Below are 45,555 nucleotides of genomic sequence, written 5' to 3' on the forward strand. Positions count from 1 at the left end.
AGTGCCATCATCCCAGGCCCCTCAGCCCGTCTGCACCGCGCCTCTCTCCGCGATCCTATCGCCACATCTTGGCCCTCATACGTAGGGCTTACTCGTATATAAACATTGCGGTACGAGCTCAGGACCTGTACGAATAACATTAACCCCCTCGCGACGTTGCAGTAGAACATAAACATTTTACAGAAGTTGTTCCAGCATTCTATAGCTCTTGTCCATCGCAGGCTTCCAGGTTTCGTATCCTTGCGTTTGAAGTTCACGGTTATGGAGCAGAAGAATATTTTTGCTCTTTGCTTGAAGGAGGAGAACATGCTCAATACGTTGAGGTAAATTGCCCTCTTGGCGGATTTCTGGATAAACAACCATGCCCGAGGATAGCGGCTTCACTTGAGCAGTAACTCAAGCAAGCTCACGATATCGAGCAAACACGAAAACGGCATCAAGCATATAAAAGGTAGGATAAAACATCCTAAGACAGATGGCAAATTTGAGAAATGGAACGACACATACGAAAAGAATCGAAATAGGTTCGAAAATTTTGACAATTTCGTGAACTGGGACAACACAGTCCGGTACCATGAGGCACTCGACTCAAAACACCATCCACAAACACCATGGGATGCATTCTGGGCCAGACTGACACCCGCCTGCATCCTCAGAGTATTCCTCGATCGAATGGGGCGTGAACCACGTTGAAACACCCCTCAAAACGCCGACTATATAAGGTCAAAGGTTTCGGGACTAAACACGTCCAGCGTGATAGCCGTAAAGTCTATATAAGGATCTGAAAAAGGGGAACGGAGGTTATCGATCATGAAGTGGCAGGGAAAGTCGGCTAGAAAGCCCACTGGTGGGAGGCTGGTTCCGGCCAGAGGGAAGAGGAAGTATGAGCTGGGCAGAGAGCCAGCAGAGACGCTCATCGGCACAATCCGGATCAAGAAGATCCGCACACGTGGTGGCAACCAGAAGCTGCGCCTTCTGAAGGCAGATATGGCCAACGTCTCGGATCCGGTCACAGGTGCCACAAAGCTTGTGAGGATCGAGACCGTGGTGGACAACCCAGCGAACCGGCATTACGTGAGGAGAAACATAATCACACGGGGCGCTGTGATCAGGACCGAGATCGGCGAGGCCAGGGTCGTGAGCAGGCCGGGGCAGGACGGCGTGGTGAATGCTGTTCTCCTGCCGAAGCACTGATGTGCATAGGCAGGACGCACCGATCCTCTTCATCTAACGCATCTGGTGGATGATGCTGGCTTCTCATCAGTGATTGCATATCTTTTGTGCGCCTGAGCGATTCGGTCTGACATGGGTCTTCTCAGGGCAGTCCGCCTTCCGCGTTGCGCCGCAGGGAAGTTCGCAAAGGCGAGTTTTTACGAAGAGCCCCGGCTTCGGGTCGTGGGCTCGAATACTCCTCAATGAAGATGTCATCCTGCACAATACCTCACAGAGCCTGCAGATGGCACAGATCGATCTGACACGACAGGCGGATCCGAAAGATCATCAGATAGTTATTTATCCTATAGAGATTGACTTTTGAGTGAGGGTCCTGATGCAGAAGCGTTTATTGATATGCATGTTTTTCCTGATGTCGTTGCTCGTTCAGGGAGCAACATCGCTCCGGATGTACTCCGATGAATCCATAACAATAGATTCTCCCGTGGATGACGATATCTTCGCGGCGGGCAGTGTGGTGAACATAAATGCACCTGTTGAGAGCGCCATCGTGGCCGGAGGCGTTGTCACCGTGAACGCGCCGGTAGCCGGAGATCTCATTCTGGCCGGAGGTCAGGTGGTTCTTCGATCTGACATTGGCGGAAAGCTGGTTGCTGCTGGAAGCAGGATCAACATCTCCTCAAGGATAAAGAGAAATGCTCTTCTGATGGGCGAGGATATCAGCATGCTTTCCAACACAACCGTTGGTAGAGATGCTCTCATCGGGGCGAAGCGATTCAGCAACAGGGGGAGCATCAACGGCACGCTCACAGTTGCGGCAGAGCAGTTTGAGAACAACGGAACCGCCGGACGTGTGGAGTTCCAGAAGATCGAGAGCAGGCGTGAGGATACAGCGTTCATCAGCCTGTTCCATCTGCTCAGCATCATCGGCTATCTTCTGCTCGGCCTGATCGGCCTCAGGTTGTTCCCATGGCTCTTCAGGGCATCAGAGGCCAGGATGCTCCGGGATCCGGCGATCGAGACCCTTGTGGGATTCCTGACGATAATCGTGGCCCTCATCCTTGCGGTGATACTGGCCATAACGATTGTGGGCATACCGATATCGGTAATGCTCCTGCTGCTCCTCTCAGCGGGCATCATGCTCTCATGTCTTCTCGTATCATTCACGCTGGGAAGAAGGGTAACGGCTCTCCTCAGGACCGGAACTGGCAGCTCTGTTTCATTCACAGTTGGGTACGTGATACTCAACATGCTGTTCCTGCTGCCCTACATCGGCTGGATCTTCATGCTGATCTCGGTGTCCATGGGCGTTGGTGCGCTGCTGTATGTTGCCAGGGATGGGACGTCAGCGCAGCTGACCACCACAGCATGAACTCTCAGGAATGGTGAGGGCGGAAAGCTCCCTCCACACAGGGATGAAAGCGGCGCCCTCATCCCTGAGTGCCAAACAACATTTGTACTGATTGTGATCTTTAATATGGGTTTGCAGCGTTGATGCTGATATTTTTCGGGCTTTGTGGAAATTCTTATATATCGAGAAATCTTGATACGTAAGCAGAATGCCTGAAATTACTGATAGATCTGTGGAGAAGCTCGCAAGGCTGATCGGTGATGAGGAGCGGGCGAGGCTCAAGATCCAGAGGCTTCGCTCTCTGGCAGACGTCATAGAGAGTGATGTGCAGGATGAGGTGAATATCTTCAAGGCCCTCTCAGATCCGTGCAGGCTTGCAATACTCAAGCTCCTTCAGAATGGAGAGTTCTGCGTCTGCGAGATCATGACCGCGCTGGATAGGCCGCAATCGACGACATCCCATCATCTCTCCATCCTGAAGGATGCGGGGCTCATAAAAGAGCGTAAGGTTGGAAAATGGTCGAACTACCGCCTCGCGGATGGTGCAGTGATTGAGATCATGAACCAGGCGCGCCTGCTCTCCAGGTTACAGAAATAGACCAGATGATCACGATGACGATAAAGATGGTAACGGTTTTGATGACATCTGCATTGCTGTTGCTGCCGTCAGCGCTTGCTGGCTGCGCATGCTCTGCCGGTGGCACATGGGATCCATACGCATTCCTGAACTACAACCCCCTCCAGGGCGCCAGCCCCACCGGTGAAGGCAGGAGCGCTGTGACGCAGGACGATTACAGATCAGATGATTTCTCGAATGGCGATATTCTCAGGCCCATGCCATCAGTCTCCAGCTCGGATACGATCCTGGCGATCTCAGAGAAAGAAAACCCGGGTGATGGCGTTTACGTGAATGGCGCTCTGAGGCTGAGCCGGGGGTCGCTGGTGAATCAGAACGGCACTTTTAAGAGCCCTGATGAGATCGCGAGCGCTCTTGGAAGCATTGGCGTTGCCAATTCAGACAGAATTGTCGTATACGGTGATGATCTCGGGGATGCGGCTCTGGGATTCTTTGCCCTGAAGCATGTGGGTCACAGGGATGTGAGCCTTCTGGATGGAAGTGCTGAGAGATGGAGATCGATGGGCCTTCCTGTGCAGAGCGCCCCATCTGTTAGGAAGGAGAGCGTTTACATCCCACACAAACAGGACCTCGTGGCATCATATGATTATGTCATGACCGGGGAGGCGCAGATCGTCGATGCGCGGCCCTTCAGAGACTTCGGCATCTCAAGAATACCCGGGGCGATCCACATCGATTCCGAGAGGGTCAGAGACGGAGACAGAATCGCGGATAACGAGACGCTCATGGGATTGTTCGCGCCTCTTCAGAGAGACCGGCCTGTTGTTGTCTACTCAGAGGACCCGGATCAGGCATCTATTGTGTGGTTCGCTCTCCAGCTCATGGGCTACAACGCCATGATCTACTCCTGGAGCGACTGGGTGTCGCACAGCACAGCAGTGACTCAAACCGCGCCTGGCGCGCTCGGTCACAGCCCCGTGGCGAAATCCAATGTCACAGGATCAGGGAGCAGGTACAGAAAACTGGGAAGGTGATGTAATGGGTGAAAAGCTGCCACTGCTGTCAAGGTTCCTCACACTCTGGATATTCCTCGCGATGGTCGTGGGCATCGCGATAGGGAACTTTGCGCCGCAGATCACTGATGCCATTCTCAGCCTATCGATCGGAACGACGTCGATACCGATAGCTATAGGCCTCATACTCATGATGTATCCGCCCCTTGCGAAGGTGAGGTATGAGGAGCTGGGGGAGGTCTTCAAGGACAGAAAGGTCATGGCCCTATCGCTGATACAGAACTGGTTGATCGGACCGGTGCTGATGTTTGCGCTGGCTGTGATATTCCTCAGGGATTATCCACATCTCATGTACGGCGTGATCCTGATAGGTCTGGCCCGATGCATCGCGATGGTCATCGTCTGGAATGAGCTTGCCTGCGGATGCACAGAGTACTGCGCGGCTCTTGTCGGACTGAACTCTGTCTTCCAGGTGCTCTTCTACTCGGTATACGCTTACATATTCATCACAGTGCTTCCAGCATACCTTGGAGTGGCTGAGGGGACCGTGGTTGATGTCACAATAACGCAGATCGCAGAGAGCGTCTTCATCTACCTCGGAATACCGTTTCTGGCCGGCATAATCACCAGGTTCACGCTGATCCGGGCGAGAGGGAGAGAGTGGTACGATGGTCGATTCATACCCACAATAAGCCCGATAACGCTGATCGCACTTCTCTTCACAATCATAGTGATGTTCTCGCTCAAGGGCGACTACATAGTACAGCTGCCGATGGATGTGATCCGGGTTGCTGTGCCTCTGACCATATACTTCCTCCTGATGTTCTTCGTGAGCTTTTACATGGCCTTCAAGCTGGGAGTGAGCTATGAGAACACAGCCGCTGTCTCATTCACAGCTGCCAGCAACAACTTCGAGCTCGCCATAGCGGTCGCAGTCGCTGTCTTCGGTATAGCCTCTCAGGAGGCATTTGCAGCTGTGATAGGCCCACTCATCGAGGTGCCTGTTCTCATATCCCTGGTCAATGTCGCGCTCCGTCTCAGGGATCGTTACTATCCGGGAGCCCCGGAAAGGGTGTTTTGTGAGACTTAGGTGAGATTATGGCAGGACATGCTGAGGTAAAGCTCGTGAGCAACGCCATGGCGAACACAACCAGGCGGAAGATAATGAACCTGCTCCTTGAAAGGAGCCTCTCGAAGGAGGACATAGGAAAGGCGGTGGGGCAGAGCATGCTGGACTACCACCTTCAGATACTCCAGCAGGCAGGCCTCATAAAGATTGAGAATGACGTGGCGAGCCTCACAGATTTCGGAAAAAACTTCCTGGAGTCTAAGGGAGAGAAGACCGAGAGGATAGAGATCAAGGACGCAAGGCCAGTTGAGGTGGTTGAGGTCAAGCAACTCCTTCCATGCATCGCGGATACGACGAAGTTCAGGATAATCGCGCGCATGGATCCGCCGCTGGGAGGCGCGCTGAAGGCGCTGGAGCCGCTCTTTCCCAGAGGCAGATACTCTGACAGGATTGGAGCGCTGATCATACAGAAGGGCACCGTGCTCATAACGCTATACAGCACAGGAAACGTGACGATGACTATGATCAGAGACGAGGCGCATGCGAAGGAGCTTCTTGAGGAGTTGAGGAAGACAATAAATGATGCCATAGAGAAGGGAGTCACCCCCGCACCCAAGGAGAAGGTCCGGGTGGATCCGATGGAGGTCTACAGGTATCTTCCAGGAACGAACTGCAGGGAGTGCGGCGAGCAGAGCTGCTACTCCTTTGCCATCAGGCTGGTCAGCGGGGAGGTCGGTCTGGAGAGCTGCAAGCCGCTCCAGGATGAGAAGTACGCAACGAGACTTGAGCACCTGAGATCGCTTCTTGCGTATCTCTAAGCTTCCTGTCTCCAAAGGAAACGGATCTTCCTTGGCGTTTCGTATGAAGACCCTGACGATAGTGCTCACAGACGGGCCCTACATCAATCAGAACGCTGAGATCGCACACAGGATAGCCAGAGCTGCTCTTGAGAGGTATAGGGTTAATATATTTCTCTATCTCGATGCCGTCCACATACCGAAGAGGGGGCAGAGCCCGGTACAGTTCATGAACATCGGGAGCCTCTTTCAGGAGCTCGCATCGATGGGCGCCACGATACGGGCGTGTCCGAGATGCGCATCCTCGCGCGGATATACTTCGGATAACGGAGTGTGCCCGGAGTACATTGAGGGGGTACTCATAACGAGCCTCTACGATCTGGAGCGCATGATCAGGGAGAGCGACAAGGTGATATCGCTCACAGGGTGAGGACATGGGACCGGTGGTTTTTCTTGTGGATTCATCCCCGTACGGCTACGAGAGAGCGTTTGGAGCGCTGAACGCGGCTGCTGTCTGCCTCCCGATAGGCTCTGCAGTTGCGCTTTACGCAGACGGAGTCTATCTGGCGCTCGCAGATCAGCGTGGGCACCTGGCAGGGCTGATGTATGCGTATCCGGAGATCGATATCTTCGCGCATGAGCCATCGATGGCTGAGCGCGGTCTTCTATCATGCGATCTCTCAGATCGGGTCGAGATGCTGGATGATCTCGAGTTTGTGGAGCGCATCAGGGGCTTCAGAGCCATGGTGGTGATATGAGCTCCGTCTTCATACTGACAAAGCCGCCAGGGAACCCCAGGGCAGAGCTGTGCCTCAGGATGCTCAGCCGGAACTTCAGGCTCTACCTCCTTGGAGATGGCGTTTACAACATACTCACAGGGCGCCTTGATGACATCGCGGGAGATGTTTTTGCATTCACCCGGGATCTGAGGGAGAGGGGTGTCTCAGCCGCGGGCATAAAGGAGATTGATGATTACAGCTTGATGGTGGATGACATCATGAGCGCTGAGAGCGTCTTCGCATTTTGACTGGCGCATGTCCCATTCTCAGACAAGACCACCGGAGAGTTTGAGATCAGATGTCCCGCAGGGACTGGAGAAAAGATTATCACCAATACTGATGCAGGTTCTCCTGATGAGGATGGAGCTGGATGTTAATGAGGTAAAGGCCCTGTTCGAGAGATGCTCTCACCAGGACGATGTTCTTGAGGGGCTTTACAGAATGGTGCTCCCTGTGTGGGAGCGAATAGAGTACGTCGTCGAGGGGAGGCCGCATATAGGCGAGGTCGGCTGGAACACGATATTCTCTCTCTTCCAGGCGTTCGACGAGAGGCATCATGGGGATTTTGTGTTTCCAGGCTACATGTGGCTGAGCCTCGGGTTCCAGAAGGACGAGAGCCTCCGGCCATGGGAGGTTGATACATCCGAGGTCAAATATGTCCTCAAGAGATGAGCACTGCCAGAGCCTCGGGCGGGATTCGAACCCGCGGCCTCGTCCTTACCAAGGACGCGCAATGACCGAGCTTTGCTACCGAGGCGCTATCCGCTCGATTACCTCTGCGCTTTAGTAGTTTTCGGTCAGGGCGCAGAGAGCTTCACCCTCAAAATATCTGATGGTACCCATCCACTCTGACTGTATTGCCACATCATCCAATGCGCTCCGGCGAAAAGACCATACCGCCTCCAGGGACCGGTATCATAAAGCTCAGATAACCCACGGAAACGGGTCAAAGAAAAAGAGATACCTCCCGGGGGACTTCACGCCGGGATTGATGTGTTGAGCGGTACCATCTCGGTCACATTCTCAGTCACGTTCGTGGCGACGGCGGTCTCATTGGCCGGCGGAAGAACCACAAACACCCTGACGACTGGGAAGTCGATGGTCTTGTTGGAATCCAGTGTGACATTCACCGGCGCAACCGGCTTGTACTCAGGCGGGACGACCAGGCTCAGCACATACTCGCCTGCAGTGAGGTTTACAAAGACGTATGTTCCATCCTCTGCGGTCGTTGCTGTCATGCCGCTCAGATCAAGCGTCCATCCTGCGAGTCCTGTCTCATTCGCGTCCCTGGCAGCGTTTTCATTCGCATCCTCATAGACCACGCCTGAGATCGTGTAAGTTACAGGTACCTCCACAACCTCTGGAGTCTCATTCACAGCGGGCTCAACGACTGGCTCTGCTGTAGGTGCCACCTCCTCAGCCTCTGCGACCACTGGAGGAACCTCGCCAAGCTTGAACGTGTACTGATATGGCTTTCCTGTCTCAATCGAGAACTTCGCTGGCTTCTTAGAGCTGAACGAGAAGCGCGCCTCCTTCTTCACAACAACCTGCTCATTCGTGAGATTGTGAGCGGGGGTTCCTGTGGATATGGAGAACTGTGGCCTAGACTCCGCCTTGTTAGAGAACGGGTACGGGCTTTTATCATCCTTTATTGTGTATCCCATGGCAGAGGTCATGGCAAATGCCGCCATCGCCAGGATCACAGAGATCACCAAAATGCTCTTCTTCAATTTATCCTCCTCCTATCTGTGTATCGACCATCCGCTTTTGCGTGACCATTACCAAACATTCTCCCTTTCGAGAAGAACTCGGCTCTACAGTCGTTATTCTTCGTATATATAGACTTTCATCGCAAAATACGATGCCTCCGGGCCTCTGTGAGATGAGAACCATCACATGAAGCGTCGCTTCCGAATCCCTCTCTGCATGAGCCGAAGCCGATTCCGTGTTCGTGGCACGCCTCCCTCACGCGTGAGAGTATGGCATGTCTGATCTCAGATGGCAGGTACCGGTAGCCACCAATACGCTCTCCCTGCTCGAAGTACATCGGCCTCAGGCTCTGCATGACATCAGGGAACTCAAGAGACATGCGGCGCCAGCTGTCCTGCCTGGCCTTGTAGGTGGAGGATATGACATAGGATGCGCCCGCATCTGCGACACGCTCCACGAGCGCATCGATCTCGGAGTCGTTTATACCCGGTATTATCGGATCGATCCTCGCAGCCACCGGAACGCCGCTATCCGTGAGCCTCCTGATGGCTCTGAGCCTGAGACTGGCTGATGGGGCTCCGGGCTCAAGCCTGGAATCCAGACGCAGCGAGGTGATCGTCATTGAGACTGCAGCCCTCATGTCCGAGAGGAGGTCCACATCCCTGAGCACAAGATCTGATTTTGTGACAATCTGCAGCTTCAGGCCCCTTCTCCTTATCAGGGATATGCACGATCTCGTTATTCCGAGCTCGCGCTCCATCGGCGGGTATGGATCAGAACTGCTGGAGAGCGATATGAGCTCTTCCCCGCGCAGCCTCGCGATCTCCTGGCTGAGACGATCGATTCCGCCCTTCGGCCTGCAATCGCTGAAGCGCCTTATGTAGGAGGATGCGTAGCAGTAAAGACAGCCATGCACACATCCTGTGTACGGGTTGAGGCTGAGCTTCTCCGGGCATGTGCAGAGGCTGCTGCGCCATGGATCAAATGGTCTGAGGATCATCATGTGCTCAGGACGATCCACATTATTTCTTCGCATCGATTCTCATCGTGGAGACCTCCCGCGATCTCGGATCGTAGACCCTCACGGCGTGATTATTGGTATCTGCTACGAAGCATGAATCCCCCAGAAAGGTGACCCCGGACGGCTCGTAAAACGCGGCCATATCCGCGGCACCGTCTGCGAACCCGGGGCTCCCCACGCCGGCGATGGTGTGGATGGATCTCTCAGAGAGATCTGCTTTCTTGATCCTGTGGTTGTATGTATCCGCAACGTAAATCGATCCATTCCTGTAAAAAAGCCCAAGAGGATGCTGAAGCCTGGCTCTCTCGAAATCTCCATCGATGTCCCCAAAGTAAAAGAGGTCTCTGCCGATGAGCGTCCTCACATCTTCATCGATCACCCTGAGGGATGACGACTCGCTGTCGACGAAGTATATCCTCTTCCCATCTGTCGTCAGCCCGGACGGCTGCGCCAGCCGGGACATCTCCAGCGGTCCATCCACGATCCCCTCGGCTCCGGATCCTGCAAATGGCTCCACCATTCCATCGAGATCCATCCTCCATATCTGATGGAATCCGGCCATCGCGATGTAGAGATGATCCCCGACGAAAACGAGATCCCACGGCGAGCTCAGGGATACCTCATCACCTCTGCCCCCGGAGCCGGGATATCCCGACCTTCCAGTGCCTGCCACCGTCATAAGAGTTCTTCTTCTCAGATCCGCCGCCCTGATCATGTGGTTTCCGGTGTCAGCTATGTAAGCAACATCCCCGACAACCGCGATCCCCTGGGGTCTGAATAGCCGGGCCTCGCCAAATTCGCCATCGCTGTATCCCTCCTCACCACAGCCTATGACGTCCACCAAGCTCCCATCGGAAGATACAATCAGTATTCTGTTGTTGTTGGAGTCCGCGATGAAGAGGTCATCGCCATCCGAGGCAACCTTTCCGGGAAATGAGAGCGGCCCGGATGCATTCTTCTGCGCCTTCCTCGGCACAGCAACACCGCGATGGAGGCTTCCACGCTTTTCATACTCCGGAATGAGCTGCTCCATTATCGGCATGAGGATCGAGAATATCCCCTCTCCGGAGGTCCTGCCGAGGATCTCCCCGTCCGGCGCTATCAGTACAAACGACGGCCAGGCCCTTATGCCGTATGTGCGCCACATGGTTTGACCGCTGTCCACGAGAACCGGGTGCTCTATGCCATACCGCATCACGGCCTTCTCGATGTTCTCCACCCTCATTTCGTTCTCGAACTTGGCGCTGTGAACTCCTATCACCACCAGCTCAGGGTACCTCTCCTCAAGCATTTTCAGCTCCGGAATGACATGCATGCAGTTTATGCAGCAGTATGTCCAGAAGTCGAGCAGAACGAATCTGCCGCGCAGGTCTCTCAGTCTGTAACTGTGGTCGGTGTTGAGCCATACCAGATCCTCGGGGAACTCAGGAGCTATCATGCGGATTGCTCTGCATTACGTGCAGATCACTGTTGTGGTCGCCGAAGACCAGGCTGCAGTCATAAACGCGGATCAGGGGATGAGGTGCTGTGTTGAATAATCAAGGCTTATAAGGTCGAACGCCACCAATTTTTACTATAATTCAATTTGTATGAATTGGCCCTGTGCTATCGGATCCTCAAACATCATTCAACACAGCGGGATGAGGAAAAAGCTTATGACGGGGGATCATCCATCTTGATGAAATTTTTGGGCATGTTTTCGACAAAAAGCTCATGAGGCAAGGCCGACCCGTGTGGATGAGAATGGTCTGCGCCAGATGCAATTTTCGTACAACAAAAGAGATGCCAGCTGAGCTGGACGTCATGATATGTGGAGATGCCATATGAGGGGTAAAAGCTTTGGTATTCGGCTTGATGGAAATGAGACACAGAGTATTGCATTCCTGGGATGTGAGACCGGATGAGGCTGTTGAAATACAGAAGATGCTCGCCGGCAGTGTGAGAATTCAGAGGGTGGAGCGCTTGGAGACGGTGGCTGGAGCAGATGTATCTTTCTCCGGATCCAGGGCACATGCGGCTGCTGTTCTGCTTGATTACCATGATATGCGTCTCCTCGACGTGTCCTTTGCGGCTATGGATGTGGATTACCCCTACATCCCGGGGCTGCTGACATTTCGTGAGGGGCCCGTCATACTCAGGGCTCTTGAGGGGATCGATAATGCTGACGTCCTGCTCTTCGATGGGCAGGGGATCGCGCATCCGCGCAGATTTGGAGAGGCAAGCCACCTCGGATTGCTCCTCGATCGCCCATCTGTGGGATGTGCAAAGTCGAAGCTCTGCGGGGAGTTTTCCGGGCCCGGAAAGGAGAGGGGGTCTTTCTCCCTGCTTGTTGATCGTGGGGATATTGTGGGTGCTGCTCTCCGGACCAGAACAAATGTCAAACCGGTGTTCGTATCCCCGGGGCACATGTCAGACCTGAGTTCTGCGATCGAGATTGTGCTGAACTGTGCAAGATCCCATCGAGTGCCGGAGCCCCTGAGAATGGCGCACATTCTCTCACTCAAAAGGGCGCGATCAAAGCTCTGAGAAAAGATGAAAAGAGTAAATTAAATTGAATACTTCAGCATGCCCTCAACCCTTCAGCGTTTCAACATCTGGCCTGCCCCAGCCTGCAGTGAAAAAGCTGGCTGTGATGTATGCTGCGCCTCCGCAGATCAGCCCCACGAACACAGGATGGATGAGTGTGTTTCCATAAAAATTCCAGATGATAATGGAGATGAACGATGCGAGAAGGCTTGCCACGAAGCCGGCTGAATTACCTCTGTGCCAGTAGAGCCCGAACACAAGCGGCACAAATACGCAGCATGCGATCACCCCCATGCTTATCGAGACGAGTGGCACGATCTGTGATGGGATGCTTATCGCCGAGACCGCTGCTGTGATGATTATGACCACACCAACAAGCCGCGTAAGACGGAGGACTGTGCCGTCGGAGATGCCCGGCCGCAGGTAGTGCAGTATGTCTGATGTAAGCGAGGTTGTGGTGACAAGAACTATGGCGCTGATCGTCGACATCGCCGCAGATATCGCAGCAAGGAGAACAAGCGCATCAAACCCTGGTGGCAGGTACGTCCTTGCCAGGAACGGTACCAGACTGTCCGTATTTTTTATGAATGTATCAAGCTGTTCTCCGCTGAGGACACCATATGCGAGAACGCCAAGCGAGAATATGCAGATGGAGTAAACCGCTATGGATACAGGCCCATAGATGCCTGCGAAGCGCACCACCCTTCTGTCCCTGGCGGAGAATACCATTATCAGGAGATCGGGAAGCGCGAGAAGCCCGAGGCTTATGGAGAATGCCATACCGAGTGTCCTCTGCCATGGCAGATCGATGCCGTGCATCGAGGTCACGTATGCTGGAATTCTGGACCAGATCTCCAGGGTGCCAGAGATTGATAGCACGCTCCCGTAAAGCAGCACCGCACCGCCGAGCATGAGCACTCCCTGGAGGAAACCAATCCATATTATGGCGGGGAGACCGCCGATAGCATAATACATGGCCACTATGAGGACTGTTAATATCAGCCCCTGAAGGTATGTGACACCTATCAGCCCCTGCAGGAGCGTGGCGCACCCCTTGAAGATGGGCACCAGGTAGACTGTATACAGCACTAGCATTATGGCGGCCAGTAAGAACTTCCCCACAGGTGATCTGTACCGCCGCTCAAGAAGCTGTGGGACTGTCTTCGCGTCGTGCTCCTTCGCTGCCTCCCATATCCTTCCCGCCATCAGCCATGCGAGGCATGCGAATGCGACATGGAAGAATGCACAGAACACCACCCATGGCATCCCTGCGATGAGGCCATATCCCCCTCCACCGAGGAAGGATGCCGCGCTGAAGTACGCTGCTGTGTATGCCACTCCAATGATGGCAGGCGTGGCGATGTTTCTGTCGGAGAGAACAAAGCCGGAGAACGTCTCCTGCCGGAGCCTCCAGGAGAGAAGGAGTATGACGGTCACGTAGGCCAGGAGCAGGATCTGGTTAATCATTGTATCTCCTCATGAGCAGAATGATGGTCACAGAGAGCATGAGCACGATCGAGATCAGGAGCGCCAGATAAGGAACAGGAACGCTCATACATGATCACCCCGATGGATCCTGCATTCAACATATGTTTGCAACACTGTTTGCATCACGACCTCCTCCACAAATCCAGTACTTTAGTGTATGTTTTTGTGCTTTGATGTCGCTTTGGTGTTAAAACCCTTTCCCTCAGGGGGTTGTGGACTTACCTCATTGATGGCATTCGACTCAGCGGGACACTCACCCGAAGCTCTCGCCTCCTGCTATCCGCTTAATGACGCAAATATGTGACCCACAGGTAAAAGATCGTGGACTCGATTCACTGATGTAAACAAGAAATCCGCATTCGCTGGCATAAAAGATCCCGGATCTGCGAGGCCACATGCTGCTGATCTAAATGATTCAGGTACACAACCGGAGAGCGCTCGTCCGACTTGTTCACAGACTCAACCCGCATGCTGCTGATCTCAATGATTCAGGTACACAACCGGGGGGTGAAGTGCCCGAGAAGAATGGACCAGGAATGACCCTCAGTTGCAACCATCCTCAAAAAGGTTATATAATGTGATTTTAGGTTCTATGATGAACATATTGTTTCTCTAATCCATCTGGAGGACTACCGATTGAGATCCAAGATACTGCTAGATGAGGAGGATATCCCGAAGAGATGGTACAATGTGGCAGCTGATCTGCCCCGGCCGCTCGACCCGCCGCTGAACCCGGCGACGCATGAGCCTCTGAAGCCGGAGGACCTCGAGCCGATATTCCCGAAGTCCCTTATAAAGCAGGAGATGAGCACCGAACGCTGGATAGACATACCTGAGGAGGTGAGGGACGTCTACAGGCTCTGGCGTCCAACACCTCTGTACAGGGCTGTCAGGCTCGAGAAGGCCCTCAGGACTCCTGCCAGGATCTACTACAAGTACGAGGGTGTGAGCCCGGCAGGAAGCCACAAGCCGAACACTGCTGTTCCTCAGGCTTACTACAACATGAAGGAGGGCATAGAGAGGATTGCAACAGAGACCGGTGCAGGACAGTGGGGCTCGGCGCTTGCGCTTGCCACATGCATCTTCGGCCTGAAATGCACGATCTACATGGTCCGCTCAAGCTACGATCAGAAACCGTACCGGAGGAGCATCATGCGGGTCTGGGGCGCGGAGTGCTTCCCGAGCCCGAGCAACAGGACGAACGCAGGCAGGAGGATTCTGGAGCAGTTTCCGGACACGCCTGGCAGCCTGGGAATAGCGATATCAGAGGCCGTCGAGGACGCGGCCACGCATGATGATACAAACTACGCCCTTGGATCTGTTCTGAATCATGTGCTTCTCCACCAGACAGTAGAGGGGCTTGAGGTCAAGAAGCAGTTCGAGCTCGTGGACGATTACCCGGATGTGATATACGGCTGCTGCGGCGGTGGAAGCAACTTCCCAGGGGTGTGTTTCCCCTTCATCCCGGACAAGCTCAAGGACAGAAAGGAGCTCAGGCTTGTGGCATGCGAGCCGACTGCATGCCCGAGCCTCACCAAGGGTCTATACACATACGACTACGGGGATACTGCGCGCCTGACGCCTCTGCTCAAGATGTACACGCTCGGCCACGACTTCGTCCCGCCCGGGATACACGCCGGAGGGCTGAGGTACCACGGTGATGCGCCCCTGCTCTGCAACCTGGTGAACGCAGGAATCATCGAGGCCCAGGCGTTCCACCAGCGCGAGGTCTTCGAGGCCGCGACGACCTTCGCGCGCACGGAGGGCATCGTGCCGGCGCCGGAGTCTGCGCATGCGATCAAGCCCGCGATCGACGAGGCGATCCGATGCAGGAAGACCGGCGAGACGAAGACTCTGCTCATAAACCTGAGTGGACATGGGCACTTCGATCTATCTGCGTACGATGCGTACAACGATGGGATCCTCGAGGATTATGAGTATCCAGAGGAGCTGGTGAGGCAATCGCTTGCCAGGCTGCCTAAGGTCTAGGCTCGGGTTTCTGATAAATCCGATAGCAGGAATGGGGGGAGCGGTCGGGCTCAAGGGCACCGATGGCGTCGCTGCTCTCGCAGAGCGCCTCGGAGCCGCCCCTGTATCCAGAGAGAGGGCAGAGAGGGCTGTCAGAAGACTTCTTGAGCTCTCAGGAGGATCGATCCCGGTGCATGTGCTCACCGCGGCCGGCTCTATGGGAGAGAGCCTGCTGTTGGAGATGGGCGTGGAGCACTCTGTTGTACACACTCCGGGGGAGATGACAACAGCTGAGGACACGAAAAGAGCATGCTCCATATTTGCATCTGATGGTGTGGATCTGATACTCTTCTGCGGAGGAGATGGCACCGCGAGGGACGTCGCATCTGCCTCCGGAGATCTGCCGATCCTCGGCATACCGGCTGGGGTTAAGATGCACTCAGGGGTGTTTGCTGTGAGCCCGGAGGCAGCTGCAGATCTCGCTTATAGGTATCTAAGAGGCGAGCTCCGAGTCAGAGAGACCGAGATAGCGGATGTGGATGAGGAGCGCTACAGAAATGGCGAGCTTGTGGTGCGCATCTACGGCGCGGCCAGGACGCCATACCTACCGGCGCTGGTTCAGCAGAGGAAACAGATCTACGCAAGCTCTGATGAGGAGCACTTCAAGCGCGAGATCGCTCAATTCGCCAGGGAGTTCATGAGCGACGGCTCATACTACATCCTCGGAGCTGGAACCACGACCGCGAAGATCGCCGAGCTGATAGGATGCGAGAAGACCCTCCTGGGCGTCGATGTTATCCGGAACGGGAGGACTGTGATAAAGGACGCATCAGAGAGCGATTTGCTGAGGCTTCTCGATGAGATAGATGGGGATGTGAGGATCATCGTCAGCCCGATAGGCGCTCAGGGATTCATTCTGGGGAGAGGCAGCCAGCAGATAAGCCCGAGGGTTCTGAGGATCGTGGGCCCGGAGAGGCTGATACTGATAGCGACGCCTCACAAGCTGAGGGATCTGAGGTATCTTCTGGTCGACACCGGAGACGTGGAGATCGACAGGGCACTGGCGGGAAGGCGGCAGGTTGTGACAGGATACAGAATAGCACAAATAAAGGAGGTGAGGGCTGCAAGCGATGTATTCGGGACAGGGGGAGAAAGCGAAGAGAATGCCAGGGGCTTCCGGTCGTAGGTTATAGCAGAGCGGCCGGCCGAAAAACCAGAAGTGATGCAGATGAGCTCATCGGCCATCTGGGGCTATCATTTCCTGGGGTTCAGGCGAAAGGGTATGGATCTGCTGACCCTCTCGCCGTACCTCCCGCGAAGCTCGACTTTTACTGTGTAATCTCCCGGCCTCCAGAGGCCTGTCTCCCAGAATGTTGTGTATATGCTGTTGAGATCGAAGTCGACCATCGGTATCTCTGCCTCCTTCTCAGCTCCTGTTATCGTGGATGTCACCTCCTCAACCTCGCCTGTGACGAGCGCCTCGATCACAACAAGATCCCCCACATTCGCCTCGTTCGAGCTCAGGTCGACGCTCTTCAGCTCAGGCCCGGCCACCATCTCCGGATCGTTTCTCAGGTACAGAACGGCCCTGGTGATGTTCATCGCCCCCCAGCCGAATGTGTTATCCGCACCTGGATCCCCCAGATCATCCGCAGATCTCAGAAGCACCCTTTTGACATCAGCTGGCGTCAGGTTCCCGAAGCCCTCCAGAATCAGAGCAGCAGCTCCGGCAACCTGTGGAACTGCCATGGATGTCCCGCTCATGCAGCTCTCATCGTTCTTCGTTCCTGCAAGCGCTGATGGCACATCTACCCCGATGGTCACTATGTCCGGCTTGATCCTCCCATCGGAGGTTGGGCCGCGTGAGGACCTCTCAAAGATTCTCCCTCTTGCGTCTATGGCGCCGACGGTTATCACCTCCTCCGCCTCTCCCGGAACAACGATGGAGGACGGCGATGGCCCGGAGTTGCCGGCCGCCACAACAACAACAATCCCCTCCTCGACCATCCTGTTGCATGCCTCATCGAGGAGTGTCGGCCTGTCGGAGCTACGATCTCCTCCGACGCTGAAGGATATAACCTTGATATCGTACAAATCCCTGTTCTTGGCGCACCAGTCGAGCGCGGAGAGAGCATCGGACAGGTAGCATGATCCATCCCTGTCCATGACCTTGAGCACGACAAGCCTCGAGCCGGGTGCCACACCCATGCCCTTTGTGCCGGATATCAGGCTCGCGCAGTGCGTTCCGTGACCATTATCATCATACGGCCTCTCAAGGTTGTTGACCATATCAACGAATGCGACGATCTTGGGGTCATATGTGGCTGGATCATCATCAAGATCATCCAGAGAGTCATGCTCCGCATCCACGCCTGTATCTATCAGCGCAACTGTCACGCCATTGCCTGTAAGCCCTGTCGTTGCTCTCCTGGGGTTCTCAGGAGATCCGGGCAAGCCAGATCCCGCCTGCTCCATGCCACATGATCCACCCAGGACCCTGAGCTTCTGATCCCTGTAGATCCCCTTCACGCCCTTCAGCCTGGCCAGCTCCGGGATCCTGTTCCCCGGGACGAGCATGGCGCTTCCCCTGAGGATATCCAAGCTGTGCAGCTTTTCGCCCGCAGTATCTGTCACGTTATCATCATGAAGCACTATCACCCTTGTCTCCTCAGGGCCGAGTGATTCCAGTGAATCCTCTATCCTGTTCGCGTTGAGGTCCAGCGGATCGAGAACCCTAAGCGATCTGCAAGGGGTTACGGCTGCGTTGCCCGCCCTGTCCACGGCAATTATACTTATATCATAGTCACCTGGAGGCAGGTTCGAGCCGCAGTAGCCGATGTACCTTCCATCCCCATCAAGATCGAACATAAGCACCTGTTTTCTGCCGACCTCTGCGTACACTGAGGATATGCCAGATCTGTCGTAGATGTTAGCGCTTATCTCAGCCCTCGGATCGCCGCGCTTCAGCTGGTATGGAAAAATCCTGGGGTTGGTTATGACCGGCGGTGTGGTGTCGCTGCGATCCCTCTCCATTAGTGCCCTGAACTCCTTCTGGAACCATCTCGTCGCCCTGTCTGAGATGAACGGGTCCTCGGCGAAGACTATAGAAAAAAGGAGAGCAATGGCTAGGGCAGCCGAGAAAATACAGATCGCCTTTCTGCCTTTGAGCCTCTTCTCCGGATTGCCCACCCCACTACCTCTGCTCCACCTACTGGATCACAACCGTGAGGGCATCCTCGAACTCCTTTGAGAGCGAGTATACAGTCACAACAAAGCTGACAGAGTAGCTACCTGGGGGTGTGTTTGTTGCATCCCATGTTCCAACGTATATATCATCAGAAACCCTCTCCATGGGAACAGACGCGACCTCACCACCCTGAGCGTCCATGACCCTTGCGGTGCACGTGAAGTACTGTGTTGTTTTGCCCAGGCTCAGTCCAGGGTTCTTGCTCTTGGTGAGGGACCCTGACCAGACAGTTATGGGCTCGCATGTCGCACAGCCCATCACGCTGAGAGTGGTCAGGTTCTCATCTGCTGTCTCGCTGATATTCTCTGCGCCCTCCTCTGGCAGCTCGAAGACCGCATAAATCTTCACAGGACCGGGAGATGCCGGATTCGGCTCAGCCCTCGTCAGGGTGCTGTTGAGCTGCATCCTGAATGCTGGGAGGTTCTTCAGCCAGTCATTCCACGTGTATATCCTGGCATCGTAGCCCATCATCCTCAGCGCAAACCACACCATCGACGCCTTGAACTCGGTGTTCGCGTAGACCACGACAGGCTTCTCCTTCGTCAGGCCTGCGAAGACGCTATCCAGCTCCGACTCATCCTTCAGCCTGCCGTTCTCAGTGACCATATCGTAGGGTATGTTCAGAGCTCCGGGTATCGCTCCCTGGCCGAACGCATCGAATGTCCTGGAGTCCACTATCTGCACATCAGCATTCTTCACGTAATCATTCGTCGCCAGAAGCTCCGATCTGATGCTCTGAACGGTGTAGGTTGTGGATGGTCTCACATACGGGCTGCTCTGTACGGGCAGGCCTGCAGCCTTCCAGTCCTCTGTATCCCCATCCAGGAGCTTCAGTTTGCTCTCGTCGTGGCCCATGTATAACATCAGCCAGTACACGAACGTGGCCCCAAACGGCCCACTCAGACATGTCGGGCAGTTGTAATCAGTGCCTGTCAGCACCACCCTGTCGTTGGGGGAGATGCCGGCGTTTCCGAGGATAGCAGCGATCTCCTCCACTGATTTGAGCTCCTTGTTCTCATTGTAGAACTCCATGTAGTTAATGTGCACCGCGCCGTCTATGTACTCGCTCGCTCCGTTGCTCACATCCAGCACGATATCGGATCTGGCGACGCCTGTGACCGGGACGAGCATGCTGCTTGATCTAACAGGCGCGCTTTCAGTCGCTTGATTTGATGCAGCATCGCTATTCGTCTCAGACGTCTGAAGGCTCTTGTTGAAGAGCGGGTTCTTGAGCCTCTCGGTCTTTGCAGACACCACCGGGGCTGATGTCTTCTCCTCCTCAGGCCCCAGGCTCTTCAGGAACCCCTCGTGTGGATACTCCTCATAATCTGGCTTGCACAACGGGCAGGCAGCAATCGCCCACTGCATGCTCATTGCAGAGATGACAAGCATCATTCCAAACACAATTATGAATCTGCGAATCATGATCTTCCTCTCAGCTGGGCCATTGCAGCCTCAAAGCTGCGCCCGGCCCTCGGTGTGATCCTGAACTTCCCTATAAACTCTTCTAGTTCATATCCTCTTCTATCTGTCGCTGCGATCACAACTGAGTACTCACCAGGATCAAGAAGTGCAGTGGTGAGAGAGCCCTCGTAATGATCGCCGGCCTGATAGAGACGCACATAGGACCTGGACTCCGGTATCCTTGCCGATACCTGGGAAAGACCGTTGACTGACTCGATCCATGCCTTTATGAGAAGCTGTTCTCCGGCTTCGATCTCCTCCGGGAGGCTCGCATTCAGTATCTTTATAGGCCTCAGCTCGTATCCCATAACAGGGTACATGTCCCTCGAGCGGTTGCTGATCTCTCTGGGGGTGTCGCCGAATCCATCTGCTCCCGGAACGTCCTGGGCAGGCCCGCTCCGCTCATCCACGCCTGAGTAATCGCTCCAGGCGTTCCCCCCCACCGGGTACGGAGCGTTCCATATGTTCTCTCCCCTGTCCACAGCCTGGACCACATTATCTATGAGGCGGTTGGAGTGGAATATGTTGCTGTTCGACTCAACGAATATCCCCGTGGGGCTTTGAGTGATGCTGTTCCCCACCACAGTGTTGCTGTCGCTCTTTCCCTGTATCTGTATGCCGAACCTGATGTTTGAGCGTATATCGTTGCTGAGTATCTCGTTCTCGCCTGAGTCAAGGAGGGCTATCCCCGCAACCTGGTTATCGGTGATTGTGTTGTTTCTTATCACATTTTGATTGCAGTTGAACCGAAGATCTATCCCATTTGCCCTGTTTCCGGAGATCACGTTCTTCTCTATGATGTTCTTCGAGCAGCCTGTGAACATGTAGACTCCGTACATGTTGCCGTTGAGCGTGTTCCCACTTATCGTGTTGTTCGAGCATGATGTGGAGAGATGTATACCATACGCTCCGTTGTTGCTGGCGATATTGTTCACTATCATATTATCATTGGAGGAGTCTGTGAGGTATATCCCATACCACCCCTCACCGACGACACCGTTGTAGCTTGCGTTGTTGTTCGCGATTGTGTTTCCGGATGATGTGAGAAGGACTATCCCAGGCTGCTTGCAGCCTGTCACCGTATTGTTGGTGATGCGGCATCCACTGACCCTGCTCAGCCTTATCCCGTAGAGGCCGTTTCTGACTGTGAACCCGGAGATGTTCACCATGTCCGCCTCAACGCTTATGCATGCGTCTGATGGTGATGCGATTACAGTTGCCCCATCGCCTATGAGGTTCAGACGCTTGTTAACCGTGAACTTCTCGTACACTCCCGGCCCGACAATTATGGTATCTCCTGGAGATGCTGCATCTATGCTTCTCTGTATATCGCTTCCCGCATGGATTGTGGCTGCGCTGCCTGTTATTGAGAGAGCCGTCAGCAGCGTGGATGCTATACACAAAACGAGAGTCGCATCACACAGATGCACAAATGTCTCTTCTGAAACTCCATGCAATCTGGTACGCTGCCGGCTCAGGCGAATGCTCAATCAACCACCCCAGCCAACGAGATCTGATGACCTTATAAATCTTGCTCACAGTGATTTAACGGGTCTATGGCTTGAATCACGGACTGACTGACCGCCTGGGGACCTCTGATCGCTGGTACAATGTGAACCCAGATGGGTACAAGCTGCTGACATCAATGGTGTTTGCTCGATATCGTGAGCTTGATTGAGTTACTGCTCAAGTGAAGCCGCTATCATCGGGCATGGTCGTTTATCCAGAAATCCGCCAAGAGGGCAATTTACCTCAACGTATTGAGCATATTCCATCAATGGTATGAACACACGATCCAATCAAGCACATGGGCGTATATTTTGTCAATGGCGCGCTCTGAGTATTGATTTATCCCAGTGAGTTTCTCGTATCGCAACCCAAAAACAGATATAACTCCTGTCTCAGAGATCGGATGAGAGCTGAGCAGGGATCGCAGGATGCGCAGGATACTGGTCACGAACGATGACGGGATTTACGCCCCGGGGCTGAGGGCAGCGGTGCGGAGCGTCGAGGATCTCGGTGAAGTGGTGGTGGTAGCCCCCTCGGGCCAGAGGAGCGGCGTTGGCAGGTCTGTGTCGGTATTCGAGCCGCTGAGGATGGCAGAGGTGAACCTCGACGGGAAAAGAGCGTATGCTGTCTCCGGCACCCCCACAGACTCCGTAATACTGGGAATCTTTGTTGTGATGAAGGGGGAGCTGCCCGATCTCGCTGTCTCGGGCATAAATGTGGGGGAGAACATAAGCACAGACACCGTCACAACCAGCGGAACCATCGGCGCTGCCATAGAGGCTGCCAGCTACGGTGTACCGGCGATCGCAGCGTCGATACAGGTCGCGGATCAGGGTGACAAGTTCGATAATAACCATTCCGTGGAGTACAGGTTCGATACTGCGGTCAATCTTCTCCGCAGGATTGCGATCAGGGTCCTGGAGAGAGGAATGCCTGAGGGGGTTGACATTCTGAACATCAACCTGCCGCTGAACGCCACTGAGGACACGGAGATAGCTGTCACGAGGCTTGCAAGGAAGATATTCAGGACCGCTGTGGAGGAGCGGAGGGATCCAAGGGGGCGTCCGTACTACTGGATTGGCGGTGATCTGATCTGCCGTGAGAGGGTGGGAACAGACGTCAGGGCTGTTTATCAGGAGGGCAAGATCTCGGTGACTCCGCTCACAATCGACTCCACAGCAAGGATCGATTTCGCGGAAATCGCGGACCTCCTGGAGAACATCTAAGCCATGCGTGGGCCATGTATCGCCTGGTTGTGCACGAAACAGAGCTGATCGCATCGGGGAGTGGCGCATTTGGAAACCGAGCTGCTTGGAGACATAGTTATCATATTCATTCTCTCCTCAGCTGTGCTCTTTCTCTTCCACCGGATCAGGATGCCTGCGATTCTTGGGTATCTAATAACTGGCGTCATTGCAGGGCCACAGTGTCTGGGCATGATCCGATCCATCGATCAGGTTGTGGTTCTGGCTGAGATCGGTGTTATACTGCTCCTCTTCACCGTCGGCATAGAGATCTCCCTCAAGGATCTGCTGCAGATAAAGAGGTTCGTTCTGGTCGGAGGCTTTCTGCAAGTGCTGTTCACGGTACTTGCAGTCCTTTTTATTCTGGTAAGCCTAGACAGACCCCCTGGGGAGGCGGTTGCTCTTGGGTTCATGGTATCGCTCAGCAGCACAGCCATAGTCCTCAGGATAATACAGCAGCGTGGAGAGTTTGATGCTCTCCACGGGCGGACCATACTTGGCATACTGATATTCCAGGACATCATAGTGGTTCCGATGATGCTGCTCATACCCATGCTGCCTGGAGCGGCTGTATCCACACATGAATCGCCTATTTACATCCTCTTCAAAGCGTTGCTGCTCATAGCAGTTGTGATAGCAGGCGCGAAGTGGATTGTGCCACGGATTCTCTATCAGGTGCTGAAGACCAGAGATCAAGAGCTTTTTCTCCTGTTCACGGTTGGCATGTGCTTTGCCGTGGCCTGGCTCAGCTCCTCCGCTGGACTCTCTCTGGGACTGGGCGCATTTCTGGCCGGGCTGGTGATATCCGAGTCTCCCTACAGCCTGCACGCGATCGGGAACATCCGACCGCTGCGGGATGCATTCTCAAGCTTCTTCTTCGTATCCATCGGCATGCTTCTCGATCTCAGGGTGCTCATTGATAACACGGCCTTTATCATAGTCATTTCAATCTGTGTTATATTAATAAAAGCTGTTACATGTGCACTGGCCACATCCATCATCGGCCTTCCCATGCGCATGGTGGTGCTTGTCAGTCTGGCGCTGAGCCAGGTGGGGGAGTTCTCCTTCATACTCTCCAAGGTCGGGCTGGACTCCGGCATTCTGTCCCCTGAGGTGTACCAGATGTTTCTGGATGTGACGGTACTGACCATGGGCGCCACAGCCTTTATGATAGCCATATCGCACAGGGTGGCAGCTGGCTTCTCACAGCTCTCCAGATACGATGAGCTTGAGGGAATCAGGAGGCAGCATACGCTCAGAGATCATCTGATAATCGTGGGTTTCGGGGTGAACGGAAGAAACGTTGCGATGGCTGCGAGGTCGAAGGGCATACCATACGTTGTGGTCGATTTAAATCCTGATATCGTGAGGAGTGAGGGTGGGAATGGAGAACCCATTTACTATGGGGACGCGACACAGGAGTCCGTGCTGAGCCATCTCGGAATAAAAGATGCGAGGGTCATTGTGATTGCCATCTCAGATCCGGTGGCCACACGCCAGATCGTTGAGATGGCAAGGCGTCTGAATGAGGATGTTTTCATAATAGCAAGGACTCGCTACGTTCAGGAGGTTGAGGCCCTTCACAAGCTCGGCGCAGACGAGGTCGTCCCTGAGGAGTATGAGACATCTGTCAAGATATTCGCAAAGGTCCTCGAGAGGTATCAGCTCACAAGGGACGATATCGAGAGGATTGTGGAAGACATGCGCGCTGGAGACTACAGCCTCTTTCGCAGCGTCTGCGAGGAGGCCTACTGCGATGCAAACCTGAAGCTCATGGGAAAGGTGATCTACACCATAAGGGTGCCCGAGGGTTCGAATGCTGCAGGCAGATCTCTCGATGAGCTCGGCATTGAGGGCATACTTGCGATTAACAGGGGCGATGAGACATTGAGGCCCATAGGCGGATTGAGGCTGCAGGTGGGAGACGTCCTGATAATAATAGGCCCACCTGAAAAGATGCGCGAGGTCGAGCGCATGCTGACCGAAATGGGCAGGGGCACAGAGCGGTGAAGCACTCCACACAAGCCATCCAGTGTCGACCCGCAGAAGCCCACGATCTCATGGGCGTTGATCGTAAAACCGAATACCCTGCAGCTTGCTGGAGGGGCGACGCAGCAGCGTGACGAATTTGCTGTGAATTGATGTAGAGCTCCTGCGACGCATGCTGGCCTCTTTTGAAATTACCATTCGCGTTCAATGACGCATTGGGGCGCTCGTAAAACGAAGGCTGCTTTTACAGCGGGATCGCTAGGCTCAAATTCCTGAAGCAGCCCTCACCGCCCATATCAAGGTCGCTTATGCATCCCAGCGTTTTCATGGTCGCTCTTATGCGCGTAGCAACTTGCAGAGCATGCAATGTGGTCGCTGAAAGCATTCATTCGTCGAAACGAACGCATAGCATGACCCCTGCTCCTTTGGGCAAGTCATCAAATGGATAAGAGCGTTCATGGTTTCGGGCGCGAATCGAAGTTTCATGCTGCCTTTTACAGCAAATCTGGTGCACTGCTCAATCCATTACACAGGCGTTAGCCATTGCCTTAACATGCCTGTGTGAGTGATGGATCTGTTTACAGCAACTGCAGACTCGATGTACTGTCGCGCATTCGAAAGTCATATTTAAGATGCGGTATACATGTGATTGATGGCAAGGCTCTCGCCACTCATGGAGCAGTACTTCCGCATAAAGGAGCAGTGTCCAGATGCCCTGCTCCTCTTCAGGATGGGTGATTTTTATGAGACGTTCGGTGAGGATGCCATTACCGCGTCCAGAACGCTGAACATAACCCTCACATCGAGGCAGAGGGACGACGAGGGGAACAGGATCCCGCTCGCGGGCATACCATATCACTCACTTGACGTCTACCTGTCAAGGCTCGTTAATGCAGGCCACAAGGTGGCTATATGCGAGCAGGTCGAGGATCCGAAGCATGCGAAGGGGATCGTGAGGAGGGAGATCACCAGGATAGTCACCCCCGGGACCGTGATAGAGCCTGCGCTGCTCCAGGAGAAGAGCAACAACTACCTCGCAGCTGTTCTTCCGGAGAACGGGCTCGCGGGGCTTGCGCTTCTCGACCTCTCAACAGGCGATTTCATAGCATCTGAGGTTTCAGTGGAGCGGCTGAGATCCGAATTGGCCAGGTTCTCCCCGGCGGAGTGTCTGGCCCCGCCTGGCACATCTCTGGATGGCATGAGGGTGCAGCATCTCGATGTTGATCTTTTCTCGATGAATGATGCATCTGTGGGCGGGATTCTTGGCGATCTTTATGACAGAAATCCACTTTGCGCCCGCGCTGCCTGCGCGATAATCTCCTATCTGCGCGAGACCAGAATCCGCTCTTTGGACCACATCAAGCCGATCCGGATGGTATCATCCTCTGAGTACATGCTTCTCGATGATATAACGCTGAGAAACCTGGAGATATTCAGGAACCTCAGGGATGGGTCCAGGAGTGGCACGCTCATGGAGATCCTGGACGAGACGGTCACGCCAATGGGCTCCAGGACCCTCGCGAGGTGGCTCCAGATGCCATCGATGTCTCTGGAGGTGATTCGCAGAAGGCAGGATGCGGTTGAGGAGATGGTGAGAAGAGCGGTGATCAGAGAGGAGATCTCGGAGCTTCTCGAGGGCCTCAGCGACCTGGAGAGGATCATCGGGCGCGTCTCGCTTGGGAGTGCAGGGCCAAAGGATCTCATGGCGCTGCGGGCATCGCTCCGCCGGATCCCTGAGATCTCACAGGCGATGAGCGGTCTGGAGTCAGATTATCTCGCTGATATCAGAAAGAGGCTGGATTTGAATGAACTCGGTGATCTGGTGGGTCTGCTTGAAAGGGCGCTCTCAGATGACCCTCCATCCTCTCCAAAGGATGGTGGAGTGATAAGGGACGGATACAGCCCCGAGCTGGACGAGCTGCGCGCAGCGCTGAGAAGCGGGAGGAGCTGGATCGCAGAGCTCGAATCCTCTGAGAGGAAGAGGACGGGGATAAAGTCTCTGAAGGTCGGTTACAACAACGTCTTCGGTTACTACATAGAGGTCACAAAGCCGAATCTTCCAATGGTCCCAGGAGACTACGTAAGAAAGCAGACGCTCTCCAGTGCGGAGCGCTTCGTGACCCAGGAGCTGAAGGAGATGGAGAGCAGAGTGCTCTCAGCTCAGGAGCGATCTTCAGCGCTCGAGTATGAGCTCTTTATCGATCTGCGGCGGCAGGTCGCATCCAGGACGAGAGCCGTGCAGGAGGTTGCAGCTGCTATAGGCGAGCTGGACACGATTCTGGGATTGACGAAGGCTGCCCTCCGAGGGGCGATGGTGAGGCCCCTAGTCGATGCCGGCAGGGAGATGGTGCTCCGCAACTCCAGGCATCCTGTTCTCGATAGAGCCATGAAGGGCAGCTTCGTCCCGAACGACCTCACGATGGATGAGAGCAGCTGGTTCATGATACTGACCGGCCCTAACATGGCCGGCAAGTCGACATTTATGCGTCAGGTCGCTCTGATAGTGATAATGGCGCAGATCGGCTCGTTCGTTCCAGCATCATATGCGAAGATAGGCCTGGTCGACAGGATCTTCACGAGGGTCGGCGCGAGGGACGATCTAGTCTCCGGGCGATCCACATTCATGGTGGAGATGAGCGAGCTTGCGAACATACTGGTCTCGGCCACTGAGGGCAGCCTGATACTGCTCGATGAGATCGGCAGGGGAACGAGCACCTTCGACGGACTGAGCATAGCATGGGCGGTTTCAGAGTACATACACTCCAGAATAAGGGCAAAGACGATCTTTGCGACACATTACCACCAGCTTACGCAGCTCAATCTTCCCGGAATTGTGAACTGCAGCATGGCGGTGAAGGAGGAGGGGAAATCGATAACGTTCCTGAGAACGGTTGTGCCAGGTGCGACAAACAAGAGCTACGGCATACATGTCGCCAGGCTTGCAGGAGTGCCAGAGCAGGTGATCCGGAGAGCTGAGGAGCTTCTTGATATTATAGAGGAGCAGGCAGCCATAGAGATCAGGAAGTGCAGATCGGGGGATAGACCAAAGAGGTACACCCAGCTCATATTCTTCAGCCAGCCCGAGACCCCGGACAGCGCCATACTCGAGGAGATAAGGAACCTCCAGCCTGAGAAGATAACACCGCTGCAGGCTCTGAATCTGCTTGTGGAATACAGAAGAAGGCTTGGCTGTAAGGATGTCCAGGATACACATACTCGATGAAGAGACTGTGAGCAGGATAGCTGCGGGGGAGGTGATAGAGCGTCCGGCATCTGTGGTCAAGGAGCTGATCGAGAACTCGATAGATGCTGGAGCCACAAGGATCTTCGTCGAGGTAAGAGACGGCGGGATCTCGCTCATAAAGGTTGTCGACGACGGCTGCGGGATCGAGCGTGATGATCTGCCACTCGCATTCCAGAGGCACGCCACGAGCAAGATCTCGACATCCGATGATCTTTTCAGGCTTACAACCCTCGGATTCCGCGGTGAGGCGCTCTCCTCGATAGCCAGTGTATCGAGATGCGTGGAGGTGCACACGAGGACCAGAAGCTCCGAGATGGGCACTTACCTCCGGCTGGAGAACGGAAGGGTTGCTGAGATAAGGGATGATGGATGCCCATACGGGACGAGCATGGAGGTCAGGGGACTTTTTGAGTGCATCCCCGCCAGGCTCAAGCATCTCTCAACCCCTTCCCAGGAGCTCGCGAGGATCGCAGAGCTTGTGACACAGATGGCCATAATACACCACAGGATATCATTTGAGCTGTCATCGGGCAGGAGGTCTCTTTTCAGATCGAACGCCTCAGAGACCTGGGATGATGCTCTGATCAGAGCATTCGGCCTCAGGACTGTGAAGGGCATGATCTCCATAATGGCAAAAGGGGATGGGTTCGATCTCCGTGGAATGATATCCTCCCCTGATAACTCCCGCCAGGCCTCTGAGTCTGTTCTCGTTTACGTGAACAGCCGGCCTGTGTACTCCAAAGCTGTCGTTCAGGCATTGAGGGATGCGTACAGGGGCTTCCTGCAGTCGGGCAGGAATCCTGTTGCTGTCATCTCGATCGAGATAGAACCATCATTGGTGGATGTGAATGTTCATCCCGCGAAGAGGGAGGTCAGGTTTCTCAGGGAGGGCGAGATATACGATGCTGTGAGGGATGCAGCGCTCAGCGCGCTGAGGTCCTCCGCTATACCTGCAGCCCCTCCCCCCAGGGTTGCAGAGCCGCAGCTCTGGAGCTCCAGACCCCAGATTCAGGAGACGCTTCCGCTGGAGGTGCAGACCGGGCAGAGGGTCTCGGAGCCGCTCATCAGGATTGTGGGTCAGGTTCTCGATCTCTACATCATCGTTGAGGATGACGATGGCATAATCCTCGTGGATCAGCATGCTGCAGCTGAGAGGATCCGATACGAGCATCTCCTCGAGAAATGCGAGAACGGTAGCATCTCTCAGGAGCTGATCCAGCCGGTCACCGTGGAGCTCTCCCCCGGGGAGGCGACATTGCTCGATTCGTTCTCCGCAAAGCTCAAGGAGATCGGATTTGAGATCGATCACTTCGGAGGGAGGGCGTACAGTGTCAGGTCCGTGCCAGCAGCTGTGGGCCTTGAGAGGCCGGAGGCGATTCGCGATGTTCTGAGGGAGATTCTGCATCTCGGCAGAGCGTGCAGGACATCCTTCAGGGATGAGGCTCTGAAGCTTCTGGCATGCAGGGGCTCGATAAAATCAGGGGAGAAGCTTAGTGAGAGTGCAATGCACAGGCTTCTTGCAGATCTCCTCGCATGCGACAATCCCAGGACATGCCCGCATGGAAGGCCTGTCGTTGTTCGGATATCCACTGAGAGCCTGGAGAAGATGTTCGGGAGGAGATGACTGGCGGGAGTCTGTGAAGTAAAGATCTCATGGAAATGCAGAATACAGGAGCTCTCATGCTTCAATGCAGGAGGAATCATGTGCGGGAACGATCTCAGGGCGCTTGCGCGCGAGATCATGAGATGCGAGAGGTGTGGGCTCTCTCAGGCGAGAAGAAACGCTGTTCCGGGGGAGGGGCCGGAGGATGCGAGGATCATGATGGTTGGCGAGGCGCCGGGCGCGGCCGAGGATCTCGCAGGGAGACCTTTTGTGGGTAGGGCCGGGGCTCTCCTGGACAGAGCTCTGGATCTCGCTGGATTGGATCGTGGTGAGATATTCATAACAAACGTCGTGAAGTGCAGGCCGCCCGGAAACAGGCGCCCCAGCGAGGGGGAGATCAGGGCGTGCATGCCGTATCTGAGAAAACAGATTGAGATAATCAGACCATCAGCTGTCTGCCTCCTCGGGAACGTTCCTGCAAAGGCGATCCTCGGAGTGCAGGGCGTGACAGCTCTCCGGGGAAGGGTATTCGATGATCTGTACCTGATCACATTCCACCCGGCTGCTGTTCTGAGAAATATGGACCGGATGGAGTCTTTCGTGTCCGATCTGACAAAGCTGAGGGAGATGAGATCTGTGAGTCATGCGCCAGAGCTGTGAACCATCCCCATGAGAGATGCGCTGGGAGCATCACGCTCCGTAAAAATAGTTGAGCCTAGATATTCAGATCCAGCACTCGGACAGGTATATAGCCGGTCTTTTCGGCCAGAGCCTGTCCGCGGGAGCTCAGCACGAAGTCTATGAATGCCTGTGCGCCCGGGGTGGGCCTGCCTAGGGTGTAGAAGTACAGCTTCCTTGCCAGCGGGTACTCTCCGGATTTGATGTTATCGACTGTGGGTTCCACCCCATCAAGCGCGACCCCCTTCACAGCACCATCTGCAGCGTAGCTGTACCCCAGATAGCCTATCGCCTTGTCGCTGCCCTTTATCGCGGTCTTCACCTCAGAGTTGTCCGCTGCCTCTGTCGATACTCCGGGAGTCTCCGCCTCCTTGGATCCCATTATGACCTCATTGAATGTATCCCGCGTGCCTGATCCCGCCCTCCTCGCTATGGCGTATATCTTCCTGTCAGGACCGCCGAGGTCCTTCCAGTTGCTGATCTCACCGGCATATATCATTCTGACCTGCTCTTTTGTGAGCGCCCTCACTCCAGCCTCATAAATCTGGGGGCTCACAGCTACGACTATGCCGTCGTATCCCACAAGTATTTCATTGAACTTTCTGTCAGCGGTCTCATACTTGCTTCTCTCAGTATCTGTTACTTCCCTGGATGCCATGGCGATATCCGATCTCCCCTCTCCCAGATCAGTTATTCCCACTCCAGTGCCACCGCCTGTGACAGTGACCCTGTAATCACTCTGTTCCGAGTTGAAGCTCTCAGCACATACAGATGCAAGAGGCAACACAGTGGTCGATCCTGATATGCGCACATCCGTGGCACTCAGCACAGGGCTGATGGATCCCATTACAAGCATTAAGGCTATTAATGCCAGCAATCTCATTTCGATCACCGATGGCAGAGAGAGCACGGCATTATATGTACTATGCCGAAATAGAAAACATATCCTGACTTATGTCTATATTACGATTATAATGTATATACCCTGGGAGCAGAGCCCGATTATCTCTTGTGTGAGCTGGGATCCGGGGAGATCATGTGATGGCCGAAAAGGTTCCAAGAGCGCCGTAGCGTTCACTGCGCAGCCGTTCTAAGCGCGTTTTTCTTCACGAATATGCTCGGTGTGGAGGTCACATTGATAAAAGTCCTTGTGACACCCTCAGGGTAAACCACGGTGAACCTGGAGACCGGCGCGCTCAGGGGTTTTGCGTCGTAGAGGTAGTACCCGTCAAGGTACGTGCCAGCATTCTCGACGACGAGCATTGCTGTAGATGGTTTGGCCTTCACTGTTTTTACATTCTGGTAGCTTGAGAAAAGCCTGATCAGCTCCGGCTCTATATGCCTGCACCCCAGGGCAAGCACATACAGCCGCGCGAAGGGCTCCAGCGTGTAATTCACCTGAAGCCTCAGATCGTCGCCATCGGGGATCATGGTCACGTCCTTCACCTCTATGTAGCTCAGTCCAGCGGAGGCATACGATAGCAAAAACACCGATGCTACAATCAGTACGATATACCTCACATCAACCACCTCAGCCGGGCCTGCTCTGCCCGAAGAGTGCTGGCAGAATGCCAAGCAGGACGAATGTTGCTATCATCAGGAGAAGAAAGACCACAAAAACAAGCTGCTGCCGCCTCTGGGCCGATCGGTACTTCGATTCGCAGAGCTCATCACAGAATGTGCTATCGGCCTCAATGGCATTGCCACATATTATGCAGTGTTTGTGGGGTGAAAGCTTGTTCAACCACACCACCATGGGATGTGCTTTAGTCGAAACACAATATAGATAAGATTTGCGCGTGATCTGCTCCCTGCCATGATGGCTGTGGGCCCATATAATCCCATCCGGAAAACGCCATACTTCGTGGGTTCGGATCACTGAATCTCCATAGGGGTATAACGGGAATCTGTCGCCCGATGCTAACTCCGGTGCATCATCCTGCGGTAACCTCTGTCTGACCGGCAACCCTCGCAACGGGCTCATGTACCGCATCTGGGTTGTCTTGAGGTCATCGTCAGATCATGTCAGTGATCTCCCACAAGGACCTATCAATGCGGCATGTTGTCCCCCTATCGCACCGGCACTCAAAGCGACATCATGCCATGCTCATGCCAGCCCTCGTTAAAGGGACTATTTTATGTTAGGTTTATCACTTATAAATATATCGTTGCCCGTGTGGGACCTGTCCGAATAAGATAAAAACCATAACTGAGCATAAAATTGGTTCACTGAAATTTAGAGAGGGTGATGCATAAAGCACTCTGATTTCTGCTATATCCAGCTTACCTCTCTTCAGCAGAAACAAGGTGCCTTTAGAAGTTCGCTCTTATCCATCTGATAACTTGGCCCAAAGAGGCACCAGTCACACTATGCGTTCCTTCCCAGTGCTTCATAACAAAATGTTTTAACCATTGCGTCGATCTATCCAGACTATGGGTAGAAAGAGAGTTCATGAAGTGAGTTTGAAAGAAGGCGAACGAGATGATCTTGAGAGCTTCATCAGGAAGGGTAAAGCCTCAGCGAGGAGTCTGATGTGTGCGAGGATACTGCTTCTTGCGAATGAGGGTAGGAGTGACAAAGAGACAGTAGATGTGCTGAAGGTTTGCAGGCTGGCAACGAACATGCTCAATACGTTGAGCTAAATTGCCATCTCGACGGATCTCTGGATGAACGACTCTGCCATAGCAGCTTCACTTGATCTGTAACTCAAGCACGCTCACCATATTGAGCAAATACCTGGCAACAGGAACGAAATGCAATCCGCGCAACTGTACGGTGGAAGTTCAGCAAAGATAACGCCAGAGCAAAACTCAAACGACACTACAATACGGTTAAAAATTAATGTTACTGAACACTAGGGGATGTTTCTCAAGGATGCGGTGGGTATATCTTGTATGATAGCAGAAGAACGTCCATGGTAACACTTACAATAGATAAGAATGATCTGCGGGATGCCAAAACCGAGGTCTCCAACCTGGCAGGTGCGTTCTTTGCAGGCACAAGCCCTCTGATCCGGCCTTTCATGGACATGCTTGAGTCGATAGTTCCAGCAGACCAGCAGGGAAGAGGGACCAGCTATCTGATCAGCGCCCTCAGATACCACATAAGATCGATACGGGCAGATGAGAACGGTATAAGGGTTGAGAGCGAGATCGGCTCTGTGGATATACCACGCGCGGTGCTGGAGGAGCGGATCGAGGAGAGGTATCCGTCGTTCGGTCATGACTCTCTGAACCTCCCGGGGCTGCTCTTCCTGCAGAGCGGTCCGGCGGTCTACGCTGCGAGTGTGAGCAAGCTGCGAAAGATGCACAGGATCGTGATTCCTGAGGGGAGACGAACGCAGCGATACATATTTCATGTGATTGTGAGATCTCTGGAGGCAGATCAGGATGTGATAAAGATAGAGATAGATATGCAGAGACTGCCTCAGATAGGCAGGCCGGAGGAATCGGCGAACCAGGCATGAATGCTGCAGAACCGAAATTCGGTGCACTAAGGCCATAACATTTCAGATGCTCAGCAGGCAGCCTGCACAGCATACTGTTGCTGTTAGCAGAAATTGAAGAAAGCCTGCGCGGGGTCGAGTACCACTGCACAGAATTCATGACCCCATCTGCTGGTTCCGGCAGGGCACGCTTACATCGCCCACGCAGCTTAAAGGGATTTGAATATAAATGATGAAAATGAATGTGAATGCTGACCTCCATATACACTCAAAGTACTCAGCTGCCACATCTGAGATGATGGATCTGGACACCATCGCAGCTGAGGCGCGCAGAAAGGGTATACACGTCGTTGGCACTGGCGATGCCCTCCACCCGGAATGGCTTGAAAATCTCAGGAGGCTTCCGGAGAGGGATGGGATTCTCTGGCATAACAGCATGACAGGATTCGTCGTGACGGCTGAGGTCGAAGATTCAGAGGGTGTCCACCATCTGATTCTCATCCCCGATCTCTCAAAGGCTGAGGAGCTGAGGGAGATCTTCCGGAAGAGCTCGAGCAACATAGACACGGACGGCAGGCCAAGGGTTCTCCTGAACGGAGCCGAGATCGCGGATGTGTGCCTCGAGGCGGATTGCATCATCGGGCCGAGCCACGCGTTCACACCATGGACAGGGATATTCGCGCATCACAGGTCCCTAAAAGAATGTTACAGGGATAGAGTTGAGGATATCTCATTCATAGAGCTCGGCCTCAGCGCAGACTCCGACTACGCAGATCGCATCAGCGAGCTGAGGGACAGGACGTTTTTGTCGAATTCAGATGGCCACTCTCCCTGGTCGAACAAGCTCGGAAGGGAGTTCAACCAGTTTGATCTCAGGGAGATCAGCTTTAAGGAGATCAGGCTTGCGATAGAGCGCAGATCCGGACGCAGACCTCTTCTCAACGTCGGCTTCTACCCTGAGGAGGGGAAGTACAACAGAACCGCATGCACCAGATGCTACAGGCAGTACACCATTCAGGAGATGGACGAGCTGCAGGGACGGTGCGGATGCGGCGGATTGATCAAGCTCGGTGTCAGGGACAGGGTCGAGATTCTGGCAGATCTGCCGCATCCAGTGCATCCGGATCACAGGCCTCCGTACATCCACATAATCCCGCTCGCTGAGATTATCGCGATGGCTCTCGGCCACAAGAGTGTGTTCACGGCAGGCGTGAGAAAGATATGGAGCGATCTGGTCTCTGAGAGGACTGAGATAGATGTGCTCCTGCACACGGATATCTCTGAGCTGAACACAGACGAAAGGGTCGCAAGGGCGATAGGGGCGTTCAGATCAGGAGATGTGGTGGTGACCCCGGGAGGGGGCGGAAGGTACGGAAGGATCTCCCTCCCTCCGCCGGGTACCCGATCCAGAAGGGCACCATCCCAGAGATCGCTTCTGGACTTCTAGTTGCTGCAGCATCGCACAGGCGCAGTTCTGTTCATCGCATACACCCAGTGCCCATCGAATCCGCCTGCAGCCCTGACGAAGATCTCCCTGCTGAGGGCATCTCTCAGATCCAGCCGCAGGGTTATCGCGAGAGACTCCCCGGCTTCAAGCACATACAGCCTCCATCTGATCAGATCGTTCCTGATATCCGGCTCGGGATACGCGCCCAGAACCCTCGATCCATTCGGGATCGCAGCTGTGATGTACACAGGGGACAGATCCCTGATCCCGTCGTTATGTATCTTCACAGTGAGACGGATGATCTCAGATCTCTCCATGTACATATCCGTGGAGATGCTGATGTGCGGCGTTCCATATCTGTACGAGTCAGGCAGACTGATGCTTCTCCGCACAGTGTAGTTTCCAATGTAGATATCGCTCAGATGCGAATCCATGAAATGTGTATCTGTGAATGCCATCCCGGAGAAGTTCACGCTCGTCTCGAGTCCCCTTGCTCTGAGCACAGTATCCTTCTCAATCCTGGATCCCGAGTACTCCTCACGTATGCTCTGCACACCTCTGATCCAGGCGCCTGAACGCCATCTCGAGCTGTTGCCATCCGCTCTGACGATCTCTTTGATTGATCCGCAGCTCATCATTCCCTCTGAGAGGTATCTGCCTGAGCCGGAAGTGTGGAACTGCAGCGCTCCGTAGCTCCGGCCTGATACGAGCGTTCCGTTTCCGAGGTGAGAATGAACGTAGCTCCCGTATTCCCCGTGCTCCTCGAACCTCACCGATACGTTCGAGCTCCCAGAGTTATGATCATATGCTCTGAGCACTCCTGTGGTGTTCGAGATCTTCTCCGCCAGAATGCCGCCTGATCCGGTGAGATCTCTCTCAATGGAGACCACAGTGCCGTTGGAATCTGCAGCTGCGTCGATGCTGCTGATCTCCCGCTCCGCCCTGGCGAACGCCCTCACGCCTCCATGAGTGGCCCTGTTCGAGATCTCAAAGAGGTCGCTCCACGGAGAATCGAATGCAACGGATCTCCTGTAGACCTCGCCTTCGTACCTGCCGCCCTCCGCTGCCTGAGATCTCGATATCCTGATGGATCGATTTTCTGTGCTCATAGACATTCCCTCCTGCGAGCGGAGGGATCCACTGCCGTATCCCCTCATGTGAAGCTCAGCTCCATTCTCAGCCTCTATCCGCACTGTGACGCAGTCGCCTGCGGAGATGTTCCCGGAGAAAGCCTGGACACAGTTGCGCAGCGCTGTGCCCTCGAAGCCAGACGTGCACTCCCTGTATGTCCGGATGAAACCCTGCCCCTCAACTCTACCGGCCATGTCGAAGTACATCTCGCTCCTCGGAAGAATCCCGCTGATTCTTATCACAGCGCACTCCCCCGCGCGTAGATGGTTTATATGCCAGAGGCCATCAGGTCCGGGTGCAGGATCCGCGTTCTGGATCACAAATCTTGGATCCGGGATCTCCTTCACAGTGATGTCCCTGAGATCTGCATCAGACGGGTTGCAAACCCTGATCTCATACTCCACAGTCTCGCCGCGCATGCACTCTGTGCATGATGGCCGCTTTGTGACCGAGATCTCTTTTCTTGGAAGATGAACATATGTGTGCACATCTGCAGATACCGGCGGCGACTCTGAGCTCTCCAGGATGAATGTTGCTTTCGTCACCCCATCTCCCTCCACAAGAGCTGTGATGCGTATTACCCGCTCTTCGCCAGGCATGAGCCCGGAGCTCTCCGACCATACGAGATCTTCACCGGAGGCGATCGGCATGGGGATGGCGCTGATGATGTGAACGCTGGAAGGGAACAAAGCTCTGAGAGTTACATTCGTCGCCTTCGCGGCTCCCCTATTTCTGTAGCTGACCGTGTAGCTCACAGCCTCACCACTCCTGACGCGTTCGGGAGATCCTGTCGCACTCAGGGAGATCTCTGGAGCGATCAGGACGGTTCGCGCGGATACATTCTCATCATGCCCCTCGAACGAGATTGTGAATAAGGTTTCCACAGCGGTTCCGTTTGCAGCCCTTCCAGCTCTGGTGACGATTCTTATGGTGCCCTCATCTCCGGGATGAATCACATCCGGCAGTGCACACCCTGACCAGATCCCCCCGTCCGGGGCGCACGGCATCGGGCTCGACGATATGAACACAAGAAGCGGATCGTATCTCGCCTTGAGAACAGCACCCCTGATGTCCCTCTCACCGATGTTCCTCCAGCGAACTGTGTAGTTCACGAAACCGCATGCATTCTCCGGAGCATCCACGCTCAGGTACGATGACCCGACGATGAACTCTGACGATGCAGACGCGGTGTAGTTACGCCCTCCGCTCTCAGCGCTTGACCATGTGAGTGCCGACTCTGAGATGGATCGGCCGTCTGAGAGTGCCACGATATCGTACTCCAGCGATGCGCTCTCGCCTGGCCCGAGCCTGCCTATCCGCCATAAAAGGGAGCCATCACCCATCTCAAGATCTCCTCTTTCAGGGGAGATTCTCACGCTCTCCGGCATCATCCTGACTCCTTGCGGAATGATCTCCCTCAGAACCACATTCCAGGCGTCGCATTTGCTCTCCGGTGAGTGATCGATCCTCACCGAGCACCTCAACATGCTGCCCCTCTCCAGGCTCCGCCGAGCCGGCGTCTTCGTCACCGTCAGCTCTGGCTTGGAGATCTCCACCGGCCCTGTTGCCACAGAGATGGATCTTCTGGCATCATTCGAGAGCCAGCTCAGCTCCAGGACCGCCCCGGGCGCAAGATCATCGATGATCGCATGCACGGAGAGATCAACATGCATGGCCTGCACATCCCCGAGGTACCAGCAGATCCGATCACTGCGGACGATCTCCTCCAGCGGATTGAAACTCATCCTGATATCACTGTGCTTCAATCCCCGAAGGCTCAGATTCATCCATGCATCTCTGAGATTAGGCAGATCACCGTAAAAGCGAATCATGAGATCCTCCCCAAAGCTCCTCCTCACGGGCCCATCTGGCTCGCATCTCATGCTCAAATTCTCAACAGCGACATAGGCCTCTGCGGTTTTGTTGTAGCAGTCGAGATCGTTCCAGAGCCCGGACCTCTCGTTCGGGTCATCGCCCTCCCTGCTCGACCAGTAAAGCCTCGCAGCACCTCCCACACTGCCTGTGGTCTCCGCCAGAATTGTGTATGTGACGGTAACGGATTCCCCCCTCTCGAGCCTCTGAATGGACCACACCAGATCTCTGCCCATCTGCTCGAATCCCATCGGCCGGCTCGTGTTGATCCCGAGAATCCTTGCACCCTCCGGGATGGTATCCACGAGGATGAGATCATAGGCATCGGATCTGCTGTTACCATCATGATAGATTGAGAGCGTGAACCTCACCTCATCACCCACGATTGCATATGACGAGGCATGCTTCTCCAGGGAGAGCGATGGCTCCACGACCTCTATGCTTCCTGCCTTGCTGTCTGTTCTCTGCCTCGATGAGCCGTCAGGGTTCTTCCACGTGATCCTGGCTGCTCCTGGTGTCAGTATGACACCGTTTCTGTTCTCCCTGCGGTTCGCGACGATCACTGTGTACCAGATGTCCATATCAACATCGTCTGCGTTGTTCAGATCGCCGAAGGAGAGAACAAGCGTGTTGCTGTCAGGAGATGGTGGCTGGATGTCATTTGGAACGAAACCGCTGGTCTTCAGGCTCGATGGATCGCAGGTTGTGCCAGATGGCAGGGTATCCGTGACGACAACCTCCCTGAGAACGGCCCTGGGGAGGTTCAGGTGGATCTTGTACGTCACGGAATCTCCGATGGCACAGCTCCTGTTCGTATCGGGCGTCTTGGATATGCTAACGTCTCCTGATACCGTGAGCTTCGCAGATGCGGTTTCATCATAATTATTGAGAGGCGTTCCGCCACCCCACCTCTCATTGGGGTCTTCTCCAGGCAGGCTCGTCCACGAGACAGAGGCTCCGGTGCTCAGGCTCTCCCCGGATACGACAGTGTTTCCCACCCTTAGAACAAGTCTCAGATTTTCAGACGTCTTGCTGGGGATTCTGTAGCAGGTCCATTCCACGCTTCCTCCGTTAACATCATGCTCAAGATCCGCGCTCAGCACCTCGAGCCCATCAGCAATCGTCACTATCAGATGGACATCATACGCATCACAGCCTCTGTTGCTCAGCATCACCACCTGCTCCACGATATCCCCTGCCTGAACCTTCGTTTTGTTCGAGCTGATGGTGATCTTTATGTCTGGCTCTCTGATGGTGACCGGCGTGGTGGTGTTTGTGGAAAAGAGCGCCCCTCTCGAGTCCTTCCAGGTGGCCTCAACTCTGTTCAGAAGCACAGTGCCATCCTGGTTGGTCATGATGTTTCGGACAACAGCATGGACCCTAAATACAATCTCTTTCTTCCCTCCGTCTCCAAGATTCCACAGCAGGGTTCCACTGTCCGGACGCGTTGGCGCGGGAATGTCACCATCCCATTTGAGGTAGTTGAGACCTGCAGGGAGAAGATCCTTGATCTGCAGCTCGTGGACATCATCGGGCAGCTCAAGCCTCACAGTGAAGATGACCACATCGCCTATCGTTCTGTTCGAATCCGGCTCCACACTGACCGTCAGCTCAGTGCTGATTCCGAGAGGTTCGTATAAATCCGGAGCTATACTGTCAACTGTATAAACTGATGAGGTATTCCCGATCGAAGATCCTGGAGATGCCTGCAGCGAAATACAGATACAGGCTGCTGCGATGATGATAGTAATTATATGAATAGTCTTAAACCATGCACAGAGGTACAGGCATAAATTATTAAAAATTAATTTTTTAAATAATGTTTTATTTCCATGTCTGGTTCTGTACACATACATGCAGTCTCCTCACCTCCGGATTTGCATCATCCGCCGCGATCCCGGCAGATTTTCGGTTTTCAGATAATTATATCACACATACATTATGAAATTAGACTCCTGTCTGAAGAAAACTGGCGTCGACCAGCATTTAACACTTTCCAAACACTGTAAACATTAACTGATAATTTTTATAATGTTATCTGACAAATGATGCCCGATCCACAGAAGATTGCCGTGGTTGTTTTACATTTGGAGACCAAACCTCAAGGGAGCCCTGTGTCCGGGGCATCGTGCAGGGATGTTCACCAGATATCGATCTCCAGCCTGGTCCGCGTGAAAACCATGCGAACCGCGGAAGGCAAAATGTTCGCGAGGTCATTTTGAGCTTGGCCCATCCAGCTGATTCAAAGGATGGCGGATATGTATGGGTCGTCACATCAATGAGTTCAGGCACATGCGAGGTTGTGGGATACATCATTCTGGGAGACGCTGATCACTGGCAGTCTGTTCTGCTATTAGACCCCTCATATCATTAGATGAATCAAGCCCGGAACCTCAGATGAGGAGACAAATCAAGATATGGAGCTTGCGAAATGCATGTTGAATTCGCTGAGGGGGCATGCATGAGTCCATCGAAAGGCTGATATCCCTAGTCATATTCGAGGATATCGATGCTGAAAATAGGGTACGCATCTCTGAAGAGCCCGGTGGCCATGATATGCCACGGAAACGCATGCCCGCCGGATGTGGGGCTTGCAGTCCTTGAGGGTGTGGAGGAGAGAGACGATATCGATGCTCTCGTCAGAGATGCAGGTGTGCCGGCTGTGCTGTCTTTCAGATCAGCATCACCCGACAGGCTCCTGGAGGTCTCAAGAACAGCGTCCAGGATGCATGCGATCCTGGAGATCGATCTCTCTGATGAGGATTCCATAGATCTCATAAGAGCATGCGGCATGATCAGGCTGATCAAATCCGCTGGGGCTGCAACCTCGCTCCGCGTTTCGCCGGATGCTGTGAGCCCGAAATCGAATCCTGGAGCGATTAAGAGCCTGAAGTCTGCAGGTCTCGATCTGATTCATCTCGATCTCAGAGGCTGTGATGGATCTGCGACCTCGGTTCTGAGGAGCGTATCAGATGCCAGAGGACCGGGGATAATGGCTCTCTCCGAGGTGAGATCATTCGAAGAGGCGAAGCGCCTTCTCTCCATGGGCGCGGATGTGATCTCGCTCAGGGAAACTGCAGAAGAGGATTTTGCGAGATGGCTCTCCACCGCACTCAGGAAGTTTGAGGATATCACAGGATGGTACAACGCCCCGAAGCACATATGCGCCGGCGGCGACCTTCGGGGACTTGCATTCTGCTGCCCACCGGTCAAGCCATGCCCTGTCCACGGCGCCCTTAAAAGGCTTGGAATAACGCCAGATGAGTTCGTGAGAAGGAAGCTCGAGCTTGCAAGAGGGACTCCCCTCGAAAAGGGCGAAGGAACGTGCTTTGGGAGCCTGATATGGTGCTGCAAGATAACAAAACCATGCTACATGAGGGATGCGGCTCTGAGAAGGGCGGGTCTGACGCCGAAGGAGTACATGATTCTGAAGAGAAGAGTCGCTGAGGGACTGATGCGTTGAATGCCCAGCGGGCTGCAATACCTGCTGTTAAATCCCGCTGGAGATGATGCCTGATATGAAGGATCCTGACAGGATCGCCCAGATGGCCCAGATGGCCATGCTGCTGGAGCTCTCCTCGAGCCCCAAGCCAGGAAACGTGGACAGGTGTCACGATTATGAGGACGTGAGCTTCAGCCACTTTGTAGCGAGCGCTGTTCTCTCATATCCATCATTCAGGAGGGCAGCATCTGGAGCATCGGATATCGGCAGACTCATTCTGGACACGGTCTCCGAATGGCGTGAGTGGGGGCTGAGGGGCAACACACACTTCGGGGAGATATCCCTTCTCATACCGCTCGCATCTGCAGCATCCAGGCCTGGGCCGCTCAGATCCGAGATCATCAGAGTTGTGGATTCAACCAGTGTGGAGGACTCAATCTGTTTTTACAGAGCGTTCGAGCTTGCAGGTGCCAGGGCGGCTGATGTGAAGGAGATGAGCCTGAAAGATCCAGGGGCAGCTGACGAAATCGCAGCGAGGGGCATGCGGCTGATAGATCTGATGCGCATATCCCAGGGGCACGATCTTATTGCGAGGGAATGGGCCACTGGATTTTCGAGGAGCTTCGAGCTCGCAGATGTTCTGTGTGAGGTGGTTCCAAGTCACGGGCTGAACAGAGGTGTTGTTCTAACCTACATCACCGCGCTCTCAGAAGAGCCGGACACCCTTGTGGCGTCCAAATTTGGAATCGATGTTGCTCTTGAGGTCTCCAGGATGGCAGGCGCGGCTCTCAGATCCCCGGATGTCATCTCGAGCGCCATGGAGATGGACAGGGAGCTGATCTCGAGGGACATCAACCCAGGCTCCACAGCTGACCTGATAGCATCATCTTTATTTATCGCGCTGATGAGGGGACTGAGGTTCTGAGGAGATATAACAGATGGATGCAGATGATATTCTTGATGAGCTTGGCATACTTCCAGGCATAAATGAGGTCATAGTCACAACAGAGCGTGATGGTGTGCCGAATGCAGCCCCAATCGGGATAATAAGAGGAGAGAGCGTGATGGTCCGTCTCTTTCTCGGGACGCACACATACGAGAACGTCCTCGCCACCGGCCAGCTTGTGGCAAACGTCACTCACGATCCGATGATATTCGTCGAGGCTGCGATGTCAGACCTCGGAGAGGAGTGCTTCTGCAGGAGGGACGGTGTTCTAACTTTAAAGGATGCCGAGTCATGGGCGCTTTTCCGGTGCAGCCCGTACAGGACAGATATAATAATGCCGGAGCTCGAGTTTGTCAGGGGAGAGGTCATCAAAAAGGAGTTCCGCGCCATCAACCGCGGCGTATCATGCGTGATCGAGGCTGCGATCGCCGCCACGAGGTACAACGCGCTCCGCGTCGAGTCCTACCTCGAGGAGATAAGAAAGCTCAAGAGAATCGTGCAGAGATGTGGTGGGCCGAGGGAGATCGCGGCCATGAAGCGGCTCGAGGAGCATCTTTCTGCCTCGTATCCATGATCTGAGCATCTCCAGAAGTGCAGGAGATTTGAGAAAGCTCATCCAGTTGATTCAGAAGAACGCTCATGACACAGGGTCACCCATGTGGATGAAATGGTCTGGGGCCTAATTTATGCATAAGTTGATATGATATCGCATGCCACATAAAATCATCTATGAAGTGCGATATATCCATTAGCTTTTATAGTATTCCGCATAAGTTGACATAATATTATATGTTAGATAAAATAATCTATGAAGTGTGACATATCCAGTAGCTTTTAAATGGATTTACATGAAGTGACGCAAAGGACTACAGTACCAAAAAGATGCACAGATATCAAAAGGTTCAGCTCGATACAGATCTCCGATGGTTCGGAGATCTGCAAAAATGTGGAAGGGCTGGGCTCAGTCGAAGTCCTCGCCCATTCCGCTGGGCTCCTTCTCCTTGCCCTCCTTGCCCGCGCCTGTCGACTTGGAGGCGATCACGTCATCTATCCTCAGGATCATCACAGCTGCCTCTGCGGCTGAGCTGATCGCCTGTGTCTTGACCCTGAGGGGCTCAACGACGCCGCGCTCCAGCATATCGACAGCCTCGCCGGTCTCCATGTCGAGACCTGCTGCCTTCATGCCCTTCTCGTGCTTGCTTCTCAGGGCAACCAGAGTGTCGATCTGATCGAGACCGGCGTTCTCGGCGAGCGTCTTCGGTATGATCTCCATCGCCTCGGCGAACGCCTCTATGGCGAGCTGTTCTCTCCCGCCAACAGTGGCAGCATACTCCCTGAGCCTGAGCGCGAGCTCTACCTCAGGCGCTCCACCGCCGGGCACAAGCATGCCATCCTCTACGACCACGCCCACTACGCGGAGCGCATCCTCCATGGCCCTGTTGAGCTCATCGACCACGTGCTCGGTGCCACCGCGGAGGATTATGGACACAGACTTCGGATTCTCGCACTCCTCGACGAAGGTCATGTCGTCTCCGGCGATCTTCCTCTCCTCGACAAGTCCTGCCTTGCCGAGATCGTTTGGAGTCAGCTCATGCAGGCTTGTCACGATCCTGGCGCCGGTCGCGCGGGCCAGCTTCTCCATGTCGCTCTTCTTCACCCTGCGGAGAGTGTAGATGCCAGCCTTCGCCAGGAAGTGCTGCGCCAGATCATCTATGCCCTTCTGGCAGAAGACGACATTTGCCCCTGTGGAGACAATCTTGTTGACCATCTCCTTGAGCATCGCCTCCTCCTGATCCAGGAAGGCCTGGAGCTGATCAGGCGAGGTGATCTCGATCTTCGCGTCGACCTCGGTCTTCTCGATCTCTATCGGCGCGTTGAGCAGCGCTATTCTGGCATCCTTCACCTTCTTCGGCATGTTGGGATGCAGGCGCTCCTTGTCGATCACCATACCATGGATCAGCTGGGAGTCGGTGATGCTGCCACCAACCTTCTTCTCAACGGTGATGTTGTCGATGTCCACGGAGCCGTCCTCGTCCACGATCGCCTTCACAGCCTTGACCGCAAGCTCTGCGAGCTCTCCCCTCGCGTTGCCGCTGCCCTTGCCGGTCATTGCTGTGATCGCGATCTTCTTCAGGAGCTCTTCATCGTCAGGCGATACCTTTACCGCGAGATCCTTCAGGATCTCGATGGCCTTCGTCGCAGCGTCCCTGTAGCCGGTGGCTATGACGGTCGGGTGGATCTCCTGCTCGAGAAGCAGCTCGGCCTGCTTCAGAAGCTCGCCAGCCAGGACAACAGCCGTTGTGGTGCCGTCGCCTACCTCCTCATCCTGAGTCTTGGCGATCTCCACCATCATCTTGGCGGCCGGATGCTCGATATCCATCTCCTTGAGAATCGTAACGCCGTCGTTTGTTATGACCACATCTCCCAGGGTGTCCACAAGCATCTTATCCATGCCCTTGGGCCCAAGCGTGGTTCTGACGGCGCTGGCCACCGCCTTGGCCGCCATTATGTTCGACCTCTGCGCCTCCCGGCCAGCAGTCCGCTGGCTTCCCTCTTTGAGTATCAGTACAGGTGTTCCACCTAGTCCAGCCATTCCGACACCTCTCCTTACAGCGGGGATGTAAGTGTTTTGAAGTTCTATATAAATATTTCGCAAGCGCGGGGACGCTGTTTTAGTCCCGAAACCTTTGGCCGCATATGCTTGACGTTTTGAGAGATGATCCCATTGGCCATCGGTTAAGGATTTTATGTAAATATAGTGATCATGAAATTTGACAAATTGAGATCTCCCCATAGTGGAGAGTTTGATTCAAATCGACCG

General features: G+C 54.4%; 35 protein-coding genes, 1 tRNA gene and 1 pseudogene. 24 read left to right on the top strand and 13 right to left on the bottom strand.

What is annotated here, in order from left to right; genetic code table 11:
• Window positions 1-810 precede the first annotated feature (810 nt).
• The 10 genes from QHG98_07795 (at window position 811) to QHG98_07840 (ending at window position 7,431) form a co-directional block, all read left to right on the top strand.
• Complete coding sequence (locus tag QHG98_07795; protein ID MDH7597619.1) at window positions 811-1,194, top strand: 30S ribosomal protein S8e; 384 nt, start codon at window positions 811-813, stop codon at window positions 1,192-1,194.
• A 343-nt stretch (window positions 1,195-1,537) separates the two neighbouring features.
• The gene (locus tag QHG98_07800) at window positions 1,538-2,545 is read left to right on the top strand and encodes a hypothetical protein (GenBank protein MDH7597620.1); all 1,008 of its coding nucleotides are present in this window, start codon (window positions 1,538-1,540) and stop codon (window positions 2,543-2,545) included.
• Window positions 2,546-2,732: 187 nt separating this feature from the next.
• Entirely contained in the window at window positions 2,733-3,122 is a 390-nt protein-coding gene (locus QHG98_07805) for a metalloregulator ArsR/SmtB family transcription factor (protein MDH7597621.1), read from the top strand.
• Window positions 3,123-3,136: 14 nt separating this feature from the next.
• Window positions 3,137-4,135: a rhodanese-like domain-containing protein gene (locus QHG98_07810; protein MDH7597622.1), complete on the top strand. Its 999-nt coding sequence runs from the start codon at window positions 3,137-3,139 to the stop codon at window positions 4,133-4,135.
• A gap of 4 nt (window positions 4,136-4,139) precedes the next feature.
• Window positions 4,140-5,204 (top strand): ACR3 family arsenite efflux transporter, encoded by a 1,065-nt coding sequence (arsB, locus tag QHG98_07815; GenBank protein MDH7597623.1) that lies wholly within the window; start codon window positions 4,140-4,142, stop codon window positions 5,202-5,204.
• Window positions 5,205-5,212: 8 nt separating this feature from the next.
• Window positions 5,213-6,001 (top strand): (Fe-S)-binding protein, encoded by a 789-nt coding sequence (locus QHG98_07820; GenBank protein MDH7597624.1) that lies wholly within the window; start codon window positions 5,213-5,215, stop codon window positions 5,999-6,001.
• Window positions 6,002-6,032: 31 nt separating this feature from the next.
• The gene (locus QHG98_07825; GenBank protein ID MDH7597625.1) at window positions 6,033-6,410 is read left to right on the top strand and encodes a DsrE family protein; all 378 of its coding nucleotides are present in this window, start codon (window positions 6,033-6,035) and stop codon (window positions 6,408-6,410) included.
• Window positions 6,411-6,414: 4 nt separating this feature from the next.
• On the top strand, window positions 6,415-6,738 hold the full coding sequence (locus QHG98_07830) for a sulfur reduction protein DsrE (protein ID MDH7597626.1): 324 nt from the start codon (window positions 6,415-6,417) through the stop codon (window positions 6,736-6,738).
• The gene (locus tag QHG98_07835) at window positions 6,735-7,007 is read left to right on the top strand and encodes a DsrH/TusB family sulfur metabolism protein (GenBank protein ID MDH7597627.1); all 273 of its coding nucleotides are present in this window, start codon (window positions 6,735-6,737) and stop codon (window positions 7,005-7,007) included. Before QHG98_07830 ends, QHG98_07835 begins: the two co-directional genes overlap by 4 nt.
• 106 nt (window positions 7,008-7,113) lie before the next feature.
• Entirely contained in the window at window positions 7,114-7,431 is a 318-nt protein-coding gene (locus QHG98_07840) for a hypothetical protein (protein MDH7597628.1), read from the top strand.
• Between the two features lie 10 nt (window positions 7,432-7,441).
• Here QHG98_07840 and QHG98_07845 read toward each other — a convergent pair.
• The 4 genes from QHG98_07845 to QHG98_07860 form a co-directional block, all read right to left on the bottom strand.
• Window positions 7,442-7,516 (bottom strand) — tRNA-Thr (locus QHG98_07845).
• Window positions 7,517-7,736: 220 nt separating this feature from the next.
• Window positions 7,737-8,489 (bottom strand): SdrD B-like domain-containing protein, encoded by a 753-nt coding sequence (locus QHG98_07850; protein ID MDH7597629.1) that lies wholly within the window; start codon window positions 8,487-8,489, stop codon window positions 7,737-7,739.
• A gap of 116 nt (window positions 8,490-8,605) precedes the next feature.
• Window positions 8,606-9,505 (bottom strand): radical SAM protein, encoded by a 900-nt coding sequence (locus QHG98_07855; GenBank protein MDH7597630.1) that lies wholly within the window; start codon window positions 9,503-9,505, stop codon window positions 8,606-8,608.
• Window positions 9,492-10,928: a thioredoxin-like domain-containing protein gene (locus tag QHG98_07860; protein ID MDH7597631.1), complete on the bottom strand. Its 1,437-nt coding sequence runs from the start codon at window positions 10,926-10,928 to the stop codon at window positions 9,492-9,494. The genes QHG98_07855 and QHG98_07860 overlap by 14 nt, the downstream gene beginning before the upstream one ends.
• A 422-nt stretch (window positions 10,929-11,350) precedes the next feature.
• Here QHG98_07860 and QHG98_07865 point away from each other — a divergent pair, with 422 nt between their 5' ends.
• Window positions 11,351-12,016, top strand: coding sequence for an endonuclease V (locus tag QHG98_07865; GenBank protein MDH7597632.1), 666 nt, complete (start codon window positions 11,351-11,353; stop codon window positions 12,014-12,016).
• 45 nt (window positions 12,017-12,061) lie between these two features.
• Here the strand turns inward: QHG98_07865 and QHG98_07870 are convergent, their stop codons facing one another.
• A complete protein-coding gene (locus tag QHG98_07870) occupies window positions 12,062-13,483 on the bottom strand; it encodes a sodium:solute symporter family protein (protein MDH7597633.1) in 1,422 nt (473 codons plus the stop codon).
• Between the two features lie 657 nt (window positions 13,484-14,140).
• Between QHG98_07870 and QHG98_07875 the strand changes: the two genes are divergently transcribed.
• The gene (locus QHG98_07875; GenBank protein ID MDH7597634.1) at window positions 14,141-15,493 is read left to right on the top strand and encodes a TrpB-like pyridoxal phosphate-dependent enzyme; all 1,353 of its coding nucleotides are present in this window, start codon (window positions 14,141-14,143) and stop codon (window positions 15,491-15,493) included.
• The gene (locus tag QHG98_07880) at window positions 15,471-16,658 is read left to right on the top strand and encodes an ATP-NAD kinase family protein (protein ID MDH7597635.1); all 1,188 of its coding nucleotides are present in this window, start codon (window positions 15,471-15,473) and stop codon (window positions 16,656-16,658) included. Before QHG98_07875 ends, QHG98_07880 begins: the two co-directional genes overlap by 23 nt.
• Window positions 16,659-16,726: 68 nt before the next feature.
• Here QHG98_07880 and QHG98_07885 read toward each other — a convergent pair whose 3' ends face one another.
• The 3 genes from QHG98_07885 to QHG98_07895 are packed head-to-tail and all read right to left on the bottom strand — an operon-like array spanning window position 16,727 to window position 21,586.
• Window positions 16,727-18,661: a S8 family peptidase gene (locus QHG98_07885; protein ID MDH7597636.1), complete on the bottom strand. Its 1,935-nt coding sequence runs from the start codon at window positions 18,659-18,661 to the stop codon at window positions 16,727-16,729.
• A 19-nt stretch (window positions 18,662-18,680) separates the two neighbouring features.
• A complete protein-coding gene (locus tag QHG98_07890; GenBank protein ID MDH7597637.1) occupies window positions 18,681-20,144 on the bottom strand; it encodes a rhodanese-like domain-containing protein in 1,464 nt (487 codons plus the stop codon).
• A complete protein-coding gene (locus QHG98_07895) occupies window positions 20,141-21,586 on the bottom strand; it encodes a NosD domain-containing protein (GenBank protein MDH7597638.1) in 1,446 nt (481 codons plus the stop codon). The genes QHG98_07890 and QHG98_07895 overlap by 4 nt, the downstream gene beginning before the upstream one ends.
• 534 nt (window positions 21,587-22,120) lie before the next feature.
• Between QHG98_07895 and surE the strand changes: the two genes are divergently transcribed.
• From surE to QHG98_07920, 5 genes are all read left to right on the top strand, one after another.
• Window positions 22,121-22,918: a 5'/3'-nucleotidase SurE gene (gene surE / locus QHG98_07900; GenBank protein MDH7597639.1), complete on the top strand. Its 798-nt coding sequence runs from the start codon at window positions 22,121-22,123 to the stop codon at window positions 22,916-22,918.
• Between the two features lie 69 nt (window positions 22,919-22,987).
• Window positions 22,988-24,946: a cation:proton antiporter gene (locus tag QHG98_07905; GenBank protein ID MDH7597640.1), complete on the top strand. Its 1,959-nt coding sequence runs from the start codon at window positions 22,988-22,990 to the stop codon at window positions 24,944-24,946.
• Between the two features lie 631 nt (window positions 24,947-25,577).
• Window positions 25,578-28,148 carry a DNA mismatch repair protein MutS gene (mutS, locus tag QHG98_07910; protein ID MDH7597641.1) on the top strand — a complete coding sequence of 857 codons (2,571 nt, stop codon included), beginning with the start codon at window positions 25,578-25,580 and terminating at the stop codon, window positions 28,146-28,148.
• Window positions 28,111-29,793, top strand: coding sequence for a DNA mismatch repair endonuclease MutL (gene mutL, locus QHG98_07915; protein MDH7597642.1), 1,683 nt, complete (start codon window positions 28,111-28,113; stop codon window positions 29,791-29,793). The genes mutS and mutL overlap by 38 nt, the downstream gene beginning before the upstream one ends.
• Window positions 29,794-29,871: 78 nt before the next feature.
• Window positions 29,872-30,432 carry a uracil-DNA glycosylase gene (locus QHG98_07920; protein ID MDH7597643.1) on the top strand — a complete coding sequence of 187 codons (561 nt, stop codon included), beginning with the start codon at window positions 29,872-29,874 and terminating at the stop codon, window positions 30,430-30,432.
• A gap of 55 nt (window positions 30,433-30,487) precedes the next feature.
• Here the strand turns inward: QHG98_07920 and QHG98_07925 are convergent, their stop codons facing one another.
• From QHG98_07925 to QHG98_07935, 3 genes are all read right to left on the bottom strand, one after another.
• A complete protein-coding gene (locus QHG98_07925) occupies window positions 30,488-31,333 on the bottom strand; it encodes a phosphate ABC transporter substrate-binding protein (protein MDH7597644.1) in 846 nt (281 codons plus the stop codon).
• Between the two features lie 191 nt (window positions 31,334-31,524).
• Window positions 31,525-31,971, bottom strand: a complete 447-nt coding sequence (locus tag QHG98_07930; GenBank protein MDH7597645.1) for a hypothetical protein — start codon at window positions 31,969-31,971, stop codon at window positions 31,525-31,527.
• A gap of 10 nt (window positions 31,972-31,981) precedes the next feature.
• On the bottom strand, window positions 31,982-32,194 hold the full coding sequence (locus QHG98_07935; protein MDH7597646.1) for a DUF2116 family Zn-ribbon domain-containing protein: 213 nt from the start codon (window positions 32,192-32,194) through the stop codon (window positions 31,982-31,984).
• A 689-nt stretch (window positions 32,195-32,883) separates the two neighbouring features.
• On the opposite strand from QHG98_07935, the pseudogene QHG98_07940 reads away from it, so the two are divergent.
• The 3 genes and pseudogenes from QHG98_07940 (at window position 32,884) to QHG98_07950 (ending at window position 35,343) form a co-directional block, all read left to right on the top strand.
• Window positions 32,884-33,060, top strand: a pseudogene (locus tag QHG98_07940) (IS630 family transposase).
• Window positions 33,061-33,365: 305 nt separating this feature from the next.
• Window positions 33,366-33,917, top strand: coding sequence for a hypothetical protein (locus QHG98_07945; protein MDH7597647.1), 552 nt, complete (start codon window positions 33,366-33,368; stop codon window positions 33,915-33,917).
• Window positions 33,918-34,134: 217 nt separating this feature from the next.
• The gene (locus QHG98_07950; GenBank protein MDH7597648.1) at window positions 34,135-35,343 is read left to right on the top strand and encodes a TIGR00375 family protein; all 1,209 of its coding nucleotides are present in this window, start codon (window positions 34,135-34,137) and stop codon (window positions 35,341-35,343) included.
• Here QHG98_07950 and QHG98_07955 read toward each other — a convergent pair.
• On the bottom strand, window positions 35,340-39,944 hold the full coding sequence (locus QHG98_07955) for a hypothetical protein (protein ID MDH7597649.1): 4,605 nt from the start codon (window positions 39,942-39,944) through the stop codon (window positions 35,340-35,342). The two genes, QHG98_07950 and QHG98_07955, sit on opposite strands and share 4 nt — an antisense overlap.
• A gap of 911 nt (window positions 39,945-40,855) precedes the next feature.
• Here QHG98_07955 and QHG98_07960 point away from each other — a divergent pair.
• From QHG98_07960 to QHG98_07970, 3 genes are read left to right on the top strand one after another with little or no spacing between them, the layout of a single operon-like run.
• On the top strand, window positions 40,856-41,809 hold the full coding sequence (locus QHG98_07960) for a methanogenesis marker 9 domain-containing protein (GenBank protein MDH7597650.1): 954 nt from the start codon (window positions 40,856-40,858) through the stop codon (window positions 41,807-41,809).
• Window positions 41,810-41,855: 46 nt separating this feature from the next.
• Complete coding sequence (locus tag QHG98_07965; protein ID MDH7597651.1) at window positions 41,856-42,713, top strand: triphosphoribosyl-dephospho-CoA synthase; 858 nt, start codon at window positions 41,856-41,858, stop codon at window positions 42,711-42,713.
• Between the two features lie 13 nt (window positions 42,714-42,726).
• Window positions 42,727-43,308, top strand: coding sequence for a DUF447 family protein (locus QHG98_07970; GenBank protein ID MDH7597652.1), 582 nt, complete (start codon window positions 42,727-42,729; stop codon window positions 43,306-43,308).
• A 387-nt stretch (window positions 43,309-43,695) separates the two neighbouring features.
• On the opposite strand, the gene thsA is transcribed toward QHG98_07970, so the two are convergent.
• Window positions 43,696-45,327 carry a thermosome subunit alpha gene (gene thsA / locus QHG98_07975; GenBank protein MDH7597653.1) on the bottom strand — a complete coding sequence of 544 codons (1,632 nt, stop codon included), beginning with the start codon at window positions 45,325-45,327 and terminating at the stop codon, window positions 43,696-43,698.
• Between the last annotated feature and the right edge of the window lie 228 nt (window positions 45,328-45,555).

Origin of the sequence: Methanothrix sp. (genome assembly GCA_029907715.1) — an archaeon.
In the GTDB taxonomy this organism is placed as follows: Archaea; Halobacteriota; Methanosarcinia; order Methanotrichales; family Methanotrichaceae; genus Methanothrix_B.

What these genes read in the sequence shown, in the direction of transcription:
- QHG98_07840 (MDH7597628.1), top strand. Translation starts at nt 7,114, where the DNA reads ATGAGGATGGAGCTGGATGTTAATGAGGTAAAGGCCCTGTTCGAGAGA.
- QHG98_07890 (MDH7597637.1), bottom strand. Translation starts at nt 20,144, where the DNA reads ATGATTCGCAGATTCATAATTGTGTTTGGAATGATGCTTGTCATCTCT.
- QHG98_07855 (MDH7597630.1), bottom strand. Translation starts at nt 9,505, where the DNA reads ATGCGAAGAAATAATGTGGATCGTCCTGAGCACATGATGATCCTCAGA.
- QHG98_07950 (MDH7597648.1), top strand. Translation starts at nt 34,135, where the DNA reads ATGAATGTGAATGCTGACCTCCATATACACTCAAAGTACTCAGCTGCC.
- QHG98_07920 (MDH7597643.1), top strand. Translation starts at nt 29,872, where the DNA reads ATGTGCGGGAACGATCTCAGGGCGCTTGCGCGCGAGATCATGAGATGC.
- QHG98_07805 (MDH7597621.1), top strand. Translation starts at nt 2,733, where the DNA reads ATGCCTGAAATTACTGATAGATCTGTGGAGAAGCTCGCAAGGCTGATC.
- QHG98_07830 (MDH7597626.1), top strand. Translation starts at nt 6,415, where the DNA reads ATGGGACCGGTGGTTTTTCTTGTGGATTCATCCCCGTACGGCTACGAG.
- QHG98_07970 (MDH7597652.1), top strand. Translation starts at nt 42,727, where the DNA reads ATGGATGCAGATGATATTCTTGATGAGCTTGGCATACTTCCAGGCATA.
- thsA (MDH7597653.1), bottom strand. Translation starts at nt 45,327, where the DNA reads ATGGCTGGACTAGGTGGAACACCTGTACTGATACTCAAAGAGGGAAGC.
- QHG98_07865 (MDH7597632.1), top strand. Translation starts at nt 11,351, where the DNA reads ATGAGACACAGAGTATTGCATTCCTGGGATGTGAGACCGGATGAGGCT.
- QHG98_07795 (MDH7597619.1), top strand. Translation starts at nt 811, where the DNA reads ATGAAGTGGCAGGGAAAGTCGGCTAGAAAGCCCACTGGTGGGAGGCTG.
- QHG98_07835 (MDH7597627.1), top strand. Translation starts at nt 6,735, where the DNA reads ATGAGCTCCGTCTTCATACTGACAAAGCCGCCAGGGAACCCCAGGGCA.
- QHG98_07960 (MDH7597650.1), top strand. Translation starts at nt 40,856, where the DNA reads ATGCTGAAAATAGGGTACGCATCTCTGAAGAGCCCGGTGGCCATGATA.
- surE (MDH7597639.1), top strand. Translation starts at nt 22,121, where the DNA reads ATGCGCAGGATACTGGTCACGAACGATGACGGGATTTACGCCCCGGGG.
- mutS (MDH7597641.1), top strand. Translation starts at nt 25,578, where the DNA reads ATGGCAAGGCTCTCGCCACTCATGGAGCAGTACTTCCGCATAAAGGAG.
- arsB (MDH7597623.1), top strand. Translation starts at nt 4,140, where the DNA reads ATGGGTGAAAAGCTGCCACTGCTGTCAAGGTTCCTCACACTCTGGATA.
- QHG98_07860 (MDH7597631.1), bottom strand. Translation starts at nt 10,928, where the DNA reads ATGATAGCTCCTGAGTTCCCCGAGGATCTGGTATGGCTCAACACCGAC.
- QHG98_07820 (MDH7597624.1), top strand. Translation starts at nt 5,213, where the DNA reads ATGGCAGGACATGCTGAGGTAAAGCTCGTGAGCAACGCCATGGCGAAC.
- QHG98_07945 (MDH7597647.1), top strand. Translation starts at nt 33,366, where the DNA reads ATGGTAACACTTACAATAGATAAGAATGATCTGCGGGATGCCAAAACC.
- QHG98_07965 (MDH7597651.1), top strand. Translation starts at nt 41,856, where the DNA reads ATGCCTGATATGAAGGATCCTGACAGGATCGCCCAGATGGCCCAGATG.
- QHG98_07870 (MDH7597633.1), bottom strand. Translation starts at nt 13,483, where the DNA reads ATGATTAACCAGATCCTGCTCCTGGCCTACGTGACCGTCATACTCCTT.
- QHG98_07810 (MDH7597622.1), top strand. Translation starts at nt 3,137, where the DNA reads ATGACGATAAAGATGGTAACGGTTTTGATGACATCTGCATTGCTGTTG.
- QHG98_07925 (MDH7597644.1), bottom strand. Translation starts at nt 31,333, where the DNA reads ATGAGATTGCTGGCATTAATAGCCTTAATGCTTGTAATGGGATCCATC.